The organism is Agrobacterium sp. ICMP 6402 (assembly GCF_009498615.1).
Lineage (GTDB): Bacteria > Pseudomonadota > Alphaproteobacteria > Rhizobiales > Rhizobiaceae > Agrobacterium > Agrobacterium burrii.
In genome coordinates this window covers 172,782-230,452 of the sequence record NZ_QSNV01000008.1, presented here as the reverse complement: position 1 = coordinate 230,452, position 57,671 = coordinate 172,782, and the positions used below count along the sequence as shown (strand labels likewise).

Annotated in this window: 51 protein-coding genes (2 of these 51 cut by a window edge); 21 read left to right on the top strand and 30 right to left on the bottom strand. The window is 58.7% G+C overall.

Annotated elements, in window-relative coordinates:
• Window positions 1-617: the 3' end of a polysaccharide biosynthesis/export family protein gene (locus tag DXT96_RS20185; protein WP_153516148.1), read on the top strand. 643 nt of this gene lie to the left of the window's left edge; only the last 617 of its 1,260 coding nucleotides appear in the window; the start codon falls outside the window, past its left edge; it ends in the stop codon at window positions 615-617.
• An 86-nt stretch (window positions 618-703) separates the two neighbouring features.
• Window positions 704-1,000 carry a hypothetical protein gene (locus tag DXT96_RS20180; protein WP_153516147.1) on the top strand — a complete coding sequence of 99 codons (297 nt, stop codon included), beginning with the start codon at window positions 704-706 and terminating at the stop codon, window positions 998-1,000.
• A 535-nt stretch (window positions 1,001-1,535) separates the two neighbouring features.
• On the opposite strand, the gene DXT96_RS20175 is transcribed toward DXT96_RS20180, so the two are convergent.
• The 3 genes from DXT96_RS20175 to gmd form a co-directional block, all read right to left on the bottom strand.
• Window positions 1,536-4,034: a glycoside hydrolase family 28 protein gene (locus tag DXT96_RS20175; protein WP_246670603.1), complete on the bottom strand. Its 2,499-nt coding sequence runs from the start codon at window positions 4,032-4,034 to the stop codon at window positions 1,536-1,538.
• Between the two features lie 119 nt (window positions 4,035-4,153).
• Complete coding sequence (locus tag DXT96_RS20170; RefSeq protein WP_153516146.1) at window positions 4,154-5,146, bottom strand: GDP-L-fucose synthase; 993 nt, start codon at window positions 5,144-5,146, stop codon at window positions 4,154-4,156.
• Window positions 5,130-6,200: a GDP-mannose 4,6-dehydratase gene (gene gmd, locus DXT96_RS20165; protein WP_153516145.1), complete on the bottom strand. Its 1,071-nt coding sequence runs from the start codon at window positions 6,198-6,200 to the stop codon at window positions 5,130-5,132. The genes DXT96_RS20170 and gmd overlap by 17 nt, the downstream gene beginning before the upstream one ends.
• Before the next feature lie 315 nt (window positions 6,201-6,515).
• On the opposite strand from gmd, the gene DXT96_RS20160 reads away from it, so the two are divergent.
• Window positions 6,516-7,595, top strand: a complete 1,080-nt coding sequence (locus DXT96_RS20160; protein WP_153516144.1) for a class I SAM-dependent methyltransferase — start codon at window positions 6,516-6,518, stop codon at window positions 7,593-7,595.
• A 45-nt stretch (window positions 7,596-7,640) separates the two neighbouring features.
• Here DXT96_RS20160 and DXT96_RS20155 read toward each other — a convergent pair whose 3' ends face one another.
• Entirely contained in the window at window positions 7,641-9,590 is a 1,950-nt protein-coding gene (locus DXT96_RS20155; RefSeq protein WP_153516143.1) for an ABC transporter ATP-binding protein/permease, read from the bottom strand.
• Window positions 9,591-9,939: 349 nt separating this feature from the next.
• Here DXT96_RS20155 and DXT96_RS20150 point away from each other — a divergent pair, with 349 nt between their 5' ends.
• Complete coding sequence (locus tag DXT96_RS20150; protein WP_153516142.1) at window positions 9,940-11,709, top strand: diguanylate cyclase; 1,770 nt, start codon at window positions 9,940-9,942, stop codon at window positions 11,707-11,709.
• A gap of 56 nt (window positions 11,710-11,765) precedes the next feature.
• Here the strand turns inward: DXT96_RS20150 and DXT96_RS20145 are convergent, their stop codons facing one another.
• Together DXT96_RS20145 and DXT96_RS20140 are read right to left on the bottom strand one after the other, a co-directional pair.
• Window positions 11,766-12,845, bottom strand: coding sequence for a hypothetical protein (locus tag DXT96_RS20145; protein ID WP_149901088.1), 1,080 nt, complete (start codon window positions 12,843-12,845; stop codon window positions 11,766-11,768).
• A 240-nt stretch (window positions 12,846-13,085) separates the two neighbouring features.
• Window positions 13,086-13,289: a CsbD family protein gene (locus tag DXT96_RS20140; RefSeq protein ID WP_153516141.1), complete on the bottom strand. Its 204-nt coding sequence runs from the start codon at window positions 13,287-13,289 to the stop codon at window positions 13,086-13,088.
• Window positions 13,290-13,559: 270 nt separating this feature from the next.
• Here DXT96_RS20140 and DXT96_RS20135 point away from each other — a divergent pair, with 270 nt between their 5' ends.
• Window positions 13,560-13,811 (top strand): hypothetical protein, encoded by a 252-nt coding sequence (locus DXT96_RS20135; protein WP_153516140.1) that lies wholly within the window; start codon window positions 13,560-13,562, stop codon window positions 13,809-13,811.
• 90 nt (window positions 13,812-13,901) lie between these two features.
• Here the strand turns inward: DXT96_RS20135 and DXT96_RS20130 are convergent, their stop codons facing one another.
• The 7 genes from DXT96_RS20130 to DXT96_RS20100 form a co-directional block, all read right to left on the bottom strand.
• The gene (locus tag DXT96_RS20130; RefSeq protein WP_153516139.1) at window positions 13,902-14,681 is read right to left on the bottom strand and encodes an SDR family oxidoreductase; all 780 of its coding nucleotides are present in this window, start codon (window positions 14,679-14,681) and stop codon (window positions 13,902-13,904) included.
• Between the two features lie 14 nt (window positions 14,682-14,695).
• A complete protein-coding gene (gene dgoD, locus DXT96_RS20125; protein WP_153516138.1) occupies window positions 14,696-15,844 on the bottom strand; it encodes a galactonate dehydratase in 1,149 nt (382 codons plus the stop codon).
• A 13-nt stretch (window positions 15,845-15,857) separates the two neighbouring features.
• Window positions 15,858-17,480: a GMC family oxidoreductase gene (locus DXT96_RS20120; RefSeq protein ID WP_153516137.1), complete on the bottom strand. Its 1,623-nt coding sequence runs from the start codon at window positions 17,478-17,480 to the stop codon at window positions 15,858-15,860.
• A gap of 27 nt (window positions 17,481-17,507) precedes the next feature.
• The gene (locus tag DXT96_RS20115; RefSeq protein ID WP_153516136.1) at window positions 17,508-18,398 is read right to left on the bottom strand and encodes an aldose 1-epimerase; all 891 of its coding nucleotides are present in this window, start codon (window positions 18,396-18,398) and stop codon (window positions 17,508-17,510) included.
• A 6-nt stretch (window positions 18,399-18,404) separates the two neighbouring features.
• Window positions 18,405-19,412: an ABC transporter permease gene (locus DXT96_RS20110; protein WP_153516135.1), complete on the bottom strand. Its 1,008-nt coding sequence runs from the start codon at window positions 19,410-19,412 to the stop codon at window positions 18,405-18,407.
• A 12-nt stretch (window positions 19,413-19,424) separates the two neighbouring features.
• On the bottom strand, window positions 19,425-20,951 hold the full coding sequence (locus DXT96_RS20105; protein ID WP_153516134.1) for a sugar ABC transporter ATP-binding protein: 1,527 nt from the start codon (window positions 20,949-20,951) through the stop codon (window positions 19,425-19,427).
• 87 nt (window positions 20,952-21,038) lie between these two features.
• Window positions 21,039-22,010, bottom strand: coding sequence for a substrate-binding domain-containing protein (locus tag DXT96_RS20100; protein WP_153516133.1), 972 nt, complete (start codon window positions 22,008-22,010; stop codon window positions 21,039-21,041).
• Window positions 22,011-22,261: 251 nt separating this feature from the next.
• Here DXT96_RS20100 and DXT96_RS20095 point away from each other — a divergent pair, with 251 nt between their 5' ends.
• On the top strand, window positions 22,262-23,032 hold the full coding sequence (locus tag DXT96_RS20095; RefSeq protein WP_153516184.1) for a FadR/GntR family transcriptional regulator: 771 nt from the start codon (window positions 22,262-22,264) through the stop codon (window positions 23,030-23,032).
• Between the two features lie 59 nt (window positions 23,033-23,091).
• Here DXT96_RS20095 and DXT96_RS20090 read toward each other — a convergent pair whose 3' ends face one another.
• The 6 genes from DXT96_RS20090 to DXT96_RS20065 form a co-directional block, all read right to left on the bottom strand.
• Complete coding sequence (locus tag DXT96_RS20090) at window positions 23,092-24,246, bottom strand: mandelate racemase/muconate lactonizing enzyme family protein (protein WP_153516132.1); 1,155 nt, start codon at window positions 24,244-24,246, stop codon at window positions 23,092-23,094.
• 13 nt (window positions 24,247-24,259) lie between these two features.
• Window positions 24,260-25,468 (bottom strand): D-mannonate dehydratase ManD, encoded by a 1,209-nt coding sequence (gene manD, locus DXT96_RS20085; protein WP_153516131.1) that lies wholly within the window; start codon window positions 25,466-25,468, stop codon window positions 24,260-24,262.
• A gap of 3 nt (window positions 25,469-25,471) precedes the next feature.
• Window positions 25,472-27,172: an ABC transporter ATP-binding protein gene (locus DXT96_RS20080; RefSeq protein WP_153516130.1), complete on the bottom strand. Its 1,701-nt coding sequence runs from the start codon at window positions 27,170-27,172 to the stop codon at window positions 25,472-25,474.
• Complete coding sequence (locus DXT96_RS20075; protein ID WP_153516129.1) at window positions 27,169-28,323, bottom strand: ABC transporter permease; 1,155 nt, start codon at window positions 28,321-28,323, stop codon at window positions 27,169-27,171. Before DXT96_RS20075 ends, DXT96_RS20080 begins: the two co-directional genes overlap by 4 nt.
• Window positions 28,320-29,306: an ABC transporter permease gene (locus DXT96_RS20070; RefSeq protein ID WP_153516128.1), complete on the bottom strand. Its 987-nt coding sequence runs from the start codon at window positions 29,304-29,306 to the stop codon at window positions 28,320-28,322. The genes DXT96_RS20075 and DXT96_RS20070 overlap by 4 nt, the downstream gene beginning before the upstream one ends.
• 75 nt (window positions 29,307-29,381) lie before the next feature.
• Window positions 29,382-31,322 (bottom strand): ABC transporter substrate-binding protein, encoded by a 1,941-nt coding sequence (locus DXT96_RS20065; protein ID WP_153516127.1) that lies wholly within the window; start codon window positions 31,320-31,322, stop codon window positions 29,382-29,384.
• Window positions 31,323-31,489: 167 nt separating this feature from the next.
• Here DXT96_RS20065 and DXT96_RS20060 point away from each other — a divergent pair, with 167 nt between their 5' ends.
• Both DXT96_RS20060 and DXT96_RS20055 read left to right on the top strand, forming a co-directional pair.
• Window positions 31,490-32,200, top strand: coding sequence for a GntR family transcriptional regulator (locus tag DXT96_RS20060; RefSeq protein ID WP_188356126.1), 711 nt, complete (start codon window positions 31,490-31,492; stop codon window positions 32,198-32,200).
• A 245-nt stretch (window positions 32,201-32,445) separates the two neighbouring features.
• On the top strand, window positions 32,446-33,654 hold the full coding sequence (locus DXT96_RS20055; RefSeq protein WP_149901080.1) for an MFS transporter: 1,209 nt from the start codon (window positions 32,446-32,448) through the stop codon (window positions 33,652-33,654).
• A gap of 141 nt (window positions 33,655-33,795) precedes the next feature.
• On the opposite strand, the gene catB is transcribed toward DXT96_RS20055, so the two are convergent.
• Together catB and DXT96_RS20045 are read right to left on the bottom strand one after the other, a co-directional pair.
• Complete coding sequence (gene catB / locus DXT96_RS20050; protein WP_153516126.1) at window positions 33,796-34,425, bottom strand: type B chloramphenicol O-acetyltransferase; 630 nt, start codon at window positions 34,423-34,425, stop codon at window positions 33,796-33,798.
• Window positions 34,426-34,743: 318 nt separating this feature from the next.
• A complete protein-coding gene (locus DXT96_RS20045) occupies window positions 34,744-35,211 on the bottom strand; it encodes an Lrp/AsnC family transcriptional regulator (RefSeq protein ID WP_142842036.1) in 468 nt (155 codons plus the stop codon).
• Window positions 35,212-35,332: 121 nt separating this feature from the next.
• Here DXT96_RS20045 and DXT96_RS20040 point away from each other — a divergent pair, with 121 nt between their 5' ends.
• From DXT96_RS20040 to ehuA, 11 genes are all read left to right on the top strand, one after another.
• Window positions 35,333-36,811 carry an NAD-dependent succinate-semialdehyde dehydrogenase gene (locus DXT96_RS20040; RefSeq protein WP_153516125.1) on the top strand — a complete coding sequence of 493 codons (1,479 nt, stop codon included), beginning with the start codon at window positions 35,333-35,335 and terminating at the stop codon, window positions 36,809-36,811.
• Window positions 36,812-36,825: 14 nt separating this feature from the next.
• Window positions 36,826-38,229, top strand: a complete 1,404-nt coding sequence (locus tag DXT96_RS20035; protein WP_153516124.1) for an aspartate aminotransferase family protein — start codon at window positions 36,826-36,828, stop codon at window positions 38,227-38,229.
• 169 nt (window positions 38,230-38,398) lie between these two features.
• The gene (locus DXT96_RS20030) at window positions 38,399-39,847 is read left to right on the top strand and encodes a PLP-dependent aminotransferase family protein (RefSeq protein ID WP_153516123.1); all 1,449 of its coding nucleotides are present in this window, start codon (window positions 38,399-38,401) and stop codon (window positions 39,845-39,847) included.
• 70 nt (window positions 39,848-39,917) lie between these two features.
• Window positions 39,918-40,937 carry a hydroxyectoine utilization dehydratase EutB gene (eutB, locus tag DXT96_RS20025; protein WP_153516122.1) on the top strand — a complete coding sequence of 340 codons (1,020 nt, stop codon included), beginning with the start codon at window positions 39,918-39,920 and terminating at the stop codon, window positions 40,935-40,937.
• Window positions 40,934-41,947, top strand: coding sequence for an ectoine utilization protein EutC (gene eutC / locus DXT96_RS20020; protein WP_153516121.1), 1,014 nt, complete (start codon window positions 40,934-40,936; stop codon window positions 41,945-41,947). The genes eutB and eutC overlap by 4 nt, the downstream gene beginning before the upstream one ends.
• Window positions 41,944-43,122: an ectoine hydrolase DoeA gene (doeA, locus tag DXT96_RS20015; RefSeq protein ID WP_371418945.1), complete on the top strand. Its 1,179-nt coding sequence runs from the start codon at window positions 41,944-41,946 to the stop codon at window positions 43,120-43,122. Before eutC ends, doeA begins: the two co-directional genes overlap by 4 nt.
• A gap of 4 nt (window positions 43,123-43,126) precedes the next feature.
• Window positions 43,127-44,140 (top strand): N(2)-acetyl-L-2,4-diaminobutanoate deacetylase DoeB, encoded by a 1,014-nt coding sequence (doeB, locus tag DXT96_RS20010; protein ID WP_153516182.1) that lies wholly within the window; start codon window positions 43,127-43,129, stop codon window positions 44,138-44,140.
• Window positions 44,141-44,201: 61 nt separating this feature from the next.
• On the top strand, window positions 44,202-45,053 hold the full coding sequence (ehuB, locus tag DXT96_RS20005) for an ectoine/hydroxyectoine ABC transporter substrate-binding protein EhuB (protein ID WP_153516120.1): 852 nt from the start codon (window positions 44,202-44,204) through the stop codon (window positions 45,051-45,053).
• Between the two features lie 60 nt (window positions 45,054-45,113).
• Window positions 45,114-45,779, top strand: coding sequence for an ectoine/hydroxyectoine ABC transporter permease subunit EhuC (gene ehuC, locus DXT96_RS20000; RefSeq protein WP_149901070.1), 666 nt, complete (start codon window positions 45,114-45,116; stop codon window positions 45,777-45,779).
• A 12-nt stretch (window positions 45,780-45,791) separates the two neighbouring features.
• Complete coding sequence (ehuD, locus tag DXT96_RS19995) at window positions 45,792-46,484, top strand: ectoine/hydroxyectoine ABC transporter permease subunit EhuD (protein WP_153516119.1); 693 nt, start codon at window positions 45,792-45,794, stop codon at window positions 46,482-46,484.
• Window positions 46,481-47,260: an ectoine/hydroxyectoine ABC transporter ATP-binding protein EhuA gene (gene ehuA / locus DXT96_RS19990; RefSeq protein ID WP_153516118.1), complete on the top strand. Its 780-nt coding sequence runs from the start codon at window positions 46,481-46,483 to the stop codon at window positions 47,258-47,260. The genes ehuD and ehuA overlap by 4 nt, the downstream gene beginning before the upstream one ends.
• 33 nt (window positions 47,261-47,293) lie before the next feature.
• Here the strand turns inward: ehuA and DXT96_RS19985 are convergent, their stop codons facing one another.
• On the bottom strand, window positions 47,294-48,202 hold the full coding sequence (locus tag DXT96_RS19985; RefSeq protein WP_153516117.1) for a LysR family transcriptional regulator: 909 nt from the start codon (window positions 48,200-48,202) through the stop codon (window positions 47,294-47,296).
• Between the two features lie 118 nt (window positions 48,203-48,320).
• On the opposite strand from DXT96_RS19985, the gene DXT96_RS19980 reads away from it, so the two are divergent.
• Complete coding sequence (locus DXT96_RS19980) at window positions 48,321-49,043, top strand: SDR family oxidoreductase (protein ID WP_153516116.1); 723 nt, start codon at window positions 48,321-48,323, stop codon at window positions 49,041-49,043.
• Window positions 49,044-49,093: 50 nt separating this feature from the next.
• The gene (locus DXT96_RS19975; protein ID WP_246670608.1) at window positions 49,094-49,372 is read left to right on the top strand and encodes an Atu4866 domain-containing protein; all 279 of its coding nucleotides are present in this window, start codon (window positions 49,094-49,096) and stop codon (window positions 49,370-49,372) included.
• Between the two features lie 150 nt (window positions 49,373-49,522).
• Here DXT96_RS19975 and DXT96_RS19970 read toward each other — a convergent pair whose 3' ends face one another.
• From DXT96_RS19970 to DXT96_RS19935, 8 genes are all read right to left on the bottom strand, one after another.
• Window positions 49,523-50,518: a hypothetical protein gene (locus DXT96_RS19970; RefSeq protein ID WP_153516114.1), complete on the bottom strand. Its 996-nt coding sequence runs from the start codon at window positions 50,516-50,518 to the stop codon at window positions 49,523-49,525.
• Between the two features lie 188 nt (window positions 50,519-50,706).
• Complete coding sequence (locus tag DXT96_RS19965; RefSeq protein WP_153516113.1) at window positions 50,707-51,576, bottom strand: sugar phosphate isomerase/epimerase family protein; 870 nt, start codon at window positions 51,574-51,576, stop codon at window positions 50,707-50,709.
• 22 nt (window positions 51,577-51,598) lie between these two features.
• Window positions 51,599-52,270: a nucleoside triphosphate hydrolase gene (locus DXT96_RS19960; protein WP_153516112.1), complete on the bottom strand. Its 672-nt coding sequence runs from the start codon at window positions 52,268-52,270 to the stop codon at window positions 51,599-51,601.
• A 29-nt stretch (window positions 52,271-52,299) separates the two neighbouring features.
• Window positions 52,300-53,148 carry a sugar phosphate isomerase/epimerase family protein gene (locus DXT96_RS19955; protein ID WP_371418942.1) on the bottom strand — a complete coding sequence of 283 codons (849 nt, stop codon included), beginning with the start codon at window positions 53,146-53,148 and terminating at the stop codon, window positions 52,300-52,302.
• 1 nt (window position 53,149) lies between these two features.
• A complete protein-coding gene (locus tag DXT96_RS19950) occupies window positions 53,150-54,145 on the bottom strand; it encodes an ABC transporter permease (protein ID WP_149901060.1) in 996 nt (331 codons plus the stop codon).
• The gene (locus tag DXT96_RS19945) at window positions 54,142-55,158 is read right to left on the bottom strand and encodes an ABC transporter permease (RefSeq protein WP_153516110.1); all 1,017 of its coding nucleotides are present in this window, start codon (window positions 55,156-55,158) and stop codon (window positions 54,142-54,144) included. Before DXT96_RS19945 ends, DXT96_RS19950 begins: the two co-directional genes overlap by 4 nt.
• On the bottom strand, window positions 55,151-56,641 hold the full coding sequence (locus tag DXT96_RS19940) for a sugar ABC transporter ATP-binding protein (RefSeq protein WP_153516109.1): 1,491 nt from the start codon (window positions 56,639-56,641) through the stop codon (window positions 55,151-55,153). Before DXT96_RS19940 ends, DXT96_RS19945 begins: the two co-directional genes overlap by 8 nt.
• A gap of 117 nt (window positions 56,642-56,758) precedes the next feature.
• Window positions 56,759-57,671, bottom strand: the 3' portion of a protein-coding gene (locus tag DXT96_RS19935; RefSeq protein WP_153516108.1) for a substrate-binding domain-containing protein. Its footprint extends 65 nt past the window's final position; the window shows 913 of its 978 coding nt (coding positions 66-978); its start codon lies beyond the right edge, outside the window — the gene reads right to left on this strand; its stop codon occupies window positions 56,759-56,761.

Below are 57,671 nucleotides of genomic sequence, written 5' to 3'. Positions count from 1 at the left end.
TTCGCCTTCGCCTGTCGGCGCAGCAGGACGAAAAGACCAACCTCGAAGTCCAGCGGCAGAACTTCATTCAGGAAATAGACACGCTTGAGAAAAGCAACGTCATGCGCAACCAGCAACTCGAATTGCTCGACATGGATGTCAACGCGTCGAAGGAACTTGTCACGCGCGGTGCAGCCTCCGAATCCGCCCTCCGAGAGCGCAAGCGCGAACTGCTATCCATGAACCAGCAGGTGCTGGAATCGACATCGTTCCTGGCACGCGCGCAGCAAAACAAGAGCGAGGTGGAGCGTCGTATTCTGGAGTTGAAAAGCAAAAGGCACAATGATGCTGCGACCGAACTGCGGGAGACGTCCCTCGACATCATGCGCCTGAAGAAAAAACTGGCCTTCAGCCTTCAATCCATGGCCGAGATCGGCTCGACGGCGCGGCGGGTTTCCAGCCTCGAGGACATGATCGAAACCAAGTTCTTCATCGTGCGTCAGGTCGCAGGCGCCTATAGCGAAATAGCGGCCGACGAGCATACGCAAGTTCGGGCGGGAGACGTCGTCCGCGTCCGCCTGTCGGTATCCGGCAAAGACCCGGTTTCGGCAGCACTCGTCACAGGAAGCGTTAACTAAAAAGGGTTTGCCGGCGTTCCGATCGGTAGGCTCCCGATTTCCTCCAGAGAGCAGAAGCAATCGGCACAAGTGTCTGGGAGGCGGAGATGGAATCTGCGATCATTCCGGTTGGTTATCACATGGTCAGGCAGGACGCCGTCATCATCGTGAACGGAGAAAGAGGGCTGCAGCCCGTCCATGTGACGCAGGATGCCCTGAACGACATTCAGTCCCCACCGCAATGCGATGCGCGACGTCTGGCGCAATTCGCCAACGTGTTTGCAATGATAGGGGCATCCAAAATCGAGAAGGGAATGTTTGCATTCGATGGACAGATCTGGATCACGGCAAGCGACGTCCGGACCTGGCTCAATTTGACGGCACAAAACGGACCGGCCAGGTGAGTTTTATCAAACTCTACCGCCTTTATCGTTTTGTCGTTACCAAAAGCGCAAAATTTGTCAGACAGCATATGCGTGGATGGGCACCCTACCGCTTATAGCCAGATTGAATCGACACGATAAAAGCGGTTTCTAGAGGTACCCGCCGCCCCCTGATACTTTGGTGGGTCGCCGGTCACCGGGCTCACCTGGTAACCGGGAGGGCTCGCTCGTTGAACCGGGCGAGCCTATTTGCATCTCGCACAAACCGTCGCCAACGCCGCGCAAATCCTGTCGCATCGACGGCTTCTGATTGAGATTTGCAAGAATATCAGCTGAACCGAACGAACCGCAGATCGCTCGCCACTCATGGAGTAACGAACGATCCGTCGGGTCCCTCGCCTGCAATGGAAACCTCCGAGCCTCAATCTGAATGGCCCATGGTATCGCATGACCTCAATGTATCGAGCCATAGTCGCCACTTTCCGGCAGCAGGTCAATTCACCGCAGATACGTCATTAGGGGTAATTTGCCCGATATTTCCGGGAACAGAACTCATTCAATAAGATGTTGGCCTTGCGGCATTGGACGATGGTTTAACGGTGTTGGCCGTTGGCTCCACGTTTCCCGTTGCAAAACCGCTCCATGTCGAGCCGACATTGGCCCAGCTATTCTCCGGATGCATCGTCACGAAACCCGAACTTTGGACCGGCCCTGGCGGTCCTCGGGTAAAATGATTGTCATAGAGTACCGTGTTGATCCGCCGTGAGCGTTCGGCCGGTCCGGCCTTGAAGCTGCCGTCATGCGTCCACATGAGTTTGTAGGCATCAACGAAGCCGTAGCGGACGTTGGTGAAGGTGTTTCCATCGAAGACAGTGCCATTATAGTCGGCACCGGGATGGTTCCAGGTTTCATATTCGACGCCGATATAGGCGATGTCGGTGAACCTGTTGCTGCGATACACATTTCCCAGACCGCCCCAGATGCCGGCAACGCCGGTATCCGCGAATGTCGTGCCGACATAGAGACCGCTGTTGCTGCGGGCCACGCTGTTGTTGGAATATTGCAGGAAATACGGGCTAAGGCCCCGCGTCGAGTCCAGCGCAACCGTCATCATGCCGTGTCGCATCTGGGAGATGCGGTTGCTGTCGACCACCACGTCGTAGACATTGCCGTAGAGGAGAACGGCGGTGGAATCGGAATCATGCTCGGCATAGCTTCCCCTGCCCTCGAAACTATTATCGTATATAACGGCCCGCGATGCGGTCGCCGCCAGAGCAAACCGGCTCCTTCGATCGGGAACGATATTCCAGGCTTGTTCGAGCAGCACGGCAGAACCGTCCGTCGACGCAATGTGACGGTGCTGCCCGGCGCCTCGGCCGCCAACAATAACGAGATCGCGCCCGCCCGGCACGGCATCCCCTAAATCCGACAGGGAGCTGAAGGTAACCGAGGTCGCCGAAGCGCCGACGAAATCATTTTTAAGCTTGCTCCCGACGATCTCGAAACAGATTTGTTCGCCCTTGTTGCAATCAACCTTGGTGCAGTCGTGAGGCGCGGCGTTTCGCGAGATGTTTTTCTCGAAATAGAGATTTCGCATGCTTCCGAAATGCGCCTGGCCAACAAAAAAACGTCCGATTCCATGGCCGTCGTCGCGGCTTTCATCCGCGTTCGTCAGCTCGTTGCCGGTCATGGCAAAATCGCGCCCACCCCACAGGGCGACGACGGACTCGCCGTAGCCCGTCATCCGGAAACGATTATCGGAGAAAAACACCTGCCGGCTTGCGCCGTAGAAGGATCCATTTTCGATCAGCTCGGATGCATGGACAAACAGCCCTTCGGTGTCCTGCGCATCGAAGGCCGGCACGCCCCAGGCGTCGATGCGCACGGAATCCAGACGGGTGTTTTTGCGATTGCGCAAAGCGAGAAGAGGTTTACCGGCAATGTTGCGGTTGGCATTGAGGGTCAGTTTCTCGAACCGGGTGTCGTCACCATCAACGACAACCATGCTCTGATCAATCCTGCGGTTGAGCCTGATTTCCGTGTTGTCAGCCCCTTCCCCCAACCATGCCACATTGCCGGGCGCAGTGAGAGGCTTTGTCACGAGATAAATGCCGGCGGGAAAATACAACACCGATGGCGCCGTTGCAGCCGCGGCGTCGATTGCGCGCAAAATCGCCGCGGTGTCGTCAGTCGTGCCATCGCCTGTTGCACCGAACTGCCCGACGTCGATGCGCTTTTTATCCTGCGCCGCCCATGGCGATTGCGACAGGACGTCAAGTGCAAGCGGACCGCTCCAGCCGAAGCGGCCGCCATGGGTATTGTGAACCCACACTTCATACTTGCCCGGAGGCAGAGCCGGCACCTTGAAATCGACCTTGAAGGGGTTGACGGAGATTGCCGGAACATACCAGCCGACGGCACCGGCTGGCTTGATATAGAGATAAGACTGGCTGGTCCCATTGAACCGCGAAAGGTTGCGTCCATAGACCGAGACGATCGCTCCCGGCGCTGCGGCATCCGGCCCGATCCACCAGCTTTCGGTGCGATTGATCGCAAAGCTGCGTCCCTGGACATCACCCCGCTGGGGCCTGATCAGGTAGGTGGACCATGAGGCAAGCGTCGTTGGCAGCAGCAGCGTCGCCGCCGTCGCATCAGCCGTCAGCGGTGCGACCGGCGTCACCACACCCTGCGTGGCGCCGGGAGCTTGCGAAAAGATTTGAAAACCGGTTCGTCCATCGAGATCGACGCCGGTCATCGACACAACCTCGCCAGCGCCCGCCGTTCTAGAAATCTCCGCGATTGCCGGCCCCTCGCCGCCAACCTCTGTCCACGGCGGATTGAAGGCATCAGCATCATCTGGCAATCGTGGTTCTGGAACGGGTATCGGGAAACCGAACTGGCGTGGATCAGGCTGACTGCCTGGCTCTTGCCCTCCCTGCACCGCCGGTTGCGCCACGACACCCGAAAATGCGAAACCCGACAATGGCAAACCTGACAATGCGAGCACAAGCACGACAGGGAAAATCCATGATGTCAGGGAATTTGGCGATCTCATCTTGCGCAATCTCCGCAGACGAACGCAGGCTTGGTTCAATTCCTGCGAGTGGAACCGGCATCAGCAAGCGAAGCGGACCCGTCTCCAGAAATAGCACCTGCACGCCCCGTGATGGCTTATTACACGGCTTGTCGTACCATATCCGGTTGCAGCGACTTCGGTTGTCGCCACCACTCATACAAATCCTGAATTCCGTATCTGAGTTCCACCGTCGAGGTCCAGCCAAGCGCGTTTAGCCGCGAGCAGTCGAGCAGCTTTCTCGGAGCGCCATCAGGCTTGCTGGTGTCGAAAACGATCTGCCCGTCATAGCCGACGATGCCTGCAATCAGATGGGCGAGATTGCGGATGGATATCTCCCGTCCCGAGCCGATATTGAGCAGCGGGAAATGCGCCGATGATTTCATCAGGAAACAGCAGGCATCCGCCAGATCGTCCACATGGAGAAATTCACGCAGAGGACTGCCTGTGCCCCATAGAACAACCTTGTTCTGACCGCTGATTTTCGCTTCATGCATTCTCCTGATCATCGCAGGAATGACGTGTGAGCTTTGCGGATCGAAATTGTCGTTCAGGCCGTAGATGTTGGTCGGCATGACGGAGACGCAATTCAGGCCGTACTGACTGGCATAAAACTGGGAAAGCTTGAGCGACGCGATCTTGGCAATCGCGTAGGCCTCGTTGGTGGGCTCCAGCGGACCTGTTAGAAGGGCATTTTCCGTGATCGGTTGTGCTGCGAATTTCGGATAGATGCAGCTCGATCCCATCCAGAGAAGCTTTTCGACACCGATATCGGCAGCCGATTTCATGATGTTCATCGAAATGAGGGTGTTGGTGTAAAGAAAGTCAGCCGGATAGGCTGCATTTGCTGCGATGCCTCCGACCTTGGCGGCAGCGACAAAAATAACCTCCGGCCTTGCCGCCGCCATCCATTGCTCAGTCTCATATTGTCGGGTCAGGTCAAGCTCGCTGCGCGAGACTGTGAGGATTTTGCAATTCTCGCGTTGCAGCCGTCGCACAAGTGCCGAGCCGACCATTCCCGTGTGGCCGGCAACCCAGACGCGCTTGCCCTTTAAGCTGAACGCGATGTCTTTCGATTTATGCGACGAATTCATTTCTTCCCTCTTCCAGCATCACGAGGCGAAGATCCGCTTCGACCATTTCATGAACGAGGTCGCTAAAGGACGTTGAATGGCTCCAGTTTAGTTTTCTGCGTGCCTTGCTGGAGTCACCGAGAAGAAAATCCACTTCTGCCGGACGAAAATATCTCGGATCGATTTCGATGATCGTATTTCCGGTTTTGGCATCGTATCCCACTTCGTCACGGCCATCGCCGTGCCACTCGATGCTCCTGCCAACCACGCCGAAAGCAAGCTCGACGAATTCCCGCACCGTATGTGCCTCGCCGGTCGCGAGCACGTAGTCCTCGGGTATTTCCTGCTGCACGATGCGCCACATGCCTTCGACATAATCGCGCGCATGTCCCCAGTCTCTCTTTGCGTCGAGATTGCCAAGACGCAGTTTGCCCATGAGACCGCGTTCGATGGCCGCAACGCCGCGCGTGATTTTCCGCGTGACGAATGTCTCCCCGCGAATGGGGCTCTCATGGTTGAAAAGAATGCCGTTCGATGCGTGAAAGCCGTAACTTTCCCGGTAATTGACCGTCATCCAGTAGGCGTAGAGCTTTGCCGCAGCATAGGGGCTTCTCGGATAGAACGGCGTACCCTCGTGCTGGGCAACAGTACCCATCCCCCCGAACAGCTCCGATGTGGACGCCTGGTAAAACCGGCACCGGTCGCCCAAGTTCAAAATGCGCATGGCTTCCAGCAGTCTCAGCGTACCAAGCGCATCCGCATTTGCCGTATATTCCGGCGTCTCGAAGCTGACCTGGACATGGCTCTGGGCGCCAAGATTATAAATCTCGTCGGGCTGGACCTCTTGAATGACCCGGCACAGGTTCGTGGCATCCGTCAGGTCACCGAAGTGCAGACGAAAGCGAAGGTCTTCCTCGAAGGGATCTTGATAAAGATGATCGATCCGGCCGGTATTGAAGGAGGAAGACCGCCTCTTCAGGCCGTGAACGATATATCCCTTGGCAAGCAGCAATTCACTCAGATAAGCTCCGTCCTGCCCGGTTACGCCGATGATCAAGGCTCTCTTGTCTACCATCCACCACATCTCCCAGCGGTTCAGGCCCCGGCTGGCGCCTCCATAGAAGGTATAACGAGGCCCTGCGGGTCGGCAGCATACCAAAAGGGAGAGGACGGCAGGTCAGAACTGGCCGATTCACCGTCCACCACGTCGACATCTGCCTTTAAGAGGAGGCAGGGTGAGTATCCCCACTCCCGCCTTAAGCCTTTTGGTCGAGTTGCAGGTCGCGCGCACCGTGCCAGACTTCGGAAATACAACGCCGGGTCGCGCACGATCTTTACGACGGCAGTGAGCGCGAGACGACATCATCTAAGATTCATGGAGGCGGATTGGATGGGTACGTTCGCGACGACTTATGAAAAAACGCAGAACTTCAACTGGTTGACGCGCTTTCTGCATGCGGGCCGCTATCGAAAGCTGCTTGAGGTCCTCGAAACAGTGCAGAAGGATGTCGGTAATCGGAAGGTCAGAATACTGGATATCGGCTGCGGGCCTGGAACTGCGGTCGGACATATTCTGGAGAAATTCGACGTTGACTATGTGGGCATCGACTACGATCCGACCTTCATCGAGGCCGCGCGCAATCGTTACAGCAAATTTGAAAACTGTCGTTTCATCGTCGGCGACGCCACCGACGAGCGCCTTTACGAAACGATCGAGGCCGACATCGTCATCGCGCTGGAAACGCTCGAACATATCCACCTCAACCGCACCGTCCGTGTCATCGAGCATGTCTGCGCGATCGTTCGCCCCCGGATTTTCCTGGTGACGGTGCCGGTCGAAGTCGGGCCAGCCGTATGGATCAAGAACTGGGGGGCGGCCCTCATGGGCTACAACCGGCAATCCGGCAACCTGAAAGAGACTTTTTGGGCAGGGTTATACCGGCTGGACCGGGTGCCCGCGCACCATACCTCCCATCAGGGCTTCGATTGGCGATGTCTGGCGCAGCTTATCCGCGTCAACGCGCCCTTGCGCGAAATCCGCAGCCTGCCGTTTTCTTTCGTTCCACGCCTGCTCAGCCCGAACGTCGCGCTGATCGCCGAGCCGGTGAAATCGACAATCGATCTGGCAAATGACGACCCCGACGCATGGAAGATCAACCATGGCCAGACGGCCTGGAACCGCCCGCAAATTGTCGGCGATGCCGATGTTGCGCGCCACGCCAAATCATCGAAAACATGGTCTATGCGCCTCAAAGGATTGCTGGGCATGACCCTCGCCGCAATGCCATTCGCCTGGCATCGCTGGTCTTACATTTCCATATCGCCGGGCGAACTGCACTCACCGCATTTCCTGCTGACGATCGACAAACACCTGCTACGGCCTGACCAGCCCTTTGAAGGCGACTTCATCATCCTTGCGGGGCAAGCCGTTGTTCAACGTATTTCCGAGGCCAGCTATCTGCTGATCTAGCGCATTTCCAGTAAAACTGCGTAGCGGGGCCATCAAATGTACCCGTCACCGCCGCTTGACTATGCGCCGAAGCATAGACCCCTTTCTGGCCTTGCGCGGGATAAGCTCGATATCACTGACAAGCTTTGCGCCACCTTCGCGGCGCTCCAGTGTGATCTTGCGGCTATGAAATGCCTCCAGCTCGGCACGATGCGCCACGCTAATAATTGTGGCATCCGGTAGTTCGTCGATCACTGTCTGCATCATCTTGTCCTGACTTTTCTCATCCAGAGCGGCCGTCGCTTCGTCCATGACGATGATATCGGGGGCGTTGAGCAGCAGGCGTGCGAAGGTTAGCCGTTGTTTTTCACCGCCTGACAATGTCTGGTCCCAGGGCGCCTCGTCTTCGATCTTGTCCTTGAGTTGGCCAAGACCGACCTTGTCGAGAGCGACGCCGATCTCTTCCGCCGTCCAGCTTTCCGCCGGTTGAGGATAAGAGACCGCGCGGCGCAGCGTGCCGGCTGGAATGTATGGCCGCTGCGGCAACATGAACAGCTGACTGCCGGCGCGGAAATTCACGCTGCCACCGCCCCACGGCCAGAGGCCGGAAATGGCACGCACCAGCGTACTTTTGCCCGAGCCGGATTCCCCTGATACCAATACGCGCTCGCCCGCGCCGATTTCCACATCCGTCTCTTTGACGACGGCGGTCCCATCGCCCAGGGACACGGAAACATCCTTGAGGCTGAGCATGGTCTCGCCTTCGGTTTCACCGCGCACGATGCGGCCGAGCGTGTCGCTTTTTTCGGCCCGTTCAAGGCCATCGAGCGACATCATCAGCGAAGCGACGCGTCGTGCGCAGGCGTTCCAGTCTGCCAGGCGCGGATAGTTATCGACCAGCCAGCCAAATGCGGACTGGACGATGGTGAAGGCGGAAGCCGCTTGCATGACCTCGCCGAGCGACATGCTGCCATCGAGAAACTTGGGCGCACAGAGCAGAAGCGGTACGACGGGCGCAATCAACATCGAACCATTCGATACAACCGTGGTGCGCATATATTGCTGCGCCAGAAGACGCCACTGCCCCCGCACATTGGCGAACCTCTTGTCGAGATCACTCCGCTCCTCTTCTTCACCGCCAAGCAGGGCGATGCTCTCACCATTTTCCCTGACGCGCGTGAGCGTGTAGCGGAATTCCGCTTCGACCTGGTTCTTGACTTCGGAAACCTTGACGAAGTTTCGGGCAATGAAGGCTATGGAACTGGAGGTGATGATCGCATAGATGACGGCTGCAACCACGAGGAAGCCGGGCACCGTGATCCAGACACCGCCGATCGACAGCGTTAGCGCCCCGCCAATCGTCCACAAAACAACGATGAAGGTGGAAGCAGACACAAAGGCAGCGATGACACCCGAGACAAAATCGACGGGCGCCTCGGTGGCGATCCGCATATCCTCCGAGAGCCTCGCCTCCGGATTTTGGTGGTCGCCATCAATCAGGTTGAGCTGATAATAGCGACCGTTCGCAATCCATCTTCCCACCAGCGCCTTTGTCAGCCAGGAACGCCAGCGCCGCTGAATACGCATCCTGACATATACCTGTGAGGTGACGATGAACACGCTGCCCAAAACGATGGGCGGAAAGATGGATGCGAAAAAATAGACCGTCGAAGCGTCGCGTTTCTCGATTGCGTCAAAAATTCCGCGATTCCAGACGTTGATGCCATATTGGAAGGCGACATTGATGCCGATCATGGCCAAAAGCCCGAGCGAGAACGGCCATGCCAACCCATCGCCGCGGCGGCTCCAGAAACCTCGCGCGCTGATCCAGAAGCGCTTCAGCAGATATTTCCTGCGCGCTTCCTCCGCTTCCTCGGGCGTCAAGCCCGAAGCAGGTTCCATCTCCTCTGGCGGGAGAGGATCATCGGTATCAGGAGCATCCTTGACGGATGCGGTTTCGGTACCAGTTTCGTCGGCACCAACGACCGGTTTCGGTCTTGATTCATTGTCGATCATGGTCGCTTAACGAAGGATGACGTGAAAGGTTTCACGGCTTTGTGATGGGTCGTGAAATTTTCTTTTGCAGTTACGCAAGGCCGCTGAGAAGGTTCCAAAACGTCAACTTCGTGCTCGCTGCCGAGACGCTGTAATGATGGCGGCGGGCGTTATGCTGACGTGATCGAGACGCTCCTTCCACGACACATCGCCAAGGGGATCAGACATAGCCCGCGGCACAACCGATCATGACGATGATCGGCAGTATGTTAACTTCCCGTTTTGACGAGATGCCCTAAAATAAGCAGACTCTGATATTGGACCCGCCGCGCCCGGTTGTCATGGCTTGCGGCAAGCAGACGGCGCCATCATGCGACTTAGCACCATCACGAACCTGGCCTATGCCGTGACCCTCGTACTCACAACGGTGTCGGCGACCACATTCATTCTGTCAGCCAGAAGTGCTTCTCAAGAACGAGTGGCCATCCAGGATCACCTCCAGTTGAATGATCTTGCCGAGGAACTGGCACTCATTGCGGATGAGCGCACCGAAGAGGCGCGTCTCTACGTCATGCGGGGCGACGAGCAGCATCTGGCGAAATTCTACGTCGACGAAGATCAGGAAAAGCACCTCGAAAACACGCTGGACAAACTCTCCGCGCTCGGTGTTTCGCCGGAAGAGGCAGGATCATTTCAGGAGATACGCAAGAGCGCTGACGCGCTGGACAAGATGGAGCGTGAGGCCATCAGCCTCTATCGATCCGGCCGCCAGAACGACGCACAGCAGATCCTGTTTGGCGATGAGCATTATCGGCTGCATACGGGCCTCATGAACACGGTCGCGACCTTGAGAGAAGGTATCGCGGTCCGCTCACAGGCAACGGTTGACCAGGCCAAAAGCCGGAGCGATTTCTATGGATCGATCGCCAAGGCGATGCTTGCACTCACCGCCCTGATGTTTGTGGCCGTGCTTTATTTCGTCCTTACCAGACGTGTTGCCGCGCCGCTTATCCGGATGAGCAATATCGTTACGCGCCTTGCCAGACAGGACTACAGTATCGATGTGCCCGACGAGGGACGTCGTGACGAAATTGGAGACATGAACCAGGCCATCCGCATCTTCCGCAGCAACGGGCTTGAGCGGGACCGGCTCGACGCGGAGCACCGCAAGAACCAGCGCATAAAGGACCTGATCCTGCAAATGATGCATCGGATTCAGGCATGTCAGAATCAGGATGAATTGTCCGACGTCGTTTCAAAATTCATGCCGCAGATTTTCCCAACCATTGCCGGCCGCCTGCTTGTCATCAAGGAGCACAGTTCGGTTCTCCAATCGACGGGGCAATGGTCCAATCCTTCGTTTTCCGAGCCGGAGTTTTCGATCGACGATTGCTGGGCGCTCCGGCGCGGGCGTCCCCATGCCAGTAACCCTGATGGCGACGACGTCGCCTGCCATCATATCAAGGGGAATATCGGAACCGGCCTGTGTATACCGCTCACGGCATTGGGTGACACCGTCGGCCTGCTGTATCTTGAAATTCCGCAGGGTAACGAGACGCTGGAGACGGAGCGACTCTATCTGGAACTCCTCGCCGAGAATGTCGGCCTTGCCGTCGCAAATCTCCAGCTTCGGCAACGACTGGTCGGCATGGCAAAACAGGACGCCCTGACCGGTCTCCTCAACCGCCGGTCTCTTGATGAGGAGCTGAACAGGCATATTGGGAAGCCAACCCAAAACCTCGCCTGCCTGATGCTCGACATAGACCATTTCAAGCGCTTCAACGACCGCTTTGGCCATGACGCCGGAGATGCGGTGATGCAATATGTCGCCCAGGTCCTTTCGGAAGCCATCGGTGGTCTAGGAGAACTGTTCCGTTTCGGCGGCGAGGAATTCACCGTGCTCATGCCGGCTGCGGGCATTGAAGATGCCATCAGGCTTGCGGAGAAACTACGGTACGCCGTCGAGCGCGCACCTTTCACCTACCGCGGTCGCCTGCTTGACCCCATCACCATATCGATCGGCATTGCAACGTCACCGGGTGCGGGGACCGTGAGCAGCGTGTTGGAACGCGCGGACGCTGCGCTTCTAAACGCCAAGCAGACAGGCCGGAACAGGTGGGTGTCATCAGACGAACTGTAAATGGAAGAGCCTCCAACCCGTCAGGATGGAGGCTCTTGTCTAGTATACGAAACCGATCATTTCCGGTAGGCAAGCCCACCCCAAATCCGGCCTTCATCCCGATGTCGGCCACCATGAACGGCACCGATATATGCCGCAGCAGATGACACAATGGCAGAAGCCGCCAGCAGGAATGCCGTCAGGATCCCTGCAACTCGCGCCTTTTCAGCTGCATCAGCGGCCTTTGTCTTGGCGTCGTCCAGTGCCTTCTGAGCCTGAGCCTTCAAGTCATCGATCTGCTTTTGAGCTTCGTCGACCTTCTTCTGTGCTTCTGCACGCACGGCCTGCACACGTTCAACCGTCTGGTTCACCCGTGCCTGCGCATCGGTCTGGCTGATGCCGGTGCGAGCCGCGATCTGATTGGTGAGCCAGGTTTTGTCTGCATCGGAAATCTCGCCGGTTGCCAGCAGGTTACCGAGAAGGCCGCTGATCTGACGCTGGAAATCGCCAGCGCCTTGTTCACCCTGCGGCTGGGTCGTCTGCGTGTCCGTTCGCAACAGGGTGTCGGTGAAGTAGTCGATCGGATTGGTCTTCAGGCCCTGCGGAAGCATCTGCTCGATGCTGGGCGCCGCTGCCTGACCCGCACCTTGCGCGATGCCGCCCGCCGCACTGCCGACCCCCGAAATCAGCCCACCGGCGACCTGACCGGCGCCTTGGACTGCACCACCCACGGCCGAACCGGTTGCTTCAATGGCGGTTTGCGCCACGCTTCCCACGGCTTTTGCACCGCCGGACAGCACGCCCAGGGCCAGAAACGCGGAGACGACCGTTCCAATTCCCCAGACCACCAGACCATTGAGGCCATCACGAACAGTCAGTTCGTTTCGATCTGCCTGCCCGGCAGGACGGCGCATCCGGCCGGTGATGTAACCGCCCAGCATGTAAGAGCCGACCATGGAAATGATAACGAACAGGGCGGTTATGATCAGCCAGATTGTGCTGACTTCGCCATCGTCTAACGAGATTGAACTCAGCCCCAATCCACCGGCAAATGCGGTGAGGACCGCCATGGCGCCTGATGCAATAAATGCGCCAGCAAAAATCGCAGGCCAATCGACATAGCTGCGATTGGTTTCAGTACCGATTGAATCAACCATCAGCGCAACCCCAGGAATGAGAGAATGAACAAGACGATTACGACGAGCCCGACTAGATAAATGATAGAGTTCATACGGTATCTCCTCCGAAAGGACGACGAGTCCTCCGCGTAGCGGTTGATTATATTCTGGTGACAGGTGCGAGCTGATTGCTCTGCAGATCAAACTCGCAGCGACTGAAAAAGTTTCACGACCGGTAAACCCGGATAAGAAAAACCCCGCCGAAGCGGGGTCTTGTGGCTACCAGCTTTGACGACCATACCAGTCGTCAACGTCCTTCCTGGTCCGGTCCTTTTCGTAACCGTAACGCTCCTGGAGCTTGCCTTCGAGCTGCTCGCGCTTGCCGTTGATGACGTCAAGATCGTCGTCGGTGAGTTTGCCCCACTGCTCCTTGACCTTACCCTTCATCTGCTTCCAGTTGCCTTCGACACGATTCCAATCCATTTGGGCCTCCCTTTGCTTTGTGTTTGCCTCGTGTAAATGCCCGCACATCGCTGAGGTTCCGAAATGGATCGCCGGCGGGACGTTTCAATCGTGGATACGTGAACAGGTATTTGGTTTGGGTGCGAAGGCCGGAGCTCACCTGGGGCGAGCAGCATTGGAAACAGCTTGGGTCCCCGTTCAGCCCGGGTTAATGACACACGCGTCAACATCTCCGGAATGGAACTGCAAGCGTGATTTCACGTTAACGCTAGCTTTTTGGGAGATAAAACAATGAAGCTTTTGAGCGCCGCAATCTGCCTGGTCTCTGTGGGCATTCTGAGTGGATGCGTGGATGACGGTGGATACCGGACGGGCGGATATTACTCGAGCGGCGTCTATTACCGATCTTATGACCGCGATCGCCAATACCGTGACTATGACCGCCGTCAATGGCGTCAGCACAGGGAGTGGCGTGACCGCGGCGACGGGCGCGGCGATTACCGTTACCGGCCCCGTCCCGCCTATGGTGTAGAGGTGCGATGAACGGGCTGCCGCAGAGGAGTGGCGCTTGTGCGTCGTTGCCTTATGCGGCAACCCGTCGTCTTAACCGCTCTTCGGCGACCCCGGCAGCATTCAAACAGGATGTTGCTGGACGCTGAGGCCGCCGTCGATAGTCAGGCATGTCGCGTTCATGAAAGGGCATTCATCGGAGATCATGAAGACGGCTGCCATTGCGATTTCGTCCGGAGTGGCAATACGACCTCCAGGATGGAGCTTCATGGTTTCCGCCTCCGCCGCCACGGGATCGGGGAAGCTGTTCCAATAATCGATGACCTTCCGGGTCGCGACATATCCGGGCGCCAGCGCATTCACCCGTATATTTCTGGACGCATATTCGATGCCAAGCGACTTGGTCATGCCCATAAGCGCATGCTTTGCCAGCGGATAGGGAAACGTATGCGGGATAATCGTGAACGCATGCGTCGAGGCGATGTTCAGCACCACGCCACCGCCCGCTTTTATCATGCCCGGAAGCGTCGCCCTGCAACAATACCACGCCCCCTTGAGATTGATATCGAAGCAGCGCTGCCATTCCTCGTCGCTGGTTTCCAGCGGCTCGGCAAACACGTTGACCCCGGCATTGTTGACGAGTGCGTTGATCCGACCGATCTCGCCTGCCGCTTTTTCTACAGCCGCTTCAATCGCGTTCGCATCCGTAATGTCCGCCGCCATCCAGCCGAGCTTGCCCCCGCCATCTTGAAGTGCGCGCGCCTCGCGTTCGAGCAGATCGGCGTCGCGATCAATCAGGAACAAGGCGGCGTTTTCACGAAGAAATGCCTTGGCAAGAGCAAGGCCGATACCCTGAGCCGCGCCTGTTATGAAGATGCGTTTGCCGGAAAGCCTTCCAACCATGCTGTTCACCCCACTCACCACTCGGCAAAGCTGCCATCGGCATGACGCCAGATCGGGTTGCGCCAGCGGTGACCCTGCCTGGCGCGCTCGATGACATAGGCCTCGTCTATTTCAATACCAAGGCCCGGCCCCTGCGGGATAGAGACGAAGCCATCCGCATACTGGAACACATCCTTGTTGGAGATGTAATCCAGAATATCGTTGCTCTTGTTGTAATGAATGCCGAGGCTCTGCTCCTGGATGAACGCGTTATAGGATACGGCGTCCACCTGCAGGCAGGCGGCGAGTGCAATCGGCCCCAGCGGGCAATGCGGCGCGAGCGCCACGTCATAGGCCTCCGCCATGGCCGCGATCTTGCGGCATTCGGTAATGCCGCCGGCATGCGACAGGTCCGGCTGGATGATATCGACGTAACCGCCTTCGAAGACGGATTTGAAGTCCCAGCGTGAATAAAGCCTCTCACCCAGCGCAATCGGCGTCGAGGTATGGTTGGCGATCTCTTTCAGCGCTTCCTTGTTTTCGGAAAGAACCGGCTCTTCGATGAACATCAGCTTGTAAGGCTCAAGTTCCTTGGCGAGCACCTTGGCCATCGGCTTGTGAACGCGACCGTGGAAATCGACGCCGATGCCGATATGCGGACCGACTGCTTCACGGATAATGGCAATGGTCTCGACAGCCTTCTCGACCTTTTCGTTGGTATCGACGATCTGCATCTCTTCGCAGCCGTTCAACTTGATGGCCTTGAAACCGCGCGCCACGACATCTCTGGCATTTTGCGCGACGTCCGAGGGCCGGTCGCCGCCGATCCAGGAATAGACCTTGATACGGTCGCGAAGCTGGCCTCCGAGAAGCGAGTGAACCGGCTGGCCGAGCGCTTTGCCCTTGATATCCCACAACGCCTGATCGATACCGGCGAGCGCGGACATGTGCACGGCGCCACCACGATAGAAGCCGCCACGATAAAGCACCGTCCAGTGATCCTCGATGAGGAACGGATCTTTGCCGATCAGATAATCCGCCATTTCCTGCACCGCCGCCTCGACCGTCAGCGCGCGGCCTTCGACGACGGGTTCGCCCCACCCCACGATACCTTCGTCCGTTTCGATCTTGAGGAAAAGCCAGCGTGGCGGGACGATGTAGGTGGTCAGCCTGGTAATTTTCATGAGATCAGTCCAATCAAGAAAGAATAAGATCAGCTGCCTTGCCAGCGGCAGCAAGAACGGCGGCATTGGTATTGCCGCTGACGATTGCCGGCATTAGCGAGGCGTCGACGACCCGAAGGCAGCGCGTGCCGCGCACCCTGAGCCTGGCGTCCAGAACCGCTTCCGGGTCGCCGTCATGGCCCATTTTGCACGTGCCGACAGGATGATAGCCCGTCTTTACTGTGCGCCTGCAATGGGCTGCGATTGCCTCATCACTCGTAACCTCGGCACCGGGGAAGATTTCCCTGTCGATCAGGTCGCGCATGGGTGAGGCCGCAAGCACCCGACGCGCAAAACGAAAGCCGGCCATGGTCAGCTTCAGGTCATCGGGATGAGCGAATATCTGCGTATCGACGATTGGATCTGCTGAGGGATCGCTGGAGGAAAGCGTCACCGAACCTCGGGCTTTCGGGCGAAGCAGCAACGAATTGATCGTCACGCCGTCACCTGGTTCCGTTCCCATGACATCGCGATCCAGATAGACGGTAGGCACACAGAACATCTGGATCGTAGGTCGGTCATTATTGCCGTTCGGATCGTAGAAAGCGCATGTCTCGACACCCGTGGTGGAAGCAGGGCCGGATTTGAACATCAGGTATTGCAAACCGGCCTTGATCATCGGCCAGCCACGATCCTGCCCGTAATAGCCGAACGCGCCTTTTGTCGTGGCGACGACCGGGCATTCATAATGATCCTGCAAGTTCTTGCCCACGCCGGGAAGCGCGATTTTCGTTGCGATGCCGTGTTGCTGGAGATGATCTTCCGGGCCGATACCGGACAGCATCAGGAGCTTTGGCGTCTGGTAGGCCCCCGCCGCGAGGATGACCTCGACGCCGGCATCGGCTGTTTTTCTTGCGCCGTTTTCGACATAGTCGACGCCAATGGCACGGTTCCCATCCATGCGGATCGACGTGACAGTGGCGCCGGTCTCGATGGTTAGCTTCGGATTGTTCATGACCGGCGCCAGAAACGCATCGACTGCGCTGGAACGCTTGCGCGTCATCCAGTCTATGGTGTGCTGCATGAAGCCGACACCGAACTGTTCGGCGCCGTTGAAGTCGGGATTATAGGGAATGCCCATGCCCTGAAGCGTTTTGACGTAGGTGCGCGTCATGGGACTTGTGTGACCAAGATGCGAAATCTTCAGCGGTCCGCCGACGCCGTGATATTCGCCTGCCAGATGGTCATTGTCTTCCTGCGCCTTGAAATAGGGCAAAAGGTCACTGTAGGACCATGCACCGTCATTGTCAGAACCGGGCGTCGTGACGAGTTCATTCCAGAGATCAAAATCCGCCGCCTGTCCGCGCATATAGACCATGGCGTTGACGGTGCTTCCGCCGCCCAGCACCTTGCCCTGCGGCACGATGGGTCCGCGACCATCGAGCTGCGGTTGCGGCTTCGTGCTGTGCATGGCGAGATAGGTATCCTTCGCCAGGAACTTCATGTAACCCGCCGGAAAGTGCATGATGGGGCTGGCTTTGGCCGGCCCGCGCTCCAGCAACAGCACCCGCGCCCCGGACAAGACAAGACGCGCGGCGACGACACATGCCGAGCTGCCACCGCCGACGATGATATAGTCGAACCGCTTATCGGCCATTTTTAATCTCCAGATGCATGTGCATATTCATAGATCCCGCGGCTCAAGCCTGAAGCTGCCCGCCAGTTTTTCGCCAGGCGCCAGCACTTTAAGGTCTCCCAGGCCAGGAAGATAATGCCCGTTCGCCAGATGCGACATCGGTTCGAAACAGAAATAATCGCGCTCAAAAGAAGGATCGAAGGTAGTGTCGGATACGAACACAAAGGCGTGCCTGAAAATCGGATCGGCAGTGAGCAGCAATTGCGTATGGCGCTCCGGCCAGACAATGGTCGCTTCGCCCGCCCATCCCTCATAACCATTATTGACCCAGCGTTCCGGCAGGGGAGCAGGCTTCTTGAAATCCAGATCGGCTGGTATGGCTGTTCTTTCGCCCGGCAACCAACCCTCGACTTCCGTCCAGAAGTGCGAGGCGGCAGCACGCAGCGTCGTCTTCGGCGTCAGGGGGAAATAGGGATGCCAGCCAAGCCCGAAGGGCATCGGGCGCTCCCCCATGTTTTCCACGGCAAGGGTCAGCACGAGGCAATCATCTTCAAGCGTGAACGTCTGCACCGCCCGATAGTGATAGGGCGTGGATGACCCATGGCAGGTAAAGCTCATTTCGACGGATGTCGGCGTTCTTTTACCCACGGACCACTCGGCCTGCCAGCCCTCGCCATGCAGGTAATGCGGATCCCATGCCGTGTTGGCAGCGAGCGTATAGGCCCTGCCATCGAACTCGAAGCTGTTGTCTTTTACACGGTTCCCGAAAGGCACCAGTGGATAGCAGGATGAACCAAGGGCATCCGCATCGTCCGACTTTGCCGGACGCAGCAACGGCACGCGGCCAACGTCGATATCCTTCCAGAAGCCGAGGATGATACCGCCCTGCGTCGAGATGCGCAGCGATAACGGTCCCGATTTCAGATCAATCATGGCCATGCCGCGTCATCCCCTGTTGCGCGACAGGCTGCGCTTGATCGCCTGAATATTGGCAAGCACGGCGATGACGATGATGAGACCGCGAACTACCTGCTGGAAGAACGGATTGATGCCGAGAAGAACAAGACCATTGCCGATAAGCGTGATGACCAGAACGCCAAGCAGCGTACCCAGCATCGAGCCGCGGCCGCCGGAAAGCGCGGTCCCACCCACAACCACTGCCGCGATCACGTCAAATTCAAGACCGTTCGCCGCCGTTGCATTGCCCGAACCAAGACGCGAAACAAGAAGAATGCCTGATATGGCCGCCATCGCTCCGCCGATGGCAAAGAGCGCCACACGAATGCGTGCGACGTTGATGCCGCTGAGGAAGGCTGCATGTGCATTTCCGCCAACAGCGAAAACCGACCGACCAAAGGCGGTTTTTCTGCTGACGAAAGCAAAAATCGCAAACAGCACCAGCATGATGATGGCGGCTGGTGGAATGCCGAATACCGAGCGGTCGAGCGCATCCAGCATGTCGTTGCGGCCGATGGAAACCGGCAGCGCATCAGTTACGAAAAGCGCGATGCCGCGCAACGCGCTCCACATGCCGAGCGTGGCGACGAAAGACGGCACATCGAAATAGGCTCGCAGAATGCCGGAAATGGCGCCGAGCAGCGCCCCGAACGCTATCGCCAGCACGAAGGCCGCAGGTGTGGGAACACCCCATTGCAGAAGAAATGCAAGCTCGACCGAGATGAAAGCCACCATCGGCCCGACACTGACATCGATTTCACCGGCAATAATGATGAGCGTCACCGCCCAGGCGGCAATGCCGATCGTCGCCGCATCACGCAGGATGTTGACCTGGTTATTGAACGACATGAAGCCGGGCGCAGTCGATGAAAAAACGACGTAAAGAACGGCAATGGCAAAGAACAGGCTAAGCTCGTTCATATGCTTCGAGAGGGCAAAGCCCCGGCTTGCAGTCTTCTGTGAAACAGCCTTTTTGGCAGTTTGATCGAGTGACATGGTCTGTCTCCCTCAATGTCCGGTAATGCAGGCAGCCATCAAGGTGTCCTGATCTATGTTGGGTGATTTGAACTCTTCGCGCAGCGCACCATCACGAAGAACGAGTGCGCGGTCGCAGACGAGCGGCAGTTCCTCGATTTCGCTGGAAACGAAAATGACGCTGCGACCTTCCGCGGCGAGCTGCCGGATAATGGCGTAGATCTGCGCTTTCGCCTCGATATCCACGCCGCGCGTTGGTTCGTCGAGAAGAAGAATGCGGCTTCCGGCATAGACCCAGCGGCCGATGACGACCTTTTGCTGATTTCCGCCCGAAAGTGTTCCAATTGGTGTGTCGGTGCTGGCCGTCTTGATGTGAAGACGCTCAATGATGTCGCGTGTCGCCTGCGCCATGCGGCTGGCCGAGAGGATACCGTTACGACTGACGCCCGAGAAGTTGGTGGAAAGCGTGTTTTCGTCAACGCCAAGCAGCGGCACGATCCCCTCTTCCTTGCGGCTCTCCGGCGTATAGCCGAAACCCATACCGACCATCTGCTTGTAACCGGCCGACTTGACCGAGCGTCCATCCACCAGGACATCGCCGCCGTCGAAATCACGCACGCCCATGATGGCTTGCAGCAGCTCCGTGCGGCCCGCGCCGAGCAGACCGGCAATACCGAGCACCTCTCCCCTGTGGAGGGCGAAGGAAATCGACGAAAGCTTCGGGGCCAGCGCCAGATCCCGCACCTCCAGAACCACATCGGAAGACGCATGGTTTTCAAGCGCCGCGGCCTGGGAGGCTTCGGAACCGAGCATCAGCCTGACGATCTCGCGCGTATCGGCGCCTTTTACGTCGACCGTATCGATAATCCGGCCATCACGCATGATCGTCGCGGAATGAGCGATCTGGCGAATTTCGTTCATGCGATGGCTGACATAGATGACCGCGATTCCTTTCGCAGCCACATTTTTGACGGCAGCCATGACCTTTTCAGCCTCCGCTGCGGCCAGGGAACTGGTTGGCTCGTCGAGAATAATAAGCCTGGGTTGGCCCACCATGGCGCGGGCGATTTCAAGCAATTGCCGCTCCGCAGGGCTCAAGCCCGCCACGATACGATCCGCCGGAAGATCAAGGCCAAGGCTTGCCATGGCTTCTGCGGCCTCGGCTTCCATGGCTGCATATTGAATGACACCGCCCTTACGCGGCCAGCGTCCGAGAAACAGGTTCTCGGCAAGCGTCATGCCGGGCACCAGGCTAAGTTCCTGATAAACGACGCGCACGCCTTTTTTGAAGGATTCCTGCGCCCGCGCAGAGCCGGACGAGGAAAGTTCGGAGCCGCCGATCGATACGCTTCCGGTATCCGGCGTCTCGGCACCGGTCAGCATGCGGATCAGGGTCGATTTACCGGCGCCGTTCTTGCCGAGCAAAGCTCTCACCTCCCCGGGCGCCACCTCGAATGTGGCATCGTCAAGAGCAAGTACACCGGGGTAACGCCGCGTACATCCCTTGATCGAGGCGACGGCCGAAATATCCGGCAGACTGTTCTGGAAAACAGATGTCATGGGTCTTTCCATTGCTGTTGAAGCCGCCGATTGCCCGGCGGCTCTATCTGGCGGACCGCTCACGGAGCCGCAGCGACGAAAGGTTGATCAGGGGATGCCGTCAGCATGCGCCTTCAGCCAGCCCTTGCCATCTTCGGACGACTTGTAGAGATCGATATCGTAAGCGACCTTGATGCCTTCTGGCGGCTGGCCGTCGATGGACTTGATCGCCTGAGCAAGCGCCAGCCTGCCGAGACCCTGGCCGGAAATATCGACAACAGCCTTGATGACCGAGAAGTCAGCCAGTTCCTGGGCAATTTCGGTGGTCATGTCGCCGCCAAAGACGACCACTTTGCCGGTCTTGCCCTGGCTTTTAACCGCACGGGCCGCGCCCAACGTTGCCCCACCCGCCTCGCCGAAGAAGGCGTCGATATCCGGGTTGGAGGAAAGCATCGTGCTGGCGACCGAAACTGCCTTGTCGAGGATAGCGCCTTCCTGGTTGGCAACGATCTTCGCACCCGGCACCTTGGCCTGTAACGCCTCTTCGAAGCCTTTTCTGCGTGTAACGCAGACTTCGACGAATTCGCAGTTCAGAACCGCGATCTTCGGTGCTTCATTCTTCTGGGCGATGAAATAGTCCGCAGCCGCATCACCGAGCTTGCGGCCGAAATCGAATGGATCGCCGACCGCATAGGCCGAGATATATTCCTTCATTTCGGCGTCGTTGAGGCATGTGTTGTAGCAGACCACCGGAATGCCCGCGTCATGCGCACGGCGGATTGCCCGGTAAGAGCCATCGGCGGAAACAGGCGATATGATGATGGCCTGAACGCCGGCGGAGATCAAGGAATCGATGAAGGAGGATTCCTTGCTGACATCTCCCTGTGCATTTGTCTCGACAACATCAAGCTTGCGGCCGGCTTCCGCCGCTCCGCTCTGGATGCCCTTGCGTACACCCGCATAAAAACCCTGCGCATCCATATAGATTGCGCCAACTTTCAGATCTTCCTGCGCGGCAACGGTCGTTGCGCCCGCACATGCTGCCGCAGCCAGAAGTGCCACGTGTCTAATGAGCTTCATCTGCTCTCTCCCTGATAAAAACCCGACTGCCGGTGTCTCTCTCCACCATTCGGCACAACGAAACCTTAATTTAAGTCGGACAAATGTCAACTTAAATACGATTTATTTTTCGATTTGATCGTTTTGCCAGGATCATTCATATTATCGATTGAGTCCCTTCGTAATTTTCGGTTGCGGGTCGAGGCGAGCAGGCTTTTCACGCATGTCGGGAAAAGAAACAGAAGGATAGCAGCACCGTGAAAAGCGGCCGCATGACCCAAGTGCTGACGGAACACGGCACGCCGATTGCCCAGCACGGCAAACGCAGCGTGCGGGAAATGCTGCTCCACTGTCTTGTCGAGTTGATCGTCTCAGGCGCTTTTCCAGAGAACTCGACGCTTCCGAACGAAGCCGAACTGACAGAAAGGTTCAGCGTCAGCCGCACCAGCCTGCGGGAGGCAATGCAATATCTTTCAGCGCTCGGCATGGTGCGGTCGCGAACGCGGGCAGGCACAACCGTTTTGCCGCGTGAGAACTGGAACTATCTCGATCCGATCGTGCTGGATGTCATGCTGTCGGTGGGCGCTGACGACGCCTTTTATGCCTCGCTCATCGATGCCCGCCAGCTACTCGAACCGGCGGCGGCAGCGCAGGCGGCGGCAAATGCCAATGCCCGGCAATTGTACCATATTTCCAGAGCGTTCGAGAACATGGTGGAGGCCAATGCCCGCGACACCGAAGACTGGAGCCGGGCCGATCTGGATTTCCATACAGCGATCATCAATGCCAGCGGCAACTGGGTCTACCGGCAGTTCGCCACCGCCATTCGCGCTGCCCTGCTTGCAAGCTTCCGCCTGACCAATCGTGCCAGCCAGTCCCATGAACAAGCCATTTCGACGCATCAGGACGTGCTTGAAGCGATACGGATGCGGCGTCCGGATGCGGCTCGCCAGGCGATGGAGCGGCTTATTGGTGTTGCACGAAGCGAGATGACGGATGCCTTGTCACGTGCCCGCAAGGCATCTGACTCCGTTGAAAAGTAATCTGACGGGCAAAAACTGCGTATCGCCGACTGTTATCCAAGCGATACGCATCTGCGACATCACCAGTTGGTCACGGACCCGTCGCGACGTTTGAGGTGAGGTGCTTCCCAGAATTCGAAGCTTTGCCGTGCGATCAGCTTCTCGTTCACCTCGATGCCAAGACCGGGTGCATCAGAAACCGGGTAATAAGGCCCATCAAGTTTTGGCTGAACCGGGAAGAACTCCGAATTGTCGAAACCGAGATGGGTTTCAGCCGGGCTGGCACGTGTTTCAAGCCATGAGAAATTGGCAACCGCTGCCGAAAAATGGATCGTCGCCGCGGTGCAGATCGGCCCGAGCGGATTGTGCGGCATCATGTCCACATAATGCGTTTCGCTCCATGCGGCGACCTTCATGCTCTCCGTCAAGCCGCCGACATTGCAGACATCGAGACGGTTGAACTGGTGGATGTCCCGCTCGATATAGGGCTGGAACTGCCACTTGGATGAGAACTCCTCACCGATGGCGAACGGTACGTCGGTGAGACGCCGCAGGGCCTCGTAGGCGCCGGGGGATTCATCACGAATAGGCTCTTCCAAGAAGTCGAGTGTGCCCTTCGGCATCTTCTGGCAGAAGCTCGCCGCTTCCGCCACCGTCAGGCGGTGGTGATAATCGATGCCGAGCACCACATCGTCGCCCAGCACTTCGCGCGCCTTGACGCACCATTTCGCTGTTGTCGCGATATGCTCACGCGGCTCGTAAATCTCCTTGTTCTCGTGACCGTCGGGAGACAGGCGCATGGCGGTCCAGCCATGTTCGACGAGCATCTGCGCCTGTTCGATCATCGCTTCACCGGGGGCTGCGAACGTCGTGGCGAATGTCGGAATACGGTCGCGCTGCTTGCCGCCGAGCAGATCGTAGACCGGGACGCCAAGAGCTTTTCCCTTGATGTCGTAGAGGGCTATATCGATGGCGGAGATTGCCGCCTGCAGCACACGCCCACCCTCGAAATACTGGCTACGATACATTTCCTGCCAGAGCGCGCCGATCTTGAAGGGATCGCGACCGCACAGGAACTCGGCATAGTGCTCGAGCACGCCGACAACCGCCTTTTCTCGCCCCGAAAGACCGCTTTCGCCCCAGCCGAAAATGCCTTCATCGGTCTCGATCTTCACCAGAAGCTGGTTGCGAATGCCGACCTTGACCGCGTAGCTCTTGATTGCTGTAATCTTCATATCGTCTCTCCCCTTACCAATGCCAGAGCGTGCCGTCTTCCAGACGGTTCACGGGCAGATAGGCGCGCTGATACGGATATTTCTCTGCGAGTTTCTCATCGATATAGACGCCATGGCCGATGGCGTCACCGGGATGCAGATAGCCGTCCTTCAGGCTCCATGCGCTTGGAAACACCTCGAGGATTTCCGGCAGATAACCGGAATATTCCTGGATACCGAAATTCGGCACCCACAGGTCGAGATGGAGATTGGCGCCAAGGCAGATGGGCGACATGTCCATTGCGCCGTGGCAGGCGGTGCGGACATTATAGATACCGGCAAAATCCATCACACGGCGAAGTGCCGTCACACCGCCCGCATGGACCGAGGTCATGCGGATATAATCGATCAACTGCTCTTCGATCAGCAGGCGGGCATCCCAGATCGTGTTGAACACTTCGCCAACCGCAAGCGGCGTCGTCGTGTGCTTGCGGATCAGGCGAAAGCCTTCCTGATGTTCGGCGGCAACCGCATCCTCAAGCCAGAACAGACGGGCAAATTCCAGATCCTTGCCCAGCCGCGCCGCCTCGATAGGCGTCAAACGGTGATGCGTGTCGTGCAGCAGTTCGATGTCATCGCCATAGGCGTCACGAACCGCTTCAAAAAGCTTCGGAATATGCCGCATATATTTCGATGTGGACCACACTTCCTCATGCGGAACGGCATCATCGACGGCATTGTTGGTGACGGCTTTTGCCCCGGTTCCGTAAACGCCGGGCAGACCGGGAATGCCGACCTGCACCCGAACGGCCTTGTAGCCTTGATCGATCCGTTTGCCGACGGCTTCCACCGCTTCGCTGATATCCGTGCCCTGCGCATGGGTGTAGCAAAGCACCTTCTCACGGCTCGCACCGCCGAAGAGCTGATAAAGCGGCATATTTGCGGCTTTGGCCTTGATATCCCAAAGCGCGGTATCGATACCGGCAATGGCGGCCATCGTCACCGGACCGCGACGCCAATAGGCGCCCTTGTAGAAATATTGCCAGATATCCTCGATCCGCGAGGGATCACGACCGATCAGCAGAGGCGCCAGATGATCCTGAAGATATGCGACAACCGCCTTTTCACGGCCGTTGAGCGTCGCGTCACCCACGCCGGTCAGCCCTTCGTCGGTGAATATCTTCACCGTCACGAAATTGCGGCCGGGTGAGCAAACGATGATTTTAACGTCGGTAATTTTCATGACTTATCCAATGGTGGAAACGGTGCGGGTGGGATCGTAGCGGAAGCGCTGGGACAGGCGTCTCTCACGCGGATCGGGATGGGGAATGGCCGACAGCAGCGAGCGCGTGTAGTCATGCTGCGGATCGTTGACGACCTGATCCGTGTCGCCCATCTCCACGACCTTGCCGCGATACATGACCGCAACGCGGTCGCACATGTAGCGAATGACGGACATGTCGTGGGAGATGAAGACGTAGGACAGGCCGAGCTGGTCCTGAAGGCTCATCATCAGGTCGAGCATCTGCGAGCGCAGCGAAACGTCGAGTGCAGACGTGGCTTCATCCGCGACAATCAGGCGGGGCTTGACCGCGATTGCCCTTGCAATGCCGATGCGCTGACGCTGGCCACCGGAAAAAGCATACGGATAGCGTTCGCGCCATGCGGGTTCCAAGCCAACCTGCTGCATCAGCTCGGCAACGCGGTCCTCGACCTCGGCGCCTTTCATGCCGACAAGTTTCAAAGGCTCTGCGATGATCTGGCCGACTGTTTTGCGCGGGCTGAGCGAACCGACGGGATCCTGAAAGATCATCCGAACCTCTCGGCGAACGTCCTTCAACGTCGTTTTGCCGGCAGTGCGAAGATCGACGGTGCTGCCATCGGGGCGGCGATAGCCGATCGTCCCGGCCTGCGGATCGTAAATACGCAACAGGCAACGGCCCATCGTCGTTTTGCCGGACCCGGATTCGCCGACGATGCCAAGGGTTTCTCCCGGACGAACCGACAGGGACACGTCGTCGACAGCCTTCAGACCCGAAGCAAAGGTCAGCGACAGGTTTTTGACATCGAGAAGAAACGGCGTTTCAGCCGGTATCGCGGGACGGCTCAGCCGCACCTCCGCCTTTTTCTCCAGCTTGACGACGGAGCCGATCAGTCCACGCGTATAGTCATCCTGCGGCGCGTGGAAAATCTGCTCGACCGAGCCTTTCTCCATCACCTTGCCGCGATACATGACGAGGACGTCGTCGGCAATTTCCGCCACCACGCCCATGTCGTGGGTGATGAACAGAACCGCCATGCCATGGCTTTTCTGGAGTTTCTTGATGAGATCGAGAATTTCCGCCTGCGTCGTCACATCGAGCGCCGTCGTCGGTTCGTCGGCGATCAGAACGGATGGATTGCAGGCAAGCGCCATGGCGATCATCACGCGCTGGCGCATTCCGCCGGAGAATTCGAACGTGTAGCGATCGATCGCCGTTTCGGGCCTCGGTATTTCCACTTGTTTGAGCAACTCGATGACGCGGGCGCGTTGCTCCTTCTTTGAAGTTCCGAAATGGATGCGAAGGGCCTCGCCGATCTGTGTGCCGATGCGGTGGACCGGAGACAGCGAACTCATCGGCTCCTGAAAGATCATGGCGATCTCCTTGCCACGCACCGAGCGGATTTCCTTGCCGCGCGGATTGAGCGCTGCAAGATCGGTCACACTGCCATCCATCCGTTTCAGCAGGATATGGCCGTCTTCGATGCGACCGGGCCTGTCGACGATCTGAAGGATCGAGCGCGCCGTCACCGATTTTCCCGAGCCGGACTCACCGACGACACAAAGCGTCTGGCCGCGTTTCAGCTCGAAGGAGACGCCATCCACCGCCTTGAAGATGCCGGTGCGGGTTGGAAAATAGGTCTTGAGATTATCGACCTTGAGGATCGTGTCGTCACTGCTGGTCATGATACGGACTCGTATGGGTCTGCGGCATCGCGAAGGCCATCGCCGAGGAAGTTGAGGGAAAGCACCGAGATCACGATCGCGGCGGCGGGCGTGAACAGCAGCCAGGGCGCCTGCGCCACCGCGCGGATGTTCTGCGCTTCCTGAAGCAGAACACCCCAGGAGATGATCGGCGGCTGAAGGCCGATACCGAGGAAGGACAGCGCGGTTTCAGCCAGGATCATCGACGGAATGGCAAGCGTCAGCGTCGCGATGATATGGCTCATGAAAGACGGCACGAGATGGCTGAAGATGATGCGGAATTCGCTCATCCCGTCCAGCCGTGCGGCGATGACGAAGTCCTCGTTCCTCAATGACAGGAACTTGCCGCGCACCTCGCGTGCCAGACTGGTCCAGCCGATCAATGAGACGATCAGGGTAATGATGAAATAAGTGCGAAGCGGTGGCCACCCGATCGGGATTGCGGCGGCAAGCCCCATCCATAGCGGGATCGTCGGAATGGATCGCAGCAACTCGATGGCACGCTGGATGACGAGATCGAGCCATCCGCCGAAGAAGCCGGATATACCGCCGATGGTAACGCCGAGAATGAGGCTCATGAACACGCCGACGAGGCCGATGGACAGCGATATCTGGGCGCCATGCACGACGCGGCTGAAGATATCGCGCCCCAGACGGTCTGCACCGAAAATATAGAGACTGTCGCCGGGCCTGGGGTCGGTCAGACCGAACAGCTTGGTTTCCATCGGAATGAAGCCGAGCAGATTATAGGGTTGCTGCGCCTTGACGAAGAAGCCGACAGTGAGCGGCTTGGCCGGATCGGGCGTGAATTCCCGACGCATGGACTCCGTGTTCAGCGTCATCTTCAACTGGTTGACATGCGGCTTGAAAGAGCCGTCATGCATCAGCGATACCCATTGCGGCGGCGCATAGGTGAAGCGGGCATTGGTGGCGTTGGGATCAACCGGGGCGATAAAATTCGCAAAAGCCGCCACGAGATACATGACGATGATCACGACCAGGCTCACAAGGGCGATCTTATGCTTCTTGAACTTGAGCCAGAAGAGACGCCATTGTCCGGCAACGGCAATATCCTTGTTGTGAAGGTCGAGCGATGGGCCGGTATCCGGCGGGAGGTGAGTGATGTCTGTCATTGCAGCCGAATCCGCGGGTCAGTGATGGCAAGCAGGATGTCCGAAATCAAAGTGCCGATGATCGTCAGCACCGAGATCAGCAGGATGAGCGAGCCAGCGAGATACATGTCCTGGGCAAGCAGCGCGCGCAGCAGCAGCGGCCCGGTGGTGGGCAGGCTCATGACGACGGAGACGATGATTTCGCCTGAGATCACCGCCGGCAAAATCCAGCCCAGCGTGGAAATCAGCGGGTTGAGCGCCAGCCGCACCGGATAGCGCATCAACAATTCGAATTCCGACATGCCTTTGGCGCGAGCCGTCGTGACATAGGGTTTCGAAAGCTCATCCAGCAGATTGGCGCGCATGATGCGCACGAGGGCGGCAAGCGAACCGAGCCCGATGACGATGACCGGCAGCCAGACATGCTGTGAAAAATCGATCAGTCTTGCGAAACTCCAGGGAGCATCGACAAATGCGGGTGAAAACAGCCCGCCGACGCTTTGCCCGAACCATGCGGACATGACGTACATGGCAGAAAGCGCCATCAGGAAGTCCGGCACGGCCAGAAAGAAGAAGGCGAGAAAAGTCGCGGAATAATCGGAAATCGAATATTGCCGGACAGCCGACAGAATGCCGATGGGAATGGCGATTGCCCACACGAAGCACAGCGTCAGAAACGAGAGCAGAAGCGAGAAGCCGAGACGGCTCCAGATGAGTTCCGTCACCGGACGTCCCAGCTCGAAAGAAATGCCGAAATCGCCTTGCGTGAGGATGCCCCATATCCACTTGTAATATTGGAAATACATGGGCTGATCGAGACCATAACGCTCGCGCATGGCCTCTACCGTTCCCGCTTCCACGGCACCGCCCTGACTGGCCCAATCCGCCATCAGCGTCGTGAGATAGTCACCGGGCGGCAGCTGGATGATGATGAAGGCGATGATGGATACGGCAAACAGTGTCGGTATCGCAAACACCAGCCGCTTGAGAATAAAACGAAACATGGATCTCGCCGTTCGATGTGACATAGATCGAAGGGACCGGCAGCGGCATTTACGCCACTGCCGGCGGGAGGAGCTTTATTGAGCAGGCTTGTCGAAATACCACTGCGTCAGCGTCGGCGCAGGGTGCCAGAGATTGCCGGTGATCGGGATGCCGTTCACCACATTCTTCAGGTTCTTCGATGTCATCATGTATTTCGGCTTGGGCCGGGAAATACCGATATTGAGGAAGTTATCGGCTGAAAGCTCAAGGAACGCCTTCATCTTGTCGCGACGATCATCGTCCGTCACGGCCGCGTTGACCTTGTCGTAAGAAGCCATCAACGCCTTGATCTCGGCCGGAGGCTCCTCGCCGGTGGCGTGATTGGCGTACCATTCGCTCCACTTCATGGCGAAGAAGATATCCGCCTTCTGGAACGGCATGTAGCAGCGCGGGTCGGTATAGACCTCGGAAAGGCCGCCGACGCAGTTCCAGATATAGGCATCCTGCTCGTTTGCCGACCACATGGTGTTCAATCGCGCCCGGTCCGTGGTCCTGAGCTGGATATCGATGCCGACATCCCTGGCGTATTGCTGAACCATCTGCATGACATCGGGGTAGGACAGACCGAAGACATCCGCCACCATGAAGTTGATCGTCAGCCGCTTGCCGGTTTCATCCAGCCGGAAACCTTCCGCATCCTTCTTCGGCAATATCTTGTCGAGCATTTCAGCCGAGAGCTTTGGATCGAACTGCGTGTACTGCGTCGCCTCGCGTTCGTTGTAGAGTTCGTGTTCGGGCTGCACCGCCACCTGCGCGGGCGTACCCTGCCCCACATAGACAAGATCGATGATTTCCTGCCGGTTGATGGCCTGGCTCAACGCAATACGGAAATCCTTGTTCTGGAAAATCTTGCGTTTGACCGGATCGGTGGAATTCAGGTTGAGCAGAATGGTGGCGTCGTTTGCCGGAAGATCCTTCACATCCACGAACTTGTAATTGCCGGTTTCCTGACCATCAAACAGAACCGACTTGAATGTGGCGTTGTTGATGTGGCGGAACGCGAAATCGAACTCGCCGGACGTCATCTTCAGCGCCATCAACTGCGGATCGTCGAGCTTGGCCCAAGTGATCGTGTCGATATAGGGAAGCTGATTGCCGGCCGTATCGACCTTCCAGTAATATGGGTTGCGTGTGGCAACCACGCGGTCCTGATCCGCGTAAGGCACCGTCAGCACCCATGGGTTCATCGTCGGCAGCTCGAGGTTCTGCCAATAGGCGGGCTGGAAGGTCAGCGAAACCTTGGAGTTGAACAGCGCCACCCAGTCGCCGGCGGCCGGGTTGGATTTCAGAATGGCTGGAATGCCATCCTTATTGTACTTCTCATGAAACTGGCTGAGATAGTGCTTGGGATAAATGACCGGCAGATGCCCCTGACCATAGGCAAGCTGTTGCAGAAACAGGCCATAGGGCGACTCGAACTTGAACTCGACGGTCAGGTCATCGATCTTCGTGACCTTCACCGGCTTTCCGCCCACCGTGAAGGTCGGGTTCTTTGCCGGAGACAGCGCCGGGTTCATGAAGACGTCTTCATACCAGAACATGATGTCATCGGCCGTGAAAGGCTTGCCATCGCTCCACTTCAGGCCCTTGCGTAGCTTGAACGTGTAGGTCGTCGCATCGTCCGATGCTTTGAACTCTTCCGCAAGGGAAGGCATGATCTTCTTCCACTGCGGATCCCAGCGAACCAGCAACTCGTTGGCAATGGTGCGCGTCAGATTGTACTGGTCGCCGTTGGCGAGAATGGTCGTGCGCAGCGTGCCGCCATATTTGCCGACACCATCCACCATGGTTTCGACGAACGGCGTCTCTGGCAGACGATCAGTGACGGCCGGCAGTTTGCCGCCCTTCACCTGCTCATCAAGCACAGGCGCCTGCCTGTAATCGGCAGCCCATAAAGGAGCCGTTCCGCAAAGAAGGGCAGTAGCAAGCAGCGTGCCGGACAGGCCAAAGCGACGCGGTGTGAACCGGTAATTCATTTCTTCTCCTCCGATTACCGGCTCCACCACCGGCATTCTCCCTCAGACGGCGCCTCCTCCGTCTTGTGCACAAAAACTTTCAGATCGTACATTATTTGTCAATATGAATGTATGAAAATACGTTTTCCTGTTGGCAATCGCGGGGAAAATGTTTTAAAAGCAACCTCATGAACACGATCACCACCCTTTCTGCACCAACGCCGGAGTTGGACTCCATGACGGACGAGGCCGAAGTTTCGGTCTATGAGCGCCTGCGCGACGACATCATTCACGGCCGCCTGAAGGCAAATGAGCGGTTGAAGGTCACGGACCTCGCAAACCGGATGGGCACTTCGACCAACCCGGTCCGCGAAGCCCTCCAGCAATTGCGCGGCGAAGGTTTCGTCGTCATGGCGCCCAATCGCGGCGCGCGCGTGCGCCCGATAGACGAGGACTTCGTGCGCGACATCTGTGAGATCGAGGTTTTGATCGAGCCCGCTTTGACGCGCTGGTTTGTGGGCATTGCCACCAAAGCAGACATTGAAGCGCTAGAAGACTTGCAGCAACAGATCGAGGACCTGAATTTCGCGGACGAGGCAAAGCATTCCGACCTCGATCTGCAATTTCATCAACTCATGTACGACCGACACTACAACCGGCATGCCGTCGACCTTTGGGTGCGTCACCGACAGATTCTGGGCGCGATCAGCCGGCGGTTTTCCACCTCGGTAAAACGTCAGCGTGATGTGGTCAAAGAGCATCAGGAACTGTTGCGCTGCCTGAAGATGCATGATTCCGACGCCGCCTCGGCTGCCATAGCCACCCACGTCTCAGGCTCGGGCGCGCACATCATCGAGCATATGCGCGTTTCGCGCCATGCCAGATCCGACACGCGGTGAACACGAAACGGCCGGTCCCGGGCGACGCGCGAGATATGACCCACAGCCAGACGGGGAACAGACCTCGCTCCCTCGGCAGACGCCAGGCATCCAGCCTTCATATCTCAGATAGCGGCCACGCATATGCGTATCCGAACGTTGTGCGACGCACAAATTTCGGAGGAATAGGCATGAAATTCGGATTTTTAGATACATATCATCCGAAAAAATTCGTCTAAAACTCTCTCAACTCAAGGAGAGACACCATGACGGACACGACATCAGAATTTGATGGGGCAACAATTGGCCTGGAGACCGCCGAGCAACCCGCATGGACCGCAGCCACCTGGTTTGCGGTTCTTTCGATGGCGGCCACCAGCTTTGCGCTGGTATCGGCCGAGTTCCTGCCAGCGGGATTGTTGACGCCCATGGCGCGCGATCTCGGCATCACCGAGGGTACCGCCGGGCAGGTCGTCACGGCGACAGCTTCCGTAGGCGCCGTGACGGCTTTGCTGAGCAATGTTCTCATCGGCAAACTGAACCGCAAGACCGTGCTTGTGGGTCTCAGCGCGCTGGCGATCGGTTCCAACATTCTCGCATCAGTTGCTGCGGATTTCTGGCTATTGTTGGTGGGCCGGGCCGGACTGGGTATCGCGCTCAGCGGCTTCTGGGCTCTTTCGGTTGCCGTTGTCGCGCGGCTCGTTGGCGCAAATTCGACCGGGCGCGGCATGGCCATCGTCACCCTCGGCGTTTCGCTCGCCACCATCGCTGCCCCTTCAATGGGCGCTTTGATCAGCGACTGGGTTGGATGGCGAATCGCCATGTCGATGACGGCGGGGCTCGCCATAATTGCCATGCTGCTGCAGATACTCAGCCTGCCGTCGCTGCCGGCAAGCACGAGCAACAGTCTTTCCGATGTTCTGCGGTTGACGCGGCGGCGCAGCGTTCAACTGGGGATGCTTGCAATCCTGTTGCTGATGACGGGGCATTTTGCCGGTTCGGTCTATGTGCGTCCCTTCCTCGAACAGGTGACGCTGCTTGAGACCACGCCGATTGCCCTCGCCCTGCTCGGCTTTGGTGTCGCTTCCGTGATCGGCAATGTGCTGGGGGGCCGGATGGCTGACACCAGTATCCGCCTCGCACTCATCGTCACTGCCGCCCTGATGGCGTTTGCGACGATCGCCCTTGTCGTCTGGGGTGCTCATACAGGTGCCGCATTTGCTCTCGTCGCTCTTTGGGGTCTTGCCTTCGGCATGGCGCCTGTGGTGCTGCCGACCAACCTTTCCCGCGGCGCACCCGATGCCCTGGAGGCAGCAGGCAGCCTGATGGTCGTTTCCTTTCAGGTGGCCATCAGTATCGGTGCGGTTTTTGGCGGCTACATCGTTGATTCCTATGGCGCTACCGCTCCGTTGACCCTGACTGCGATTTTGGCCGGTTTCACGGTTGCTCTCGCTTTGCTGCAGCGTCCGGATTGATCTCTGCCTTTCTACGTCACGCCACTGGCAAGGCGTCTGATCATCCACAATTCTGCTGGCGTTGTTACGACCCCAGCACGCATGTTTCTCGCGCTTCGGGTAGCCGACCTGCCTCAATGAGGCAGGTCGGCAACATCGCCTTTACGGAAGGTGGGCCTGCCAGAACCGATGCAGCTTTGCGACGTTGCCGCTAGTCATAAGCGGCATTGCGGCTTTGAGCTTTTCTGCCGGCCACTCCCACCATCTCATCTCAAGCAGCAGGGCGATGTCATCGTCGTCAAACCGCTTGCGAATGGTTTTGGCGGGGTTGCCGCCGACGATGGCGTAAGGTTCGACATCCTTCGTCACCAGCGCCCTCGTTCCGATGACGGCGCCATCGCCGATCTTGATGCCGGGCATGATGATCGCTTCCGAGCCTATCCAGACATCGTTACCGATGAGGGTGTCGCCCGCCGGCAAATAACCATTCTCCGCGTTTTCGAATTCCGGCACTTCCGGCATGAAGAAGAACGGGAAGGTGCTTATCCACTTGTTCCGATGGCCCTGATTGCCCGCCATGATGAAGGCGGCACCCGAACCAATGGAGCAGAAGCTTCCGATAACCAGCTTGTCCGCGCCTTCATCCGCCAGCAGATAACGGGCACAATCTTCAAAACTGTGGCCGTGGTAATAACCGGAATAATAGCTGTATTTACCGACGATGAGGTTGGGGTTCTTTACCTGCCTGTCGAGCGTGATGCCCCGGAACGGGCTTTCGAAATAATTTTCCATTGAGGTAATCTCACTGCATGTGTTCGCATTCGCTTGCCTTCAGGCAAGCCGACGCCGAGCGCGAAGCCGGCCGGCTCCTCGCCCGATGCTCCTCGCGCTGCGGCGGGAGCTAGATGCAGGTGATACTCGATGCTTTTATCATCAGGCCTGATTATCGCAAAAATCCTCGAAGGCCAAGCCGGTGCCAGGCGACTGAAGATTTGTGCTGGGGGGATTTTCGGCGTCGACCCTTGCCGGGGCTGGGTTTCTTTCGGACTTTCGCCCGGCAATGCCCGGGATGGGAATTCTTTCAACCGGGCTTCCAGATCGCCCCCTCAATCAGGCTTCGATTGGAAAGGCAAAGCCGGCTTTAACCCGATCCATCACAACCATGGTCTTGAAGCCTTTAATGTCATGGTTTTCATAAAAGAACCGGCGGGTGAAAGCCTCGTAATCCTCCATGTCCTTTGCCGTGATGACCAGAATGAAGTCGGCGTCGCCGGTCACATAATAGCCGATCATGACTTCACGCGTGGCGCGGATGGCGGCCTTGAAGCGATCGACAATGTCCGCCCGCTCGCGCTCCAGCGATACCAGAACGATCATGGTGATGCCGCGCCCAACGGCTTTGGGTGAGATGATTGCCACATCCGCTTCAATCACCCCCTCCTCGCGCAGGCGCTTCAGCCGTCTTTGGCACGCCGTGGGCGACAGGTTGACGATCTGCGCCAGTTCTTCCGACGTCAGGCGGTTGTTCTTCTGCACGGCGTCAAGCAACGCCCTGTCGGCTCGATCTATGGTGGTCATGCAGAATTCCTGCGTCAATTTGAAAAACTAAGCATCATTCCTGCGTAACGACAGGAACAAACGCCGCCGATCGATGATGCCGCGCCGATAAGCTCCTTGCAAATAAAAAGGGAGCCTCCTCATGAAAGATATCGCCAGCGCGGCGCTTAAAAGTCTGCATCGGCCCGATCTGGTCGAGCATCGTGCCTTTCTTGATGGGGCATGGGTGGCGCGTGACGAGAAACTGAGCGTTATCGATCCGGCCACCGGCGACCACCTCGCCAGCGTGACATCCTGTTCGCTCGACGATGTCGATGTTGCAATCGATGCCGCCGGTAGAGCCTTTCTCGACTGGCGGGAACGGCTGCCCGTCGAGCGTGGCGACATCCTGCGCGCCTGGGGCAGACTGATGCGTGAAAACGCGGATGATCTCGCCACCATCATAACCGCCGAACAGGGCAAACCGCTTTCCGAATCCCTTGGCGAGATTTCCTATGCCGCCAATTTTCTCGACTGGTTCGCGAGCGAAGGCGAACGATCCTATGGTGAAACCATCCCGAGCCATTTGAAGGGCGGCAGCCTGTCCGTGCAGATGCAGCCAATCGGCGTTACCGTCGCAATCACCCCATGGAACTTCCCTTCCGCCATGATAACCCGCAAGGCAGGTGCCGCTCTTGCCGCCGGGTGCACCATGATCGTCAAACCGGCGCCGGAAACGCCGCTCTCGGCTCTGGCTCTGGCAAAGCTTGCAGAAGAAGCGGGAATACCATCAGGCGTTTTACAGGTGCTGCCCGGCGAAGCCGCCCCGCTGGCGCGCCGCCTTCTGGACCACACGGATGTTCGCGCATTTTCCTTCACCGGCTCGACGCAGGTCGGACGGATCCTCCTCGAACAATCGGCTGCAACGATCAAAAAAGCGTCGCTTGAGCTTGGTGGCCATGCGCCCTTTATCGTGTTCGGGGACACCAACCTGTCCCAGGCGGTCAAAGGCTGCCTCGGCGCCAAATTCGCGACCTCTGGACAGGACTGCCTTGCGGCAAACCGCATCTACGTCCAGCGCGCAGTTTATGAACGGTTCATCGACCAGTTTGCCAAAGCGACTTCCGAACTTGTCGTCGGCCACGGGCTTGAACCCGCTATCGATATCGGCCCGATGACGCGCCCCTCCGTCGCCGAGAAATGCCGTCAGCAGATCGCCCAGGCTCTTTCAGCCGGCGCACGTCTGGTCTGCGGCGGGCAGGATAGCCCTCTGGGCGGCAATTTTGTTACGCCGACGGTTCTTGCAGACGTTACCGACGACATGCTGATCGCCCGCGAGGAAACCTTCGGGCCGGTCGCCGCCATATTGCCGTTCGACGATGAGCAGGAGGTGATCCGCCGCGCCAACGCGACGGAAATGGGGCTTGCAGCCTATCTCTACACCAACGACCTCGGTCGCGCGATGCGTCTCACCAACCAGCTGGAATACGGCATGGTGGCCGTCAACACGCCGAAATTCACCGGCGCGCCCGTTCCATTCGGCGGCTGGAAGCAATCCGGGCTTGGCCGCGAGGGGTCGCGCCATGGTCTCCTGGAATATCTCGAACCCAAATATGTCTGCTTCGGCAATCTTGCTGCCTGAAAGGAATTTCTGTCATGACCATCGACATCAAACATATCGCCGAAATGGATCGCAACGCGGTTCTGCACCCCTTTACGCAGCTGAAGGATTTCGCCAGCGGCAAGCTCGGCGAACCGACGATCGTTGAAACCGGCAAGGGCATTCGCATTCAGGACGCGCATGGCAAACAATTGATCGATGGTTTTGCCGGGCTTTATTGCGTCAATGTCGGATATGGCCGCACCGAAGTGGCCGAAGCCATTTCCCGCCAGGCCTATCGCCTTGCCTATTATCATTCCTACGCCGCCCACACGACCGACGAACTGGCGATCCTTTCAGACCGGCTGGTGAAAATGGCGCCTGGCAGGATGAGCAAGGTCTTTTATGGCATGTCCGGTTCGGATGCCAACGAAACTCAGGCAAAGCTCGTCTGGTATTACAACAACCTGCGCGGCAAGCCGGAAAAGAAGAAGATCATCTCGCGTGAGCGGGGATATCACGGCTGCAGCGTCGTCTCCGGCTCCATGACCGGCATGAGCTTTTATCACGATCACATGGACCTGCCGCGTGCGGGCATCCTGCACACCGGCGCTCCCCATCATTATTGGGGTGCGGAAGCAGGTGAAACCGAACTCGAATTTTCAAAGCGGCGCGCCGACGAGCTCGAAGCGCTTATCCTTCGGGAAAATCCCGACACCATTGGCGCCTTCATTGCCGAACCGGTGCTCGGCACCGGCGGCATCACACCGCCGCCGGAAGGTTACTGGGCGGCGATACAGACTGTCCTCAGGAAATACGACATCCTGCTGATCGCCGATGAAGTGATAACCGGTTTCGGGCGGACCGGCTCCATGTTCGGATCGCAGCATTACGGCATCGAACCGGATCTGATTACGGTCGCCAAGGGCCTGACCTCCGCCTATTTCCCGCTCTCCGGGGCAATCGTCGGCGAGAAGGTCTACAAGGTTATGGAGGAAGGTGCTGATCGCGTCGGTGCCTTCTCGCACGGCTATACCTATTCAGGCCACCCTATTGGTGCGGCAGCGGCAAATGCCGTGCTCGACATCGTGGAAAAGGAAGACCTGCCGGGCAATGCGCGCGCCGTCGGCAGCTACTTCCAGGAACAGCTCAAGGCGAAGTTTGCCCAGCTGCCAATCGTCGGTGAAGTGCGCGGTGTGGGCCTGATGGGCGCAATCGAATTTGTCGCCGACCGGGACAGGAAAACCCGCTTTGCCCCCGGCCTTGCGGTCGGTGCGCGCGTTTCCAAGGCGGCGCGCAACGGCGGTCTCATTGCGCGTGCCATGCCGCATGGCGATATTCTGGGTTTTGCGCCGCCACTTGTCACGACGAAGGCAGAGGTGGACGAGATCATCGCCATCGCCGAAGCTGCGGTTCGCAGCGTCATGGATGAGCTGGTACAGGCGGGCGAAAAAATCTGAGAATCCACACCATTCCGGCTTCCGCCATTAATGCCTGTTTGAGCGGCAACGGCGTGGCGATTGCGCATATTCGCAGTGCAATCGTCACCGGTGATGCATAAGGCTTCATCTTTTTGAAGAACCGTGCATAATGTCATGAAATTACCGTCGCCAAAAACGAGACAATTTCATGCGTCGTCAAGCCAATCCGCTCAGCCTCGATCCGGTTCCCGCAACAAAACCGGTGGCATGGCGGCCTAGCCTGACCAAGCAGAAGGGCGAGACCAAACATTCGGCACTGACGGAACGGATTATAGCCGATATCGATGCCGGTGTCTTGAAGCCGATGGACCGGATGCCGACCCATCGTGACCTGGCGCGTGATCTTGGCCTTTCCGTCCAGACCGTCAGCCTTTCCTACAAGGAGGCTGAACGGCTGGGTTATCTGAGCGGCGAAATCGGCCGCGGCACCTTCGTCAAGGCGCGGGTAACGGACCGGGCGGGCCGCATGATGCTGGATCACAGCCCGACCGAGGTGCTCGATCTTTCCATCATCCGCGGCGTCTATCTCGAGGAGCACGAAACTGCCTCGCGTGCGATCCTGCGCGAGTTGGCGGATAGTGATAATTCAAGTTTCATGCGCCCCTGTCGTCCGGTCGCGGGACTGGACAGCCATCGCGAGACGGCACGCAGCTGGCTCGGCATGATGGGCGTCACGGCCGGTGCCGAGCGTATTCTTGTCACCAATGGCGCGGCGCACGGCATTTTCCTCGCGCTCAGCTGCATCGTCCGTTCGAGCGACGTTGTTCTCTGCGAAAATCTCACCGACCACGGCATTATCGGCCTTTCCAACATCCTGGGGTTCAGTCTCAAGGGACTGCCCACCGATGGCGAGGGCATTCTGCCCGATGCGCTGGAGGCCGCCTGCGCGGCTGGTGGGGTGCGGGCGCTCGTTCTCATCCCCACCCTCAACAATCCCACCGGTCACGTCGCGGGCGCGGAACGCAGGCGCGAAATCGCCGCGATTGCGCAACGATACGGCGTCTTCGTCATTGAGGACGAAGTGTATCGCCCGATGATCGAGGATGGGTTGCCGTCTATCACCGAGATGCTGCCGGATCTGGGCTTTTTCGTTACCAGCTTTACCAAGACGGTCCTAACGGGGCTACGCGTCGGTTATCTCGTCGTACCACCCGCCTATTCCATCCGCGCCGCCTCCATCCTGCGGGTGTCGAGCTGGAGCGGTACATATCTGACCGCCGAAATCGCCACACGCTGGGTTGAAAACGGCACCGCGCGCCGGCTGCTGGACGTCCAGCGTGCCGAAGCCCGTGCACGACAGACCATTGCAATGGAAATCCTCGGCGACCATATCGCCTCAAGCCATCCTCTCTCCTTCTGCGCCTGGCTCAAGGTTCCGCCACACTGGACGGAAGACGGCCTGGTCCGCTCCCTGACCAACCAGAACGTTGCGGTCACGCCATCGGAGCCCTTTGTTGCCGGGCCAGGCCATGGCGGCGGCATCCGCATATGTCTCGGTGGACGCCTCAACCATCAAAGCCTCGCCAAGGCGTTGACGACGGTACGCCAGGCCTTCGAGCAACTGCCGCCGGTTTATGACATCGGTTCCATCGGCTGAAACGCCCCTGCCCGAAAATCATTGAATCATTACAATATAATAATTGACATGATTTTACTTCGCTCTCAACATGACAATCATGAAGAGCGAAAACCTTTCCATATCCGCTGACACATTCCTGCTGCCGCTCTCGCTGGCAGATATCGAGCAGGCTGCCACGCGTATCCTCGGCCACGTAGAGCGGACGCCGCTGGTTCGCTCCGATGTCCTGTCACAACGTCACGGCGCGCCGGTCCATCTCAAACTGGAAACCCTTCAGCCGGTTGGCGCCTTCAAGCTGCGCGGCGCGATGAATGCGATCCTGTTGCTAGACGACGAGGCGCGCAGGCGTGGCCTCGTTACCGCCTCGACGGGCAATCATGGCCGCGCTGTCGCCTTTGCCGGGCGCAAACTCGGCATCCCGGCCACGGTCTGCATGTCGTCGCTCGTCCCGGCAAACAAGGTCGAAGCCATCCGTGCCCTCGGCGCTGATATTCGCATCGTCGGCACATCGCAGGACGACGCGCAGGAGGAAGTTGAGCGCCTGACAGGCAGCCACGGCCTGACGTCGATCCCGCCCTTTGATGATGTGAATGTCGTGGCCGGTCAGGGTACGATCGGCCTCGAAGTTGTCAAGGACATGCCTGATCTGGAAACCATCCTCATTCCCCTCTCCGGTGGCGGTCTGGCGGGCGGCATTGCCGTGGCCATCAAGGCGTTGAGGCCGCAGGCCCGCGTCATTGGCATTTCCATGGAGCGCGGCGCGGCCATGCATGCATCGGTGTCGGCCGGCAGGCCTGTCTCCGTGCGGGAGGAGGAAACACTGGCGGATTCGCTGGGTGGTGGCATCGGGCTGGAAAACCGCGTGACTTTTGCACTCTGCCGCGCGCTGCTTGACGAGATCGTGCTGGTTTCCGAGGCCGAGATAGCGGCCGGAATCTGCCATGCGGCACGCGAAGACGGTTTGATCGTGGAAGGAGCCGGCGCGGTTGGTTTTGCTGCGATCCTGTCGGGCAAGATCAAAATCACCGGCCCCACCGCCCTTATCGTATCCGGCGGCAATATCGACCCGGCCATTCACAAGACCATCGTCGAGGGAGCTGTCGCATGAGCCGCATCACCATCCTGACCGAAAACGATCTTCGCGCCATCGTCAAGCTCGACCTGTCTTCCATCGACTGTGTCGAACGAGCCTTTGCGGCACTGGCTACCCAAGCCGTCGCCATGCCGCCGATCCTGCGTCTCGACATTCCGGAGTTCCGCGGCGAAGTGGATGTAAAGACGGCTTACGTGCCCGGCTTTGAAGGTTTCGCCATCAAGGTCAGCCCCGGCTTCTTCGATAATCCGAAGCTTGGCCTGCCGAGCCTCAACGGCCTGATGATCCTCTTCAGCGCGAAAACGGGATTGGTGGAGGCGCTGCTTCTCGACAATGGCTATCTCACCGATATTCGCACCGCCGCAGCCGGCGCGGTCACTGCGCGCCACCTGTCGCGCGAGGATGCCACCACCGCCACGATTTTCGGCGCAGGCATGCAGGCACGGTTGCAGCTGGAAGCCCTGATGCTGGTGCGCCCGATAAGATCAGCCCGGATATGGGCAAGAAACCATGACAGGGCGCAGAAACTCGCCGGCGATTTCTCCCGCGAACACAGCATCGAGGTTACCGCCATACCCGACCCGCGTGACGCAATACGAGGCGCGGACATCATCATCACCACAACACCTTCCGAAAAACCGATCCTCTTCGCCGACTGGCTGGAACCGGGCCAGCATCTGACCGCGATGGGATCGGACGCCGAACACAAGAATGAAATTGATCCCGGCGTCTTTGCCCGGACAACCTATGTCGCGGACCGTCTGACCCAGACCCGCATTCTCGGCGAGCTGCACCATGCCATCGCCGCAGGGCGTGTCATGCCGGATCAGCAATTTCCCGAGCTTGGGGCCATCATCGCCAACAAGGCGCAGGGCCGGGTGAGCCGCGACCAAATAACCTTTGCCGACCTGACCGGCACCGGTGTGCAGGATACCGCCATCGCCAATCTCGCCTTCACCCGCGCACGGGAAGCCAATAGCGGCCAAATCATCGAAAACAGTGTGAAAATGGGAGACGCAGCGTGAGCATAACGCTGAACTTTACGCGCGAGGAATATGCCGCGCGCCTGTCCAAAACCCGCAAATCCATGGAAAAGGCCGGCATCGATCTTCTTGTGGTCACCGACCCGTCCAACATGCACTGGCTGACCGGTTATGACGGCTGGTCCTTTTATGTGCATCAATGCGTTCTGGTGCCGCCGGATGGCGAGCCGATCTGGTATGGCCGAAAACAGGACGCCAATGGCGCAAAGCGCACGGCCTACCTCGCCCATGACAATATTATCGGCTATCCCGATCATTACGTTCAATCGACCGAACGGCACCCGATGGATCTGCTGTCGCAGATCATCGAAGACCGGGGCTGGTCCGGCCTCACCGTCGGCGTCGAGATGGATAACTACTATTTCTCCGCCGCCGCTTTTGCGTCGCTGCAGAAACATCTGCCGAACGCCCGCTTCAAGGATGCGGCCGGTCTCGTGAACTGGCAGCGCGCAATCAAGAGCCCGACCGAACTCGATTATATGCGCAAGGCAGGCAAGATCGTCGAGTTGATGCACAAGCGCATCGTCGACGTGGTGGAGCCCGGCATGCGCAAATGCGACCTCGTTGCCGAGATTTACGATGCCGGTATTCGCGGCACCGCCGAATTCGGTGGTGACTATCCCGCCATTGTTCCGCTGTTGCCGTCCGGAGCCGACGCGTCCGCACCGCATCTGACATGGGACGACAAGCCTATGCGTTCGGGGGAAGGCACGTTCTTCGAAATTGCGGGGGTCTACAGGCGGTATCATTGCCCGCTATCGCGCACCGTCTTTCTCGGCAAGCCGACACAGGCATTCCTGGAAGCGGAAAAGGCAACACTGGAGGGCATGGAGGCCGGTCTTTCGGCAGCCAAACCCGGCAATACCTGCGAAGACATCGCCAATGCCTTTTTCGCCGTGCTCAAAAAATACGGGATCATCAAGGACAACCGCACCGGTTATCCGATCGGTCTCTCCTATCCGCCTGATTGGGGCGAGCGCACCATGAGCCTGCGGCCCGGTGACCGCACCGAGCTGAAACCCGGCATGACGTTCCATTTCATGACCGGTCTGTGGCTTGAGGACATGGGGCTCGAAATCACCGAAAGCATCGCGATCACCGAAACGGGCGTCGAGTGCCTGTCCAATGTGCCGCGGCAACTCTTCGTGAAGGGCTGAGATGATGTTGAGCACCGCTCCTCGCCCCTCACCGATCACGCCCTCCGTCGATTTCGACGCGAAAGGCGTGCAGCACGGTCATTTGCGGCTACCCTATAGCCGCGATGACAGCGCCTGGGGTTCGGTGATGATCCCGATCTGCATCATCGCCAATGGCGACGGGCCAACGGCACTTCTGACCGGCGGCAATCACGGCGACGAGTATGAGGGGCCGGCAGCACTTTTCGAGCTTGCCCATACGCTTGATCTGGCTGACGTCAGCGGGCGCATCATCATCGTGCCGGCGCTCAACTATCCCGCCTTTCGCGCGGGCACACGGACGTCGCCAATCGATCGGGGCAACCTGAACCGCAGCTTTCCCGGCCGCCCTGATGGAACGGTGACGGAGAAGATCGCCGATTACGTGACCCGCCATCTGATACCGCTTGCGGATATCGTTCTCGATTTCCATTCCGGCGGCAGGACACTTGACTTCCTGCCTTATGCCGCCGCTCACGAATTGCCCGACAAGGCGCAGGAGACCCGTTGTTTTGAGGCGGTGGCGGCCTTTGCGGCGCCCTATTCGATGAAGATGCTGGAAATCGACGCCGTCGGCATGCTCGACACGACCGTCGAGGAACTCGGCAAGGTTTTTGTCACGACCGAACTGGGCGGGGCCGGCACGGCGAGCGCAAGATCGATCGACATCGCCCGAAAAGGCAGCCTCAACCTGCTGCGCCATGCCGGCATATTGGCCGGTTCGCCGGATGTTCAACCAAGCCGCTGGCTGGACATGCCCTCCAGCGATTGCTTCACCTTTGCCGAAGATGACGGGCTCGTCGCCTTTGTCCGCGATCTGGGAGACGCGGTCACGGCAGGTGAAATCATCGCCCGGGTCTATCCGGTCGGAAAAACCGGCCTCGCGCCAGTCGATTACCGCGCATCCATGCATGGCGTGCTTGCGGCGCGCCACGTTCCCGGCCTGATCAAGGCCGGCGACTGCCTTTCCGTCATCGCCACGGTAACGGAGAACACATAGTCAAACGAACCCCCGTGAGATCCGAAAACGGACCACGCAACCCAACCAGAGGAGTAATACCATGCACATCACCAAAATCGCCGGGCTTTCCGCCCTTGCCCTTGCCATCGGCATGACTTCGGCCAGCGCCTTGACCTTAGAGGAGGTCAAGAGCCAGGGATATATTCGTGCCGCCACGGCAAACGAAGTGCCCTATTCCTACATGCAGCCCGACGGCACATCTGCCGGGATCGGCCCTGATGTGGCCAATGCGGTTCTGAAATCCATGGGTATCGAGGAGGTCAACTGGACGGTGACGCCATTCGGCACGCTGATCCCCGGCCTTAAGGCCCGTCGCTTCGATTTTGCGGCGGCAGAACAGAACATCTCGCCCGAACGCTGCAAGCAGGTCTCCTTCACCGAGCCGAATTCTTCCTACGGCGAAGGCCTGCTGGTGAAAAAGGGCAATCCGAAGAAGCTGACGACCTATGCCGATATCGCCAAGGATCCATCCTTGAAGGTGGCCGTCGTCTCGGGCGCCAACAATGTCGACTTCCTGCGGGCCGTCGGCGTCAAGGACGAGCAGATCGTCTTCATTCCGGCCAATGCCGATGCGATCCCCACCGTGCAGAGCCGCGCGGATGCCTATGCGGCCACGGAGCTCACCGTCTCCGAACTCGCCAAAAATCAGGCCAATGTCGAGCAGGTCAAGCCGTTCGTAGATCCGGTTGTGAAGGATGCGCCGGTGCGCAATTATGGCGGCTTCGCCTTCCGCCCCGAGGACAAGGAGTTGCGTGACGCATTTGACGCCGCTCTGATCGAATTCCGCAAGACGGATGACTACAAGAAAATCCTGTCCAAATACGGTCTGTCCGAACAGAGTATCGCGGCAGCGGCCGAAAAGAAGGTCGCCGATCTCTGCGCCGGAAAATAACGCTCAGCTGCGCCCGGTCTTCGCCGGGCGCAGCTCGTCAGGAACTTGGGAAAACTCCAGATGGACATGACCGCCTACCTGCCAATGTTGTGGCAAGGTGCCGTCGTCACCATGACGATTACGCTCGCAGCGCTCGTTGTCGGCACGCTGCTCGCCTTTTTCTTCGGGATTTTGCGTGTCGAGGGCGGACCGATCCTGTCAAAGGTCGCGCTTTGTTATACGGAGGTGTTTCGCGGCACCTCGCTGCTGGTTCAGCTCTTCTGGTTCTATTACGCGCTGCCGCTGGTTGGGCTGAGCTTTGATCCGATCACCACAGGCATTCTGGTGCTCGCCGCCCATGCCGGCGGTTATGGCGCGGAGATCGTGCGCGGTGCGCTGTCCTCCGTTTCCGTGCAGCAGCTGGAAGCGGCCCGCGCGCTGAACTTTACGCGGATGCAGACGCTGTTTCGCATCTCGCTGCCACAGGCAATCGTCGAGATGATGCCGGCATTCGGCAATCTGGCGATAGAAACGCTGAAGCTTTCTTCGCTCGTGTCGCTGATCTCGATTGCCGACCTGACATTCGCGGCGCAGTCGATCCGCAACCTGACGCTGGATAGCACCAGCATCTATTCGATCACGCTGCTCTGCTATTTCGCGATGTCCCTGATCCTGATGGTCATCATCCGGGTGATCGAACATTTCGTCAGGCGCGGCAACGTCTTTCCGCGCACCCGCCATTCGTAAGGATATCTTCTCATGATGTATGGCTACGAATGGGACACCACCACCTGGCTCACCTACACAACATCGATCCTGCCCATCATCCTGATCGGCCTGATGGTGACGTTGAAGGCCGCAGCAGCCGGCTTCGCCATCGCGCTGGTTCTGGGGCTCGTTTTTGCACTGCTGCGCCGCAGCCGGGTCAAGATGATCTCCTGGCCGACTGCTCTGGTTGTCGAGTTCCTTCGCGATACGCCACTGCTGGTGCAGCTGTTCTTCCTTTATTATGTGCTTCCGGAGTTCGGCATCGTACTGCCCGCCTTCCTGACCGGCGCGCTGGCGCTCGGGCTGCAATATGCGGCCTACACCTCCGAGGTCTATCGCGGCGGCATCGAGGCGGTGCATCACGGCCAGTGGGAAGCTGCGACCGCGCTCAATCTGACGCAGATGCAGACCTATCGGGATATCATCATTCCTCAGGCCATCCCGCGCATTGTTCCGGCAATGGGCAACTACCTTGTCGCCATGATCAAGGAAACGCCGGTCCTTTCCGTCGTCACGGTTCTGGAGATGATGGGGCTTGCCAACATGATCGGCGAGCGCACCTTCGAATATCTGGTGCCATTGACGCTTGTCGGCCTGATCTTCCTTCTTCTGACAATAATCTGCTCGGCAGGCCTCAGCCGCCTGCAAAGGGCGCTACCAAAAGCAGGAATACCCTTGCGATGACCAACACCATCAATCAGCCGCTGATCGAATTTTCCGATGTCACGAAGCGTTTCGGCATTCTGACGGTTCTCGACCAGTTCAATTTCAGCGTGGCAAAGGGCGAGAAAGTTACGCTTATCGGCCCGTCCGGCTCCGGCAAATCAACGGTTCTGCGCATTCTCATGACGCTGGAACCGTTCCAGGAGGGCAAGCTTACCCTTGCCGATATCTCCTATCATGAGCAGGGCGGCAAAGGCCCCTTTCAGGCTTCGGAGAAGCACCTTCGCCAGATCCGCAATCACGTCGGCATGGTCTTTCAGAGCTTCAACCTCTTTCCGCATATGACGGTGCTTCGCAACATCGTGGAAGCGCCGGTGCGGGTGCTGGGCATTGCCCGCGCAGAGGCGGAAGCGCGGGCAATCGAATTGCTGAAGATGGTCGGGCTGGCCGACAAGAAGGATCATTTTCCGGTGCAGCTTTCCGGCGGTCAGCAGCAGCGTGTCGCCATTGCCCGCTCGCTTGCCATGCGCCCGCGTGTCCTGCTTTTTGATGAGCCGACCTCGGCGCTCGACCCGCAGCTGGTGGGTGAAGTGCTGTCAGTCATCCGTGATCTGGCGAATGAGCACGATCTGACGATGCTGCTTGTTACCCACGAAATGCGCTTTGCCCGCGAAGTGTCGGACCGCGTCTGTTTCTTCGACAAAGGCCGTATCTGCGAACAGGGCACACCCGAGGAAATTTTCGGCGGACCGAAGGAAGAGCGGACCCGCGAATTTCTGTCATCGGTTTTGCGGTAAAGCGACATCGAAGCCAAGGCACGCCATCATCGTTTAAAGCGACCGCGTGCGTTGCCTTGATGTCTTCACGTGATCTATCAGCGCCCGGAGTTTGGGCGCCAGATTACGCCTGCTCGGATAATAGAGGTAGAAGCCGGGGAAATATGGTGAGTAGTCCTCAAGCAGCGGCACCAGCTCTCCGCGATCGATCCAACTGCGGAATGTATCTTCGATGCCGAAGGTGATCCCTGCTCCCGCCACCGCCATGCGGATCATCAGTGCCATGTCGTTGGTGGTGATCTCCGGCGCTACCGCCACGCTGAATTCGCGCCCGGCCTCCGCAAACTCCCAGCGATAGGGTGCGCTACGCGGAGCCGGCCGCCAGCCAATGCAGCGGTGATGCGCCAGTTCCTTCGGGTGAGTGGGCTTGCTGCTACCCTTGAGATAATCAGGCGAACAGACGGCCAGCTGCCGCACATCCCCGGATATCGGCACGATGATCATGTCCTCATCGATCACCTCGCCCAGCCGCACGGCCGCGTCATAACCTTCGGCGACAATATCAAATTCCTCATCGGTCACCACGACATCGAGGTGAACGTCCGGATAGGCGGCCGTGAAGCCTGCGAGAAGCGGCCCGGACAGGAAGCTTTCGGCAATGGAGGAGACGGCGAGCCGCAACAGCCCGTTCGGCCTTTCGCGCAATTCGCCGGCCTGTTCCAGCGCCGCCGACATTTCGGCGATGGCGGGAGCGATATTGGCATAAAGCCCCTCACCCGCCTCGGTGAGGCTGACGCTGCGGGTAGTGCGCAACACCAGCGCCAGACCGAGCATTTCCTCCAGCCGCCGGATCGTCTGGCTGACGGCGGAACGTGACACTCCCATGCGGTCGGCAGCGGCACGGAAACTCTTCAGTTCCGCCACCAGCACAAAGACCGAAAGAGCATTCAGATCAGGCGTCATTGGTTAGCGATCCTTACCACTATGGAAACTAATAGGTATCTTATCTCAACAATGCTGCCTGTCTATCTTTCAAACAACCGCAATCGAGCGGTGGTTTTAGACAGGAAGGGCAAGAACGATGGACAAGGTTGTTCTCATCACGGGGGCCTCCAGCGGCATTGGCGCGGGTATCGCGCGTGAACTGGGCAAGGCTGGCGCAAAACTCATGCTCGGCGCCCGCCGCACGGAGCGGCTGGAAGAACTCGCAAAGGAGATCCGGGAAGCGGGCAACGGCCAGGTGGCGATCAGCCGACTTGATGTCACCAACCGTGCCGACGTTGCCGACTTCGCGGACAAGGCCCGCGAAACCTTCGGCCGGGTCGACGTCATGATCAACAATGCCGGCGTCATGCCGCTTTCCCTGATGGCCTCGATGAAGGTCGACGAATGGGGCCGCATGGTGGACGTCAACATCAAGGGCGTGCTGCACGGCATCGCGGCCGTACTGCCGGAAATGACGTCGCGCGGTTCCGGTCACATCATCAATATCGCCTCCATCGGGGCGCTGTCGGTGGTGCCCACCGCCGCCGTCTACTGCGCGACGAAATTCGCCGTCAGGGCAATTTCGGACGGGTTGCGGCAGGAACGGCCGGACCTGCGCGTCACCTGCATTCATCCCGGTGTAGTGGAAAGCGAACTGGCGGAAACGATCACCGATCCGGCAGCCGCCGAGGCCATGAAAACCTACCGCGCCATTGCGCTGAAGCCCGATGCCATCGGTCGCGCGGTGCGTTTCGCCATCGAACAGCCCGATGACGTCGATCTGAACGAGATCGTCATTCGCCCAACGGCTGCCGCCTGAGGAGGAGACAGATGAAACACATGACAATACCGGTTGCCGCTGCATTGGCCATGCTTACGGGAACAGAAACCCGCGCAGGTTCTACTCCGCCGCAGGCTCATCCTTATGTCGGAATGTGGGTGACAGGCGACGGCCATATTCGCCAGGAGCTTTTGACCAACGGACGTTATGACGAATCCCGCGGCAACCGCAAAAGCGCCTATCAGGGCCGTTACGTTGTGACCGGCAATCACATCGATTATTGGGACGATACCGGCTTTACCGCAGATGGAACGTTCATAGATGATGTCCTCCACCATGGCGGCATGATCTTTTACCGGGAGCGGTGAGGTGCAATTAAAACGATGGATCGCGCCCGCCCGCGATCCATCACCAGCAGACACTTGCGGCACCATCCTGGTCGATGCGGCTGGCTTGCAGCTGCGGCTGGCAAGGCAGTTTCCAGAAGAATATTTCACGGCAATTCGGCCCGCGCGAACTCAATCCGCCGGGGTGGCCAGAACCTCTCCTTCCCTGTTCTGCACGAGGCCCGCGGGCGATGCCGGCTGAGGATCAGCATTGGACAGAGGTGGGGTGAGCAGCCATGCGGCTGGATATTCTTTCCGAAGGTGCCGGGAGTTATAGCGAACATGGGTTCCGGCCGCGTGGCGGCGCGTGCCGAGCATAGCCTCTTTTGACAGGACTGCGCCTTTGATTTCGTAGAGTTTTCGTTCGTCATCAAGGGCAATCGTCGCATCGGAGAGATCGAAATTATCGACGTGAACGGTCTGACCTTGCGGCGTGCCGAGAACCCATCTGTCGGAATCGACGAAGCCGTCGATATAGACATTGCCCGCGGAAGCGCGCAGGGACGTGCCTTCCGGCAGGGTGATCCCATCAACGACATTGCCATTGGCAAGAATGCATCTGCTGAAGGCGGATATGCCGCCATCGGGCCGCAGATCAAACTCCACCGGCCGGGTCGCGTCGCAACGCCAGCCGCTCTGGGTGGTTACGCCATTACCGGTTATCCGCATGTTGTCGGGGGTGAAGCCAATGGTTTCGTAGTTGTCGTTGGTTTTTATCGCGATATAGCGAGCGATTTCGACGGCATCGATATCCGCAACGCGCACGGGATGCGGAAACACCGCGCGGCTGAAGGCATCCCTGTTATTGGCAATGGCCAGTTCGAGTTTCGTGCCTTCGGGCATATCGATTTGGCCAAGCCGGGTTGGTTCAAGCAGTTCCGGCTGGTAGTTTGCCGTCCTCTCCCTGTCATAGGCCCGCATCTCGAGACAAAAACCAGCGATCTGCCACAGGGTGAAAACCGCGATGGCGGTCACCAGCCCGTAGGGCAGGATCACCGGGCGCTTCCAGCGGCCGCTCGCATATCGAATGAGCAGCCCCAGCGTCCAGACGGCCCAGACAAAGGTCGTGGCAAGAAGGAAGGCGACAAGAAGCACCGCTTCGACGGACGGGAGTGCGACAGGGATCATGCGAATAATGGCCTTGGGCGGATCCGTTTCCGATCCCGGGATATCCCGGAGCTTTAGCGCATAAGAGGTGTTTTCTTCAACTCGCAGATTGCGATCTCTCCCAGCCGCCGGCGCTCATGCGTTATCCGTGCGAGACCATGCGGTCGCCATATGGCGGCGGCCGCATGGTCAGCGCCACGTACCGGACATCAGCCGCCGAGGACGAAACGGGAAAATGCCAGGGAGTTGCGGGCGTCCTCGTCCATTCTGGCGACATCAGCGCCGTTGCTCAGATCACGCCACACCTTGATATCAGAACCAATGGTGCCACCGGTCTTGACGAAGGGCTCCATGACGACGGCACCGGTGTAATTGATATCGCGAAGCCCGAGGCCGATTTCCTGCCAGGGCATCCTGCCTTTGCCCGGAACACGGCGATTGCTCTCGCCGGTGTGGAAGTGACCCAGCAGCGGGCCGGCCGTGCGGATGGCTTCGCCGAAACTGTCTTCCTCGATGTTCATGTGGAAGGTATCGAGCATGACCTTCACATTGTTCTTCCCGACATCCTTGACGAAGGCGACGCCTTCGGCCGCCGTGTTGAGCACGTGGTTTTCAAAGCGGTTGAGGACTTCGATGCACAGGTTGATGCCGAGATCATTGGCGAAATCCGCGATGCCGTGAATGCCCTCGACACCACGCGCATAATCGCCCGGCTTGTCGACCGGCTGCGAGTAGTCGATCGGCCAGTAGGAATGCAGAGCGCCGCCGATGGTGCGGATGTCGAGTTTGGCGACATTGGTGAGCGTCCGCTCAAAAAACGCCTTGCCCGCTGCGCGCACGGCCGCATCTTCCGACGACAGGTTCTTTGATTTCGACGGGCCGATGCCGGCGGTGAGGATGATGCCGTTATCCTTCGCGCTCTGCTTGATGGCCGCGAGTTCGGCATCGCTGTATTCGTTGATATGATGGGCGGCGACTTCGATGATATCAAAACCGAGTTTGGCGACCTTTTCGATATAGGGGCCGAACTTGGCGCTCCACTCATGTTCCCAGTAAGAATAATAGATGCCGTGTTTCATGGGGATTTCTTTCAGTTTTGTTTCACTTGGTTAGGATGTGCCCGCTTCCCGGATTGCCGATGCGAAGATCCGGTTCGGTGCTCGTCGAGATGATGAAACGGCCGTTCGGAAGATCGTTCTCCTCGACCTTCCGGTTGATCTCGTCCTCGGAAAGACCGAAGCCCAGCCAGCGGTTTCTCAGCCGGGCGCGCAGATCGTCCTCGCCGACATCGACAAAAACCGTCAGATCGAAGATCGGTTTGAGACGGTTCCACGGCGACTGGCCGGCGAGGAGATAATTGCCTTCACAGACGATGATATCGACGGATTGCGGGATCAGCCGGCCGCCTGCGCGGGCGATTTCAATCGCCCGGTCAAAGACCGGAACGGCGACGACATCATCCTCATTGACCTTGAGACGCTCGAGCATGTGCCGCAACCCGTGGGCATCGAAGGTATCGATAGCGCCCTTGAACGGTCGGCGGTTCATCTCCTCGAGCACGGCATCGTCATAGTGATAACCATCCATCGGGAAAAGCGCGGCGGACTGGCCTCCGCCCGCGTTCAACACATCCACCACACCTTCGGCAATGGTCGATTTTCCCGATCCCGGAGCGCCGGCAATCGCGATCATCACGCGTCGGCCTTTGGCCCGGTCGAAGCGTTCGAGAGCCAGACCCGCAATCTTACGGGCATTATCGTCAATTGTGTTCAAGGTGGTCCTCGCCCCGATAATGATTGCGGTCAGAAAATCCGGTACTGGCTTGCCTTGTCGCGCAGGAAGGCCAGCCCCTTGTCGAGGACCTCGTCTGCGCCTGAAGCGACCGGCCGCCAGGTGGAAATCGCACCCGCCATCTCCTCCGGCATCGCGGCGAAACTTTCGAGCGTCAGCACGCCCTTGAAGCGGATGGCTGCGAGTGCGGCAAACACCGCGTCCCAGGCAACGTTGCCGAAACCCGGCGTGCCGCGGTCACTTTCCGACATATGCATGTATTTCAGATGGTTACGGGCAGCGATGATGCCATTGGCGATGCCCTTTTCCTCCATGTTCATATGGAAGGTATCGAGATGGACAAAGATATTGTCGGCACCGATACGCTCAACCAGCGCCACGGCCTGCTCGGCTGAGTTGACCAGATGGTTTTCATACCGGTTGACGGCCTCGATCCCGAATTGCAGGCCAAGCGTCTTCGCGTGGCCGGCAGCGTGAGATAGCGCCCGTGTCAGATTGTCGTATTCGGCCTGCGTCGGCGGGAAACCCGTGCGCTCGCTGGTGCCGCCATAGGTCACGCCGGTCAGCGCTTCCGCCCCCATTTCAGCGGCCTTGTCCAGCGCGGCCTTCAGATGCGCGACGGCTGCTTCCGGGCGGACGGAGGCCCAGGCTCGCTCCGGCAGGACCAGCGAGCAGACAGCCCGCAGACCGTATTTCTCCAGCATGGCGCGGGTATGCGCCGCATCGACGGATGGGAGATCGACAAGCGGAATCTCGATGAAATCCTGCCCATAATCCGCGGCACCGGCAATGGCCCGCCTGGCGCTTTCATGATCCCAGTTGAGGGACCACATCATTGCGTGAACACCGAAGCCTTGCACGTCATACCTTCTTTCTGAGAGATGCGAAGTAACCTGAAAACAGGCCACGCGCCGCCATGACGACAATCATCAGCACACCCCACAGCGCCGTTGCCAGATGCTGGTTTGCGCCGAGAAGGTTGAGCCCGGACGACAGGAGCTGCAGAACGATCAGCGCAACAAAGACGGGCAGCACACGGCCGAATCCACCGAATGGATTGATGCCGCCGAGGAACGCCGCCAGCACCGTGATCAGCAGGTAGGATTCCCCGTGTCCCACACGCACCGAGTTGAAGCGGGCAAGCATGATGATGCCGGCAACGGCACACATGAGACCCGAGAGCGTGTAGACGAGCACCTGGATCTTGCGGGTGTTGAGACCCGAATAACGCGCCGCCTCGATATTGGAGCCGATCATCAGCAGACCGAAGCCGAGTTTGGTGCGAGTTAGAAGGACATGCCACAGCCCCACACAGGCAATGAAGATCAGAAGCGGGATAGGCAGCCCGAGAAGCGTGCCGTGGCCAAGCGGCGCCATATAGGCCGGGAAACCGGAAACATCGCCGCCACGCGTCAGAAACTCCCCGAGCCCGCGCAGGAAAATCATCATCGACAGCGTGACAAGGATCGGATGCGCGCGGGTATAGGCAATCGCCGCGCCGGTCATCGCACCGGCAGCACCGCCGGTGGCAAGGGCGGCAAGGCAGGCGAGCAGAAAGGCGCTGGGCGGTGCGTCCACGCCGCCATGGGCCTGCAGCACCCAGGCTGCCGCCAGCCCCGACAGATTGGCGGCGAAAGTGACGGAAAGATTGATCCCGCCGGTCAGCAATGGCAGCAGCATCGCCAGTGTCAGCAGACCGAGCTCCGGCAGTTGGAAGGCGACCGAACCGAATGTGGCGAGCGACAGGAAATTATCCGCCAGCGTTCCGAAGATGAGCATGACCGCGACAAAGGCAATCACCGGCCCGGCCATGTCGGCACCGAAAATCGCATTGAATTTCCGAACGAAGCTGCTCATCGCTGCGCACTCCCCTTGCTTGCGGAGGTTCGCAAGGCCGCCGGCAGCAGCTTGTCGAAGCGGGTGGAGGACAGCGTGATTGCGACGAGAATGATCGCCCCGACGATCATCTTGAATGCAAAGGGAGACACGCCCATCAGGTTGAGACCGTTCTGGGTGATGGACACCATCAAGACCCCGAGCACGCAGCCGATGACCGAACCCTTGCCGCCGCCAAGCCGCGCGCCGCCAAGCACGGTGGCAGCCAGAACATCCAGCTCGCGGCCATAAAGCGCGTTGGGCACGACCTCCTGCGCGTAATGCGCCTGCATGAGCCCGGCAATGCCCGCCATCAGGCCGAGCCAGCCGAAGGAAATATAGTGCATGGCGCCGATATTGATGCCGAAACGTCTTGCACCTTCCGGATTGTCACCGAATGCATAGAGCTTGCGCCCGACCGTGGTGCGCGAGATCATGAACCAGGTGGCAAGGCAGCAGAGGATCATGACGACGACCGGCAGCGTCAACTCGACCCAGGAGCCATCCGGCATCTCGCGTTCGTAAAACACCACACGCGTCGAAAGCCATTCCGGCAGATCGTAGATCGACACGCCCTTGGTGAAGAACATCAGCAGGCCGAAGAAGATATTGAACGTGGAAATGGTCGCGACAATGGAAATGATATTGAGCCGCCAGACCAGAAAGGCGTTGACGAAGCCGAGACCAAGGCCGACGGCGCCGGCAATGATGAAACCTTCGGCCCAGTTGCCGCCACCCAGCGCATTAAGCGCCAGCACCGTGACATATTGCACGACGGAAGCGGCAACGGCGAAAGAGATATCGATACCACCCGAGATCAGCACGACAAGCAGGCCGACCGCAAAGATGATGTTGACCGCCGAGACATTCAGCACATCGAAGGCGTTGGAGATGGTCAGGAAACGATCGGTGCCAAAGGACAGGCCCGTGCAAAGCAGCACCATGACCACAAGCAGCGTGAATTCGGTCGTATGTCCGAGGATGAGCCTACGCATAGATGGCGGACTCCAGTTCGGTAAGCGACACATGTCGCGGATCATGGGTGGCGTGGAACCGGCCTTCGACCATGTGGATGATCCTGTCTGTGTTGAAATAGACTTCCGGCGGTTCATCGGAAATGACGATGATCGAAAGGCCTTCGGCGGCCAGCTTGCGAACGATTTCGAAGATGCCCGCGCGCGCACCGACATCGACACCCACGGTCGGCGCATCCAGAATGAGGATTTTCGGGCCGATCGCCAGCCACTTGGCAATGGCGACACGCTGCTGGTTTCCGCCCGAAAGCGTGCGGATCGGGTCTTCCGGCAGGCCGATCTTGACGCCGAGCGCTGAAATCCAGCGGGAAACCACATCCGCTTTTTTCGATGACGAGATAAGGCCACCCGTCAGCAGCCGGTCGAGCGAGGCCATGACGAGATTATCGGCAATCGACTGGGGCTGATTGAGACCAAGCGCAAGCCGGTCTTCGGAAAGATAGGCGACGCCGGCCCGGATCGCATCCCGGTTGGAGTGGAAATTCACCTTCTTCCCGTCGATCAGGATTTCACCCGATTGCGGCCGATGCATGCCGAAAAGGGTCAAGGCCAGTTCCGTGCGTCCGGCTCCCAGCAGCCCGGTGATCCCCAGCGTTTCGCCCTGCCGTAAATCGAAAGAAACATCTTCAAACTCACCCGCACGCGTGAGCCCGCGCACGGAGAGAACAACGGGCTTGTCATCGTGATCGGCAGCGATGACGGCGCTGTCGAAATTGCGGCCGGTCATCAGTTCGGTCACGCGTGACTGGGTCATGCCTTCAACCGGGAAGACACCGACAAGCGACCCGTCGCGCAGCACGGTGATGCGGTCTGAAATCTCAAGCACTTCCGCCAGCCGGTGGGAGACGAACACAACCGCGACACCGGAGGCGGAGAGATTGCGGACGATGTCGATCAGGTAGTCCGTCTCCGATTGCGTCAGCGACGCGGTCGGCTCGTCCATGAAAACGAGGCGCGCTTCCCCGACCAGTGCGCGGGCAATCGCCACGATCTGACGCTGGGCAATCGGCAGTTCCTTCAGCGGCCGGTGGAGGTCGATCTCAACGCCGAGCCGAGCCAAGGCCTTCTCGGCCGCTTTTGCGATCGCGCCTTTGTCGACCAGCCCGTATCTGCCGTTCACCGCGTACTGAAAGCCGATATTTTCCGCCACCGACATTTCATCAAACAGCGCCAGATCCTGCCAGATCACCTGAATGCCAAGCGCTTGCGCCAGCGTCGGGGTCATCGCGGCTATCGGCTTGCCGTCGAAATACAGTTCCGCATCGTTTTCGGGCGTATAAACGCCTGTGATGACCTTGATCAGTGTGCTTTTGCCACAGCCGTTTTCGCCGGCAAGGCAATGCACTTCACCGGGATTGACCTCGAAAGAAACGCCCTTCAGGGCGCGCACGCCGCCGAAAGTGACTTTGACATTCTTGAGGGACAGGAGCGGTTCTGCGCTCATGATGGCGTATCTCTCCTTTCGCCGCGAAAGCATCGCAGACGTGGCGCTCGGCATGTTTTCCTGAATGGGCGTCGCGCGAGTATTTTTCCCGCGCGACGCCTGCGGCTCTGGGGAGGATCAGAGGCCCATGGAAACGAGCTTGTCGATGCTTTCCTTGTCGATCTTCAAGAGCTGATCGACAACAATGGTGTTACCCTCGGGATTGATGGTGCCGAGACCTTCGATATTGTCGCCGGCCTTGGGTGTCTCGCCCTTGGCGATACGATCGGCGAGCGTGATGAAGACCTCACCGGCCAGCTTCGGGTTCCACATGAAGCCGCCCGTCAGCGCGCCCGATTTGATGAGCTTGGCGCCCTGTCCCGGCGAAAACGGGCCGATGACGAAGACCTTGCCATCCTTGCGCCGCTCTTCGACGGCACGTCCGGCACCGATCGGTCCCTGCGAACCGAAGGCAAGGAAACCGCTCAGGTCGGCATTGGCGGACATCAGGTCAAGCGCCGTCGACCGGCTCTTGTCGAGATCTTCGGCGACGCCGTAGCGATCGCCGACAAGCTTCATGTCCGGATAATTGGCCTTGATATAGGCGATGGCGGCATCGGCCCAGGCATTGTGAAGCGGAACGGTGAGTGAACCGACGAAGACGGCATAAGAACCCTTGCCGCCCATCTTTTCCGCCAGCAGCTTGCCATGCGCTTCACCAAAACCCTTGGCGGAAGCCAGTTCGAAATCCCAGTCAGCGCCGAGCTGCTTGGGCGATTCATGGGTGATGACCTTGATGCCGGCGGCCTGGGCCTTCTTCAGCACCGGCTCAAGCACCTTGGCATCATTCGGCACGACCCCGATGAAATCGACCTTCTGGGCGATCAGGTCTTCGATGGCGCGAACCTGCAGCGCCGGGTCGGCGCTGGTCGGGCCGACCATGAAACCGTCGACGCCGAGCTTTTTGCTCTGTTCCTTGATGCCGGCTTCCATGGCGTTGAACCACGGAATACCGCCGATTTTGACGACGACGCCAACCTTTGGTCCTTCG

Bases quoted from the DNA above. Each gene is read 5' to 3' on its own strand.
- DXT96_RS20160 (WP_153516144.1), top strand. From the start codon at position 6,516: ATGGGTACGTTCGCGACGACTTATGAAAAAACGCAGAACTTCAACTGG.
- ehuA (WP_153516118.1), top strand. From the start codon at position 46,481: ATGACCAACACCATCAATCAGCCGCTGATCGAATTTTCCGATGTCACG.
- dgoD (WP_153516138.1), bottom strand. From the start codon at position 15,844: ATGAAAATTACCAGGCTGACCACCTACATCGTCCCGCCACGCTGGCTT.
- DXT96_RS20170 (WP_153516146.1), bottom strand. From the start codon at position 5,146: ATGAATTCGTCGCATAAATCGAAAGACATCGCGTTCAGCTTAAAGGGC.
- gmd (WP_153516145.1), bottom strand. From the start codon at position 6,200: ATGGTAGACAAGAGAGCCTTGATCATCGGCGTAACCGGGCAGGACGGA.
- DXT96_RS20075 (WP_153516129.1), bottom strand. From the start codon at position 28,323: ATGACAGACATCACTCACCTCCCGCCGGATACCGGCCCATCGCTCGAC.
- DXT96_RS20065 (WP_153516127.1), bottom strand. From the start codon at position 31,322: ATGAATTACCGGTTCACACCGCGTCGCTTTGGCCTGTCCGGCACGCTG.
- DXT96_RS20045 (WP_142842036.1), bottom strand. From the start codon at position 35,211: ATGACCACCATAGATCGAGCCGACAGGGCGTTGCTTGACGCCGTGCAG.
- DXT96_RS19970 (WP_153516114.1), bottom strand. From the start codon at position 50,518: ATGATCCCTGTCGCACTCCCGTCCGTCGAAGCGGTGCTTCTTGTCGCC.
- DXT96_RS20070 (WP_153516128.1), bottom strand. From the start codon at position 29,306: ATGTTTCGTTTTATTCTCAAGCGGCTGGTGTTTGCGATACCGACACTG.
- DXT96_RS20115 (WP_153516136.1), bottom strand. From the start codon at position 18,398: ATGGCCATGATTGATCTGAAATCGGGACCGTTATCGCTGCGCATCTCG.
- DXT96_RS20090 (WP_153516132.1), bottom strand. From the start codon at position 24,246: ATGAAGATTACAGCAATCAAGAGCTACGCGGTCAAGGTCGGCATTCGC.
- eutC (WP_153516121.1), top strand. From the start codon at position 40,934: ATGAGCCGCATCACCATCCTGACCGAAAACGATCTTCGCGCCATCGTC.
- DXT96_RS20135 (WP_153516140.1), top strand. From the start codon at position 13,560: ATGAAGCTTTTGAGCGCCGCAATCTGCCTGGTCTCTGTGGGCATTCTG.
- doeB (WP_153516182.1), top strand. From the start codon at position 43,127: ATGTTGAGCACCGCTCCTCGCCCCTCACCGATCACGCCCTCCGTCGAT.
- DXT96_RS20100 (WP_153516133.1), bottom strand. From the start codon at position 22,010: ATGAAGCTCATTAGACACGTGGCACTTCTGGCTGCGGCAGCATGTGCG.
- eutB (WP_153516122.1), top strand. From the start codon at position 39,918: ATGACAATCATGAAGAGCGAAAACCTTTCCATATCCGCTGACACATTC.
- DXT96_RS20180 (WP_153516147.1), top strand. From the start codon at position 704: ATGGAATCTGCGATCATTCCGGTTGGTTATCACATGGTCAGGCAGGAC.
- DXT96_RS20030 (WP_153516123.1), top strand. From the start codon at position 38,399: ATGCGTCGTCAAGCCAATCCGCTCAGCCTCGATCCGGTTCCCGCAACA.
- DXT96_RS20055 (WP_149901080.1), top strand. From the start codon at position 32,446: ATGACGGACACGACATCAGAATTTGATGGGGCAACAATTGGCCTGGAG.
- ehuB (WP_153516120.1), top strand. From the start codon at position 44,202: ATGCACATCACCAAAATCGCCGGGCTTTCCGCCCTTGCCCTTGCCATC.
- DXT96_RS20145 (WP_149901088.1), bottom strand. From the start codon at position 12,845: ATGGTTGATTCAATCGGTACTGAAACCAATCGCAGCTATGTCGATTGG.
- DXT96_RS19945 (WP_153516110.1), bottom strand. From the start codon at position 55,158: ATGCGTAGGCTCATCCTCGGACATACGACCGAATTCACGCTGCTTGTG.
- DXT96_RS20150 (WP_153516142.1), top strand. From the start codon at position 9,940: ATGCGACTTAGCACCATCACGAACCTGGCCTATGCCGTGACCCTCGTA.
- DXT96_RS20120 (WP_153516137.1), bottom strand. From the start codon at position 17,480: ATGGCCGATAAGCGGTTCGACTATATCATCGTCGGCGGTGGCAGCTCG.
- DXT96_RS20040 (WP_153516125.1), top strand. From the start codon at position 35,333: ATGAAAGATATCGCCAGCGCGGCGCTTAAAAGTCTGCATCGGCCCGAT.
- DXT96_RS19940 (WP_153516109.1), bottom strand. From the start codon at position 56,641: ATGAGCGCAGAACCGCTCCTGTCCCTCAAGAATGTCAAAGTCACTTTC.
- DXT96_RS20105 (WP_153516134.1), bottom strand. From the start codon at position 20,951: ATGACATCTGTTTTCCAGAACAGTCTGCCGGATATTTCGGCCGTCGCC.
- DXT96_RS20175 (WP_246670603.1), bottom strand. From the start codon at position 4,034: ATGAGATCGCCAAATTCCCTGACATCATGGATTTTCCCTGTCGTGCTT.
- DXT96_RS20060 (WP_188356126.1), top strand. From the start codon at position 31,490: ATGAACACGATCACCACCCTTTCTGCACCAACGCCGGAGTTGGACTCC.
- ehuC (WP_149901070.1), top strand. From the start codon at position 45,114: ATGGACATGACCGCCTACCTGCCAATGTTGTGGCAAGGTGCCGTCGTC.
- ehuD (WP_153516119.1), top strand. From the start codon at position 45,792: ATGATGTATGGCTACGAATGGGACACCACCACCTGGCTCACCTACACA.
- DXT96_RS19985 (WP_153516117.1), bottom strand. From the start codon at position 48,202: ATGACGCCTGATCTGAATGCTCTTTCGGTCTTTGTGCTGGTGGCGGAA.
- DXT96_RS20110 (WP_153516135.1), bottom strand. From the start codon at position 19,412: ATGTCACTCGATCAAACTGCCAAAAAGGCTGTTTCACAGAAGACTGCA.
- DXT96_RS20140 (WP_153516141.1), bottom strand. From the start codon at position 13,289: ATGGATTGGAATCGTGTCGAAGGCAACTGGAAGCAGATGAAGGGTAAG.
- DXT96_RS20155 (WP_153516143.1), bottom strand. From the start codon at position 9,590: ATGATCGACAATGAATCAAGACCGAAACCGGTCGTTGGTGCCGACGAA.
- DXT96_RS20035 (WP_153516124.1), top strand. From the start codon at position 36,826: ATGACCATCGACATCAAACATATCGCCGAAATGGATCGCAACGCGGTT.
- DXT96_RS20095 (WP_153516184.1), top strand. From the start codon at position 22,262: ATGACCCAAGTGCTGACGGAACACGGCACGCCGATTGCCCAGCACGGC.
- DXT96_RS19965 (WP_153516113.1), bottom strand. From the start codon at position 51,576: ATGAAACACGGCATCTATTATTCTTACTGGGAACATGAGTGGAGCGCC.
- DXT96_RS20130 (WP_153516139.1), bottom strand. From the start codon at position 14,681: ATGGTTGGAAGGCTTTCCGGCAAACGCATCTTCATAACAGGCGCGGCT.
- DXT96_RS19980 (WP_153516116.1), top strand. From the start codon at position 48,321: ATGGACAAGGTTGTTCTCATCACGGGGGCCTCCAGCGGCATTGGCGCG.
- catB (WP_153516126.1), bottom strand. From the start codon at position 34,425: ATGGAAAATTATTTCGAAAGCCCGTTCCGGGGCATCACGCTCGACAGG.
- DXT96_RS19975 (WP_246670608.1), top strand. From the start codon at position 49,094: ATGCTTACGGGAACAGAAACCCGCGCAGGTTCTACTCCGCCGCAGGCT.
- DXT96_RS20080 (WP_153516130.1), bottom strand. From the start codon at position 27,172: ATGACCAGCAGTGACGACACGATCCTCAAGGTCGATAATCTCAAGACC.
- manD (WP_153516131.1), bottom strand. From the start codon at position 25,468: ATGAAAATTACCGACGTTAAAATCATCGTTTGCTCACCCGGCCGCAAT.
- DXT96_RS19950 (WP_149901060.1), bottom strand. From the start codon at position 54,145: ATGAGCAGCTTCGTTCGGAAATTCAATGCGATTTTCGGTGCCGACATG.